Raw genomic sequence first — 57,671 nt, forward strand, 5'->3', positions numbered from 1 at the left:
AGCGCAGCGGGCGGACTGATTGTGGAGAAGCGGCAGCGTTCGCCTTTGTGTCCGGATTTTTACCGTTTAGGGGAATAAATAAAATCTGGAGACAACAGCGATCGGAACAACAGTCCGTTTGCGGAGCGTCCATTATAGATCCCACAGCGCTCCATCCTCGGCCCAGGCTCTTGGATCTCAGACATCGCTCCTCCCTCGGCCCAGGCTCTTGGATCTCAGACAGCGCTCCATCCTCGGCCCAGGCTCTTGGATCTCAGACAGCGCTCCACCCTCGCCCCAGGCTCTTGGATCTCAGACAGCGCTCCATCCTCGGCCCAGGCTCTTGGATCTCAAACAACGCTCCATCCTCGGCCCAGGCTCTTGGATCTTAGACAGCGCTCCTCCCTCGCCCCCGCACATTTTACACCCCGTTGATAATCGCCGCCGGAACTGGTATTTTGCCGAAAATGCAGGTAGAGTGTTCTCATGGACATAAACACGAGGGAAGAGGACCGCCGCAGATGAAACCATTCCGCATTCGACTTACCATCATACTTATGGCACTGATAGGAATATCAATGACCGGGGCCGGAATCACCATGGCTCAGCTGTTCAAGGATTCGCATATTTCCGTGCTGGAAGAGAACATGTCCCGGGAAATAAAGCTGCTCTCCGGCACCTTCTCATTCATGGATACCAGCAGCCCGGATGCCCTGAACTACTATACCGATCAGGCCCAGAAGATCTCTGAACTGACCGGATCACGTGTCACCTTCATTACGAAGCAAGGCCGGGTCATTGGGGATTCGGAGAAGAATCCGCGTGAGATGGACAACCACTCTACCCGCGAAGAGGAGCTGCTGGCCGCGAAGGAAGGGATTGGCCGGGCGATCCGTTACAGCGATACATTAGACCGTGAAATGATGTATGTGGCGGGTTCTGTGTCCTCCGATCAGGGCTTTGACGGCTATATCCGGTTGTCGATGGGGCTCGATACCGTATCCGAAGGACTGAACCGGGCGTGGATGATCATGGCAGGGGGGCTGGTGCTGCTGTTCATTGCCGCAACCTTGGTGAGCTACAAGGTGGCTTCCAGTATGACCTCACCGCTGGAGCAGATCACCAGAGTGGCGCGGCGGATTACTGATCTCGATTACGATGCCCGGGTGCCCATGAAGCGCAAGGATGAGATCGGCCAGCTGGCTACAGCCATCAACGCGATGGCCGACAGTCTCCAGGCCCAGCTGAAGACTATCCGCGACAATGAGGACCTGCTGCAGAGCGTACTCGACAATATGACCGGCGGCATCGTGATGATCAATGCTGAAGGGGAGATTGCCCTGCTCAACCGGGCCGCCGAACGGCTGCTCGATGTGAAGCACAGCGAGATGACTGGACATTCCTATAAGGAGATTAAGCATCATTATGAGCTTACCCGGCTGATTGATGATGGAGTGTCCGCGGGTGAACCTATTCACGAGGAGCGCAGCATCTATAATCCCGTGGAGCGGATTGTGCGTCTGGATGGGGTGCCGATGATTCAGGATGGCTGCTCCCGGGGCATGCTGTTCCTGCTTCAGGAGGTTACAGAGATCCGCAGACTTGAGAAAATGCGCAGCGAATTCGTCGCTAATGTCTCCCATGAGCTTAAGACCCCTGTCGCTGCGGTAAAAGGCTTCGCCGAGACCCTCCTGGGCGGGGGGGTTACGGATGAGAAGACGGCGCGTTCGTTCCTGCAGATTATTTACGATGAGAATGAACGTCTGAACCGCCTGATCGGCGACATCCTGGAGCTGTCCAAAATCGAATCCAAACGCGTTCAGCTGGAATGCTCCCCGGTTCATCTAATCGAATTCTTCGACTCCGTGCTGGAGACGCTCAGCAAGGTAGCGGAGAAGAAGAAGATTACACTTAGCTCGGATGTGCCTGCGGAGCTATTCATTGAGGGAGATGAAGACAAGCTTCGCCAGATCTTCATGAATCTGCTCTCCAATGCGATCAACTACACCCAGGACGGGGGGAATGTCAGAGTCACCGCAGTGAGCATCCAGAAGAAGGATGGCACCGAGAGCGTACGCTTTACAGTCAGTGATACGGGGATGGGGATTCCGCGCAAGGATCTGCCCCGGATCTTTGAACGCTTTTACCGGGTGGACAAAGCCCGCTCCAGAAGCTCCGGCGGAACCGGCCTCGGTCTATCCATCGTGAAGCATCTGGTTGAGCTGCACCGCGGGTCAATTAACGTTGAGAGCGATCTGGGCATCGGCAGCTCGTTCATCCTTGAACTGCCGCTGCTGCAGGAAGAGAATCTATAACCCTGCGGATCATAACGGATCAATAGAGAATAAATTTATGATTTTACACCAAGTTAACATTGTGGTGCTATGATGTGCATGTGTGCAGTTTTGTAAAATTAATAACCTATAAAAGACGGGGGAACCTATGGCACAACGATTGCTTGTCATTGAAGACGAACCGACACTGGCCCGGCTGCTGTCGTACAACCTGACACAGGAAGGCTACGAGGTGACGGTGGAGGATCATGGAACGGCAGGATATGACCGTGCGACTAGAGAACCTTTTGAATTGATCGTACTGGATCTGATGCTGCCCGGCATGAACGGCATTGACATTCTGGATAAATTACGTGGACAAGGCATCCGCACACCGGTTATTGTGCTGACGGCCAAGAATGCGGAAGAGGATGTCGTCCGCGGGCTGAAGTCCGGGGCGGATGACTATATTACGAAGCCCTTCGGCGTATCCGAGCTGCTGGCGCGGGTCAGCGCTGTACTGCGGCGGATCTCCGGTATTGCCGAAGAAGCTCCGCCCGAGACGGCGGTGTCTGCATCGACGATTATTCTCGGACAGCTGGAGATCTACCCCGAGCGTTATGAAGTCTCGCTGGGCGGACAGAGCATCAATCTGCGGCCGAAGGAATTTGAAGTACTGCTGTATCTGGCCCGCAAGCCGGGCGTTGTCCTGACACGGGATGATCTGATGAATGCGGTCTGGGGCTTCGACTATATCGGAGGCCAGCGTACCGTCGATGTGCATGTCAGCTCCCTGCGCAAGAAGCTGGAGCTTGACCCTGAATCCGTGCATATCGATTCCATCCGCGGCGTGGGCTACAAGCTGGTTGTCAACAAGAAGAGAACACCGGTCATTTAACATGACGGTGTTCTTTTCTCACAAGATAAGGAACTTCTCCTCCGGCATTGTCTAACTGTACAAGGATTTTTACACTGCGTTAACAATTCTCTGGAGCTCTATTTACACTGAAAGCTTATCATGGGGAACGAAGATGATGAGAAGGAGACAACAGAAACTAATGAAATCCATCATTGACATAGAGAAGCTAGATCTCTACTATGAGTCATTCCATGCCCTGAAGAAGGTGGATTTGCAGATTCCGGAGAAGCAGGTGACTGCGTTTATCGGACCCTCCGGCTGCGGGAAATCCACCCTGCTGCGTACCCTTAACCGTATGAACGACATGATTCCCGGAACACGTATTGAAGGTAAAGTGAATATCGGCGGCAAAAACATCTACAGCGACGAGATTGAAGTGGAGAGTCTGCGCAAGCAGGTGGGGATGGTGTTCCAGCAGCCCAATCCTTTTCCCAAGTCGATCTATGATAACGTGGCTTATGGCCCGCGTCTGCACGGTGTGAAGAGCAAAGCCGAGCTGGATGTCCTGGTAGAGCAAAGTCTGCGCCAGTCTGCACTCTGGGAGGAAGTGAAGGATTTCCTCAAAAAGTCGGCCTTAAGTCTGTCCGGAGGCCAGCAGCAGCGTCTCTGTATTGCCAGAGCCCTTGCCGTACAGCCGGATATTCTGCTGATGGATGAGGCAACGTCTGCGCTCGACCCGGTGTCCACACTCAAGATTGAGGAACTGGTCCAGGAGCTGCGGGATAAGTATACGATTGTAATGGTCACGCATAATATGCATCAGGCCGCCCGGGTATCGGGACGCACAGTATTTTTCCTGAACGGTGTTATTGTGGAGGCTGCGGACACGGAGCTGCTGTTCTCGAACCCTAAGGATTCCCGCACAGAAGACTATATTTCCGGCCGCTTCGGCTAAGAATGGCTGATTCGTAAGTCTTAGGTTCACTCTTGTTCACCCGATATGACCAAATGTTTGTGAGGAGGATCACTTTCGATATGATTCGCAGAAAAGAATTCGATAAAGATCTGGAAGAACTGCGCTCTCTGCTGCAGCAGATGGGCGAGCATGTAACGGATGCCCTGGATGGTGCGATATTGGCCCTGCAGACCCTTGATACGGTACGGGCTCAGGAGATTGTCAAAGCCGACCTGCGGCTGAACGCCATGGAAGACCGGATTATGGAGATCGGCTCGCGGCTGATCATCACCCAGCAGCCGGTGGCGAAGGACCTGCGGCGCATTATTGTAGCCTTCAAAATCTCCAGCGATCTGGAACGTATGGGCGATCTGGCACTGGATGTAGCCAAGGTAACGATGCGCATCCAGGGACAGCAGCTGATTAAGCCGCTCGTGGATATTCCGCGCATGGCTGAGCTTGTTACGATCATGACCACGGAGGCTATTCAGTCTTATCTGGACGAGAATACGGATCTGGCCTACAAAATGGCGCAGGATGACGATCAGGTCGATGGACTGTACAGCGCGATGATTAACGAACTGTATACTTATATGGTTCAGAAGCCTGAGACAGTGAATCAGGCGATGCTGCTCACACTGGTTGGCCGTTACATTGAGCGGATTGCCGATCATGCCACGAATATTGGCGAGAGTGTAGTGTATCTGGTTACAGGTAAACGTCCGGATTTGAACCAATAACAGTATAGACTGCCAGAGGCAAGCCTTCATTCCGGGGGCTTGTTTTTTATTTGGCATAAAGCGGCGATTCGTGGCAGAGCCATTTCGTCTTGGTGCGGAGCATATGTTACTATGTAAGGAGAAAGCAAGAAAAAGGCGAGGTGCTAGTGTGGACAAGCTGATACTCATTGATGGAAATAATATCATTTACCGGGCGTTCTTCGCCATGCCGCCGCTGACGAATACAGCGGGACAGCAGACGAATGCGGTATACGGTTTCACGACGATGCTGCTGCGTCTGCTGGAGGAGCATAAACCGACACATATGATTGTGGCCTTCGACGCGGGGAAGATTACCTTCCGGCATGAAGGCTATGAGGAGTATAAAGGCGGGCGCCAGAAGACCCCGCCGGAGCTGTCCGAGCAGTTCCCGCTGCTCAAGGAGCTGCTGAAGGGTCTGGGGGTTCCGCAATTCGAGATTGCAGGCTACGAGGCTGACGATATTATCGGCACCATCTCCAGGGAAGCGGATGCCGCCGGCCGTCAGGTGATGATTGTGTCCGGGGATAAGGATATGCTGCAGCTGGCTTCCGAGCATACCACCATAGCGCTGGTGCGCAAGGGAGTTACGGAAGTGGAACTTTACGGACCTAAGCAGATCCGTGACAAATATGATCTCACCCCAGAGCAGATCATTGATCTGAAGGGGCTGATGGGCGATGCCAGCGACAATATTCCCGGGGTGCCGGGAGTCGGGGAGAAGACAGCGCTTAAGCTGCTCCAGCAGTTCGGATCGGTGGAGGGCGTGCTGGCCGGAACCGGTGAGCTGAAGGGCAAGATGAAAGAGAAGCTGGAGGAGCACGCGGACAGCGCCGTCATGAGCAAAAAGTTGGCGACGATCTACCGCGAGGTTCCGCTTGAGCATACGTGGGAGGATATGGTCTTCAGCGGGATTAACACGGACACGGCTGGGCCTGCGCTCGCCAAGCTGGAATTCCGCTCGCTGCTGGAGCGCCTGTCGCTGAGCGCCTATTCACATGCGGCGGACGGCAGCCTGACGGGTTCCCCTGTGATGGAAGCCGAAGAGCTTAATATTACAATTGTTGACGAAGACGGAATAAGCGAGCTGGTTCAGGCACTGCCGGGCATCTCCGCCCTGCATGTGGAATCTAACGGGGAGAACCCGCACCGTGCCGAAGTGATCGGTCTGGGGCTGTCTTCGCCGGAGCAGCATTACTTTGTGCCTTTTGCCCTGCTGAAGAGTAAGGCGGCAGCACCCCTGCGGGACTGGCTCGGTGACGGGCAGGCGCCGAAGAGCGGGTATGATCTGCACCGTGCCGATTTGGCGCTGCATTGGCAGGGGATTGCTTTTGCCGGAGCCGCTAACGATGTTCAGCTGGCCGCCTACCTGCTGGACCCGACCGAAGCCAGCCAGAATCTGAATGACCTGACCACGAAATACGGCCTACCCCGCTTGTCGCCGGATGAGGATGTCTTCGGCAAAGGGGCCAAATATAGAATTCCTGAGCTTAAGATTCTCGGTGAGCATGTCGCCCGTAAGAGTGCGACCGTGCTTGGCATTGTACAGAAGCAGCAGGAGGAGCTGGACAAGACGGACATGACCGGTCTGTTCCAGGACCTGGAGATGCCGCTGTCGCGGATTCTCGCCGATATGGAGAAGCAGGGCATTGCTGTTAACAAGGATGATCTCGTCCAGCTCGGCAGGGAATTTGAAGCCCAGATCTCCCGGCTGGTCAGTGAGATCTACTCCGCTTGCGGAACCGAATTCAATCTTAATTCTCCGAAGCAGCTGGGCGAGGTTCTGTTCGTGAAGCTGGGTCTGCCGGTCGTGAAGAAGACGAAGACCGGGTATTCGACGGATGCCGAGGTACTGGAAAAGCTTGCGCCTTATCATGACGCTGTGCGCCTGATTCTGCAATACCGTACCATTGCCAAGCTGCAATCCACGTATGTGGAAGGCCTGATGAAGGAAATCTCGCCGGAGACCGGCAAGGTACACACCTTTTACCGGCAAACGATTGCGGCCACGGGCCGGCTCAGCAGCCAGTTCCCGAACCTGCAGAACATTCCAATCCGGCTCGAAGAGGGCCGCAAGATCCGTAAGGTGTTCGTGCCCTCCGAGCCGGGCTGGTCGATTCTGGCGGCGGATTACTCGCAGATCGAGCTGCGTGTGCTGGCGCATATCTCAGGTGATGAGCGGATGAAGGAAGCTTTTGTCGAGGATATGGATATTCATACTAAGACCGCCATGGATGTATTCGGCGTTCCTGCCGAGAGTGTGGACAGCAATATGCGCCGCTCCGCCAAAGCAGTTAACTTCGGGATTGTGTACGGCATCAGCGATTACGGGCTGTCTCAGAACCTGAACATTCCGCGTAAGGAAGCGGCCCGGTTCATTGAGCAGTATTTCGAGGTGTTCCAAGGTGTGCGCCGTTACATGGATGATATCGTAGTCGAGGCCCGTAAGCAGGGGTATGTGACTACGCTGCTGGAGCGGCGCCGTTATCTGCCGGAGATCAATGCGAAGAACTTCAATCTTCGGTCCTTCGCAGAACGTACGGCGATGAATACGCCGATTCAGGGAACCGCTGCGGATATTATCAAGCTGGCCATGGTTCATATGGACAAGGCGCTGCATGAGCGCGGCCTGAAGAGCCGGATGCTGCTCCAGGTACACGATGAGTTAGTATTCGAGGTGCCGGAGGAGGAGCTGGAGCAGATGAAGCAGCTGCTGCCCGAGGTGATGGCCGGAGCGCTGCAGCTGTCTGTTCCGCTGAAGGCAGAGGTAAGTTATGGCAGCAACTGGTACGAAGCGAAATAGGCTCCCCGCACATGGCAGATATCCGGTATAATGGAGTGGAGGTGAGCCATGATGCCGGAATTGCCGGAAGTCGAAACAGTCAGAAGAACACTTAATGAGTTAATTACAGGCAAGCAGATAGAGCATGTCACCGTCCGGCTGCCGCGGATCATTCAGCGCCCGGATGATATTCAGGCCTTTGCCCATATGCTGGCAGGCCATACAGTGGTAACGGTTGAGCGCAGAGGCAAGTTCCTGCGTTTCGTATTTGACGGGCTGGTGATGGTCTCCCATCTGCGGATGGAGGGCCGTTACGGGGTGTACCGTGAGGGCGAGCTGCTGGACAAGCATACGCATGTTATTTTCCATTTCACAGATGGGACGGAGCTGCGTTATACGGATGTGCGCCAGTTCGGGACGATGCATCTGTTCCAGCCGGGAGAGGATCTGCAGCTGAAGCCGCTGAACAAGCTGGGGCAGGAGCCGCTGGATGCCGATTTCACGCTGGAACGGTTCAAGGAGATTGTCGTTAAGCGGAGCACCAAGATCAAGCCGCTACTGCTCAATCAGGAATATATAGTAGGTATCGGCAATATTTATGTAGATGAGTCCCTGCACCGTGCAGGCATCCACCCGGAGGAGACCGCGAAGTCCCTCTCGGAGGATCAGCTGGCCAGACTGCATCATGCTATTGTCGCAACACTGACGGAAGCAGTGAATGCCGGAGGCTCCTCCGTGAAGTCATATGTCAACGGCCAGGGGGAGAGCGGGAGCTACCAGGATCAGCACAAGATCTACGGACGCAAGGATCAGCCGTGTGCCACCTGCGGCACGCTGATTGAGAAGAGTGTGGTCGGCGGACGGGGAACGCATTATTGTCCCAGCTGCCAGCCGGTACCTGTACTGATTCTGTAATATTTATTTAGAGTCAGCGCCGCATTTACAGCCCGTTTCCAGGCTAGTTACATCTGAGTTATAACCGTTATGTATAAAGGCAGGCACTTCCTGCCCGTCCCGCCCATATAATGTGTGAAGATTGCTGATTATGGCGAATCGGAGCTCCGGCTCCGGTTCTTCACGGGAGGGATTGCGGGTGCTTAGCCCATTGTTGTCACTGCTGTTGCTTGCGTTTGCGCTTAGTCTGGATGGATTTGGTGTAGGCATTACATATGGACTGCGTAAAATGAAAATTCCCCTGCTCTCCATTATCATTATCTCGCTCTGTTCAGGGGTCGTCATTTATGGTTCTATGCAGGTCGGCGTGCTGCTGGCAAAGGTAGTCTCCCCGAATGCCGCTTCCAGTGTCGGAGCGGTTATTCTCGTCTTAATGGGCTGCTGGTCCCTGTTCCAGATGCTGACACAGAAGGAGAAGGAGCAGGAAGAGGCTGCGCCCGGGCAGGAGATCAGGAGGGAGACGGCTGCTGCCGCACAGAGTGCTGAGGCAGAGCTGAAGCCGGCTGTATTCTCGCTGGAGCTTCGCCATCTGGGCGTGGTTATACAGATTCTCCGCACGCCTTCTTCCGCCGATATGGATGCCTCGGGGAGCATCTCCTCCATGGAAGCTATGATCCTGGGGATCGCGTTGTCGCTGGATGCCTTCGGTGCCGGCCTTGGTGCGGCACTGCTCGGATTCAGCCCGTGGTCCACCTCGCTGATGATCGCTGTATTCAGCGGGACCTTTTTGCTGATGGGAATGAAGACAGGACTGAGATTATCAGGCAGCTACTGGATGAAGCATGCCGCTGCGCTGCCCGCGATATTATTAATTGTAATGGGTATAATGAAGTTATTATGAGGTGAGTACATGATTATAGGCTTAACCGGAGGCATCGCTTCGGGAAAAAGCACCGTGTCTGCACTGTTTGTCCGCAAGGGAGCTGCACTGGTGGATGCCGATGTCATCGCCAGAGAGGTGATGCTCCCCGGGCACCCGGTGCTGGCGGCGGCGGTGGAGGCTTTTGGAGACCGCATTCTGCTGCCTGACGGTTCGCTGGACCGGGCAGGTCTTGGCGAGATTGTCTTCCGGGACCCGGAGGCGCTCAAGACACTGAATAACCTGACCCATCCGGCAATACGCAGGGAGATCAAGGACAGGATGTATACGCTTGAACAGGAGAATCCGCACCGGCTGGTCATTGTGGACATTCCGCTGCTCTACGAATCAGAGCTGGATTCCTTGTTTGATCAGATTATTGTGGTCTATGTTCCGAGGAGGGTGCAGCTAGCCCGCCTCATGGAGCGCAGCGGAATGAAGCTGGAACAGGCTGAGGACCGGCTGAGGTCCCAGATAGATATTGAACTGAAGCGCAGGAAAGCGAATTATGTGATCGACAATAGCGGTGATCCTGAATCTGCCGAGCTTCAGGTTGGACGTCTGTGGGACAGGCTGGGCCTGATATGATGAAGTGGCTGCGCAAAAAAAGAGTCCTGCTGCTGCTGTTCATAGGCTTCACCGCGATCCTGTTTCTTGGCTCCAACTGGATGTCATGGTTTTATCCCATTTATTATAAAGCAGAGATCCGCCAGCACAGCCAGACGTATGAGATGGACCCATTCCTGGTGGCGTCCATCATCCGTGTGGAGACCAATTATAAGACCGGCCGCGAATCCAAAAAAGGCGCACTGGGGCTCATGCAGCTCATGCCGGATACCGCCAAGTGGGCGCTCGAAAAGGCCAAGCTCCCCGAAGTGTCGCTGGAGCGGCTGAAGGAAGAGCCCTCCTCCAATATTGAACTGGGCACCTGGTATTTGTCTACGCTGTCCAAGCAGTTCGACGGCAACCGTATAGCGGTCATAGCCGCCTATAATGCCGGACCTGGTAAGGTGCAGAGCTGGTTGGATGAAGGGCAATGGGACGGAACAGAAGCCTCTGTGAAGGACATTCCGTTCGGTGAGACCCGTCACTACGTACAGCGTGTAATTTATTATTATGATCAATACACCGAGCTCTATAGTGAGTTCTAGGGTGCTTGTTACTTCTGCTGCTGTTATGTAAAAAGAAGCATCAAACGGCCGGAGGCCGTTCGATACTTCTTAGGCAAGCTTATGTCGTGTGAGCAGGTATTATTTGTACTGACCTGCCAGTTGCTGTTCAGCCAGGGTTACAAGACGTTTAGTGATGTAACCACCGATCGAACCGTTTTCGTAAGAAGTTTTATTGCCTTGGTATCCGTCTGGGGAGAGGGTGATACCTAGTTCCTGGGCAACTTCATATTTCAGTTGTTCCAAGGCACCGCGTGAGTTTGGAGCTACCAGGTTATTGGAGTTGTTATTTTGGCTCATTGCTGTTCACCTCCTATCGGTTGGTAACTGTATTATGTGCCGGACATGTCAGATTCATAACAACAAATAAACGGTGTTTTCTGGAAATTAAATGATGCCCGCATAGCCCTTGTGTATCAAGGGACGGGGCCTGACCATTCTAATGATGAGGAAGTGAAGAAGCTTATGAAATGTCCTTACTGCGACCACACCAATACCAAGGTCCTGGACTCGCGCCCGGCCAACGAGAATAAGTCCATTCGCCGCAGGCGGGAATGCGAGCTGTGCAGCCGCCGTTTCACCACCTTCGAGATGATTGAAGAGACCCCCCTGATTGTGATCAAAAAAGGCGGCAGCCGTGAAGAGTTCAGCCGTGACAAAATCCTCCGCGGCCTGATCCGTGCCTGCGAGAAGCGTCCGGTCCCTGTAGAGCGCCTGGAGGTCATCGTATCTGAGGTGGAGAAAAGCCTGCGCGGCATCGCTCTCGCCGAGATCGAGAGCCGCCAGATCGGCGAGCTGGTCATGGAGCAGCTCTACCCTGTCGACGAGGTAGCCTACGTCCGCTTCGCGTCCGTGTACCGCCAGTTCAAGGACATTAACATGTTCATGAAGGAACTGAAGGGACTGCTGTCCAAGACTGAGGAGCTGGACGGGCTGTAAGCTTTGCCGTTTAGAAGTGAAGGATTCGATTGGGGTAGTGGGGCTGGCCTTGAGGTTGAGAGGTCAGCTCCCGGGTGGAGCGTCTTGTATCAAAATTAATTTCGGAAAAGTGTTGACACTGAAAGCAGATTTCTGTATTATATAGAAGTCGCCTACGAAACACATTGATGAATAAGCGACTTGAGCTTCTCGCTCAGATCAGATTTTAGAATACATAATGTAATTCTAAATTGGAAAAATTGTAAAAAATATGGGGCCATAGCTCAGCTGGGAGAGCGCATCGCTGGCAGCGATGAGGTCAGGGGTTCGATCCCCCTTGGCTCCACCAATTTCATACGGACTCTTAGCTCAGTTGGTAGAGCAGTAGACTCTTAATCTATTTGTCCAGGGTTCGAGCCCCTGAGAGTCCATCACATGAAGAACGGCAGAGATGCCGTTCTTTTGCTGTTTCAGGGGATACGGATGATTAAGTGGGGGAATAAGCAAGAGTTGAGGTCTATTCCCGAACCGTGAACCCCCGAACCGTGAACCCCCGAACCCCGGACCCCGGACCCCAACTGCGAAATATGGTTTCCATCGATATCCTTCGGTTCAAAATGTGTCTAAAGGACTGCTACGGACCCCACAGCCCTTATGTTCTTTATTCAGCATAATTAAAAGGGCTAACGGACCATATCGCGCTTATTGCTTTTTCACCATCCATATATGAGATGAAATCTAGTAAATAGCGCCATCTGAGTCCGTAAGCTTGGGAAAATTGTGCTTTTTGTAGAAATAGGTGCGCCTCGGTCCGTTACAGCTGATTGATACCTCTACTTCTCACGCTCACAGCCACGGAATTCAAGTGTTTTTACCATATCAGCTTTATAATTCATGCTCCTAAACATACGTTAAACTCTAAGCTGATATGTCCGATAACGCTGCTGTCCTCCGGCCACATCCAGTAACTGTTGTTCGACCAAATGATGCAGAATTCGTCTGGAGTGCCTATCCGTTACCCTGAGATGCTTAGCAAGCTCGAAAGGTGTGAATGCCCTGAGCAGACGTCTTGCGTAACGAAGGGTCTCCGCTTCCAGCCAAGTTAATGTGGAAGAAACATCCGTCGCAATGAATTTGCCGATAAAAGACAACACCAACTGTTGACATTGCTTGGGTTCTTCGATAATCGAAGGATAAGCAATAGGAAGAAAAGTCCAACTATCAAGGGCCAGTAAGCAATGCCGGCGGCATAGATCCTTGAAGCGTCTGACATCCAGATCTCTGGCGTGAGGTCCATAGCCTTGAATCCCAATCCCGCCTTTTGCATCTCCAGGTATATAAGCCAAGTCCAGATAGCGGTACCCGTTATTGAAATCACGCACTTCCCATTCTGGAAACAAATGATCGAAATTACCGATTGCCGGAAACCATACCTTGCGGAGAAATTCAACTGTTCCGTGTCCTAATCCTTTGCTAAGTAGCTCCTTGCGCCTGTGGTTGCTCTCATTCTTCAGATTGCTAACTAACCATTCCTCGTACTGCTGCTCAAATCGCGGCATCCGTACTCCTCCTCGAACGCTCAACTTAGCGTTTATTTTTCCCGCAAAAAAGCCGCCTCAATACTCAACCCTCTCCAAGAATCTAACTCGGAAGGGGCAGAGCATTACAAGCGGCGTGTGCTTCACAACCTATGTTTCTTATTATAGCGCTACAAATCCAGGAATCAATAAGTAGTTACAGAGGTTCTAATCGTGCAGTATACTATAGAGGATTTATATTTTTGTTTTCTTTTATTTATTGTTTGCATGTATATTATCCTTAAATCCTCATAGGAGGCTGAAATCAAACATGCTTGTGCCAAAAAGAATGGATAAACAAACAACTAGTGAGCTAGCTGAAGATGACTATTCAATTGACGATATTCTGGAATCTGAAGGTATACTGACGCCTAATGAAGCAAAAAAACTGTACAATGAGGTTCGGAGAATGCGTGAGGAAGAATGAATTGATAAAAGGGGAGAGTCCGATGACCATGAATGAACAAGCCAGATTATTCAAAGTAACCTTAAGCGACTGGAACGGTGCGGTGCGTGGTCGGCCTACCCGGAAGATTGCAATTTCTGCAAAGGCGTCGCTGTACGATCTTGCGGCAGTTACGATTGAATCTTTTGATTTTGATCTGGATCATGCCTTTGGATTCTATGATAATCTCAAAAACTGGACACGCTCTGAGGAAGGCTATGAATCATTTGCTGATGTGGGGGCGGGGGATAGGTTTCCTGGAGTGCAAAAAGCGAAAATCAGTAAAGTTTTTCATACCCCCAAACAAAAGATGCTGCTCCTATTCGATTATGGCGATGAGTGGAGAATGATTGTTCAATATCTGGGAGAGACTGAAGTGAAGCCGGGACAAAAACTGCCTATGGTCACGGAGATCGAGGGAGAGGCACCGGATCAATATAGCGGTTTTGATGAAGATGAAGAGGATGAAGAGGTATAACTGGATATACGATCCAAATCGGACAGGTATTAAAATCACGGGTGCGGGAGCCGGAGAAATGATGGAGGAATTAATCCACGTTATCCGAAACATTCCGAACCTTTTTTTATTTACACACTAATTTACAAACCAACGGTCGGTATGTATAATCAACAGTAATCATATTTTAAATTAACCCAATCTTAACTATGTAAGGCAGAAGAGGAGAATAGCAATGAAGAACGCAGACCGGCGGAAGCAGACCATCCGGCAGTTGTTGGATGCAACGAAGGAATTGCTGCGGGACAAGAGCTGTCATGCCATCACCTTAAAGGATATTATGGAGCAATCGCAATTATCTAAGGGTGCGATATTCCATTATGTAAAGAGTAAGGATGAGATTTTTGCCTGGGTGCTGGAGGAGCGTCTTGACGCTGTGAATGATCGTTTTGAGGAGGAAGTAAGAGGCAGCATTGATAAAAGCTTCGACGGGCCGATGCATGCCATCGCCAGAAGTCTTGCCGGATTGGAAGACAGCCATGAAGCGACTAACAAGGTGCTTCTATACCTGCTGGGCAAGGAGAATGAACCGGCGGTAGCGGAGGTGCTTGAGCATTTTCATGAGCGGTCGGTGTCGGTCTCCAGGCAGTGGATTATCACGGGGCAAAAGTACGGGGTGATTAAAGAAACGGTGAACCCTGATGAGACGGCGGAGCTGTTCGTTCTGCTGTCATTAGGTCTGCGTGTGCGGGCGTCCCTGCGCGCCTCTTCCGGGACCCTTTCTGCGAAAGAAATATCCGGTTTTATGGCTGGTATTCTGAAGAATTGAGATGAAGCAATATGAAGTAACAAGAAGGGGTGAGGTCAAATGGTTCCTTTTATAGCGCTTATCGTATCCTTTTTACTGTTCCGGGGAATAGGTCTACTAGGCTTGACGTATTGGAATGACTGGCAAACCGCCCTTCAGTGGGCTGTAGCTGTGATGCTGCTTCTCGGAGCTTCTGCCCACTGGGGACGGCGGCGCTCCGATTTGGTAAGAATGGTGCCGCCTTTTTTTCCGCAGAAAGAATGGATCGTGACGGTTACCGGGATGCTTGAAATTGCCGGAGCTATCGGCATCCTGTTGCCCGCTTTCTCAGCAGCTGCTTCTGTGTGTCTGATTTTACTTCTTATTGCCATGCTCCCCGCCAATATCTATGCAGCACGCATGAATATGACAATCGGGGGCAAGCCTGTGCCGAAATTAGCGGTCCGCGTAGGGATTCAGCTCATTTTTATCACTGCAGTGCTGCTCGCATCCCCGCTGCTCTTCCTGCCTTAACTGTGAATAGACTCCAGCTCCTCTTTTACAAATTGCATCAAAAGCTTCTTGGATGAGGAGAGATACTCATCGTTGCGTGATTGCAGCAGGCCTACGGGAATGGAGGCTTCCTTCAGCGTGACCTGGAGTCTCACCACATTCGGCGGTAACGGCGTAGATTCGAGGACGGCTCCTATAGAAGCGATCATCTGGACGAAGCCCGCAATGGCAGAGATTTGACTTACGGTATGCAGAAAGGGAGTTTCGGTGTACCGGGAGAACTGCTTCGATAATTGGGAATGATATAGACAGGTAGCTCCCCCGGCAATGATTGGATAACCAAGCAATTCCTCGAAAGCGATCTCATCTTTTGCGGCCAAAGGGTGGTTGTTCCCTGCGATAAAAGATATCCGCTCCTGATACAAGGGTTCGAAGTGATAGGAAGATAGGTCAACAGGCTCTCCACAGATGGCAAAATCCAATTGATTCTGAAGCAGGGCATGTGAGAGCGAAGCGGTGTTACCGATCACAAAATGGCAGGATACATTAGGCTTATGCTCCATGAACCGCAGCAGTGACTTTGGTAGTATCTGCTCTGTCAATGATTCCAGCCCTCCTATCCTGAGCGTTCCGATCTCCTCTTTTTGCAGAGCTTTTGCCTGGTCCGCAACATAGTTCCAATGTCGGATCAGACTGTCGATCTCAGCGGCAAATATTCGCCCCGAAGCTGTAAGCTCAGAATCCCAGCCCCGTTTGAACAGCTTGATGCCCACTTCCTTCTCCAGACGTTGAACCTGATTGGTGATTGTGGATTGTGCGTAGTTCAGTTTGGCGGCTGCTTTAGAGAAGTTTCCTTCTTGCAGGACGGTTTGAAATGTAGTTAGTTCTTTTAGGTCCATTAGCAGATATCTCCATCGGATAATTTGAATTTATGTATCATTTAATTCAATTATACAGAATAAGAGGCGGGGAGTACAATGAAGTTACACTAGTAAAGGAGTGAAATAACATGCCTTTTGTCAGAGTCAGTTACTTGGAGAACAAATACGATGACCAACAGCTGCCTATCATTAGCCGCGAAATTATGAGTGCTCTAAGGGAATATTTTAACGTGCCGCAAGATGATTTCTTTCAGGTATTTCATGCCCATAAAGCTAGCGGATTTTATTACAGTCCGAATTACTTAAACATAGAGCGGAGTGATGGGTTGCTCTTTATTCAAATTACGCTGAAATCCGGGAGAAGCAAGGAGCAGAAAAAGGGCTTTTACAGCAAGCTGGCCGAAATGTTGTCGAGCACCCTGGGCATCAGGAAAGAAGACGTCTTCGTCGTGCTGGTCGATACAGAATTCGAGGACTGGACGTTTGGCAATGGCATCGCACAGATGATTGAATGAATGTTCATATAAGGAAGAGAGGTATTGGAATGAAGCATCGGAGAATTGCATCGAATGCTCTTGAAGCATTTGGAGACATTGCTCCTTCGTTCGCCCGCTATTCGGAGGAGGTGCTCTTTGGGGAGGTATGGAGAAGGGAACAATTATCGCTTCGGGAACGCAGTCTCCTGACGATATCGGCCCTGGTTGCCGGTGGACTTACCGAGCAGTTGCCCTTTCATATCCGTCTGGCCCTGGAGAACGGTCTATCCGAAGAAGAATTGATCGAGGCAATGACTCACCTCGCCTTTTATGGAGGTTGGCCGCGTGCCGCATCGGCGATACAGGTTGCCAAGGGGATTTTCGAGGAAATATAACCACAATTGCGCATGTGAGCGAAAGCTCCGTGCGCTTTTTTGGGTTTAGACAATTTTTTTGATAAGAGGTTAGAAAATCGCTGTTTTTTCATTTTTTTTAGAGCTATACCCCAATTAGGTCCTGATGAATCGGTTTTTGTCGAGAATTGTTAAGAGTTTGTTTAGAGCTGTCTGATAGAATGGGCGCAGAAATGAAATTTTCTAAGGGGGCAGATGCTAGACTCCAGCAGAACTTGCAATATAGCGCACAGGATGAATGAACAAGGGGGAACGATACATTTGTTTAAGGGTAAGGGATTGAAAAAATATTTCTCGTTGTTACTCGTGATCAGCTTGGTTTGGACCGGAGCCTTTCCGGTATATGCGGGTTCAACGGACAATGGTGAGGCAAGCTGGGACAATGTTGGTCCGCTGCCAGACGGCATCAACGTAAACGGAGTTGCTATAGGCTCAGATACTTTAGTTGCAGTGGGGGAAGCAGGAAGTATTGTTACCGCAAGCAGCCCTTCGACATGGGCTGTTCGTGATTCTGATGTAACCGAGGATTTAAATAGTATTATTTATAAGGGCGCAGGCGGCGAATTCGTTGCAGTCGGTGACAATGGGATCCTCCTAACGTCAACAGATGGCGTGTCCTGGACACCCTCCGATGGCTCCGCCGGTTTTAACTGGAATGGAGTCAGCTACGGCGATGGAACATTAGTTCTAGTCGGCGATTCAGGAATGATTATGATCAAAAATGACAATCGCCCTGACTGGGAGATCGTATTCTCAGCCACTAATGAGAATCTGAACGCTGTGGCTTACGGTAACGGTAAGTTTGTAGCGGTGGGTGATAACGGTACAGTGGTAATGTCCAAAGATGGATCTGATTGGACCAAGGTGACAAGTAAAACAACCAACAAATTGAACGGAATCACCTTTGGCGGCGGAATGTTCGTAGCGGTTGGTGCGTCTGGAACTATTATTACTTCTCCGGAAAGTTCGAAAGGCGCAGCAAAGGTCCTTGAGTCGAAAGTGAACCTGAATGGAATAACTTTCGGAAACAGCGTATTTATGGCCGCAGGAGATAGCGGGAAAGTGTTCTCCACTAGTGATCTGGGGCAGACATGGAAGCCTGAGACTTCAAACGCAACTGCTAATCTTAACGGCATTGTATTTTATCAAGTTCTTAATCAATTTATTGCAGCGGGTGATTCCGGAGAGATCATTATGTCTTATGTCATTCCTAACATCCCGCGGGTCCTCAGTCTGACTCCAGGGAATGATGAGACCGATGTAGAAGTAAATGCAAATCTGGAGATCATGTTTAATCAGCCGGTAGAGGCGGGAACTGAAAATATTTATATTTTCAAGGCTGCGGATACATCTACCCCGGTTGAAACCATCCCGGCGGATGACGCCAGCAGAGTAACAGTAAATCCAGCTACCAATACGGTAACGATTAATCCGGGTAAGGATTTTGATGCAGGGGCTAAATATGCCATTACAGTTGACGAGAATGCTTTCACTAACGGTGCAAGCGGAAATGCAGCAATCGCAGCGGCTGAGTGGAGTTTCACGACAGTTGCCGGACCAGGAGATACGGAAGCTCCGACTGTAAGTGATTATTTTCCTGTGCCAGGGGCGGTAGGAGTAGCCATTGACACAAATCTGACGCTCACTTTCAGTGAGGATGTAACGACAGATAGCGGCAACATTGTGATTTATGACAGTATGGACGAAGGAAACCTAATGGTAATTCCGGTTAACTCAGAGAATGTCACGGTTAAGGATAACGTGGTAACCATTGTTCCGTATGATGATTTTAAGTACAGTACTACGTACTTTGTAAACATCGATGAAGGAGCTTTCAAAGATCTAGCAGACAACGCTAACTCTTATGCAGGTATTTCGGACAAGGACACCTGGCAGTTCACAACAGAAGAAGCACCTGATACTACACCGCCGGTGGTGAGTGGTTTTTCTCCTAAAGATGGAGCAACGAATGAAGAGATTGGCACCAACCTTACTCTTACCTTTAATGAGGATGTACAGAAGGGTGAAGGCCAAATTAAGATAATCAACAGCACGAACAGCGAAGTTCCTCCTGTGACGATCCCTGTTGGTTCTGATGAAGTAATCGTTGACGGCAAAGTTGTAACGATTAACCCCGAGGCTGATCTGGATTATGGTGCAAGCTATTATGTCCAGATTGATAATGGTACATTTACGGATATGTCGGGCAACAGCTATGCCGGTATCACTAACAATACAACCTGGCGCTTTAGTACCACCAGCGAACCGGATACGACCGCGCCAATCGTAAGCACATACTCGCCTATGAATGGGGCAACAGAGGTAGCTATCGGAACTAACCTGGAGCTTGCTTTTAGCGAGAATGTACAAGCAGGGGAAGGCAGTATTGTTATCTACAACAACTCGTCTGACCAAATAGCGGCTACCATTGCTGCGAAGGACGTAAGCATTCTGAACAATGTAGTCACGATTAACCCGGCTGACAATCTGGAATATGGTACAAGCTACCATGTACAGATTAGCGGAGATGCTTTCGCAGATCTATCCGGCAACTTGTACTCCGGTATCGCAGACGACACCACGTGGCACTTCACCACAACGGCTGCGCCGGATACGACAGCTCCTGCATTAGAGCATTTTACGCCTGTAAATGGGGCAGCGGATGTAGCAACAGATGCTAATCTGACCCTTACCTTCAGCGAGAATGTAAAGGCTGGGGCAGGCAATATCGTCATTTACAATAGTGCGAATCATACACCGGCAGCGACGATTCCTGCGACTTCAGGGAATGTAACTATCCATAGCAATGTAGTGACGATTAATCCTACGGATGATCTGAAGTATGGTGCGAGCTACTATGTACAGATTGGAGCCGGGGCATTTACTGATCTCGCAGGCAACAGCTATGCCGGCAATGCAGAGAGCACAGTCTGGCAGTTCACAACTACAGATGCACCCGATCGGATCTCGCCAACGGTGATTACCTATTCGCCGGAGCCATGGGCCACAGAAATAGCAGTTAACGCGAATCTGACCCTTACCTTCAGCGAAAATGTACGGGCGGCGGCGGGTACTATTGAGATTTTCCGCAGCTTAGATGATAATCATCCGGTCTTGACGATTCCAACACTTTCGGATATGGTAACCATTCTAAATAATGTGGTCACCATTAATCCGGCTGCCAATCTGGAGCATGGTACCAGCTACTTTGTGCGGGTCTCTGAAGGAGCATTCACCGATAATGCAGGCAACAGCTATGCCGGTATTGCAGGCATTAACGCCTGGCGGTTTGTGACCACCAGTGCGCCAGATACAGCAGCGCCTGTAGTGACCTCTTACAGTCCGGCAGGCAATGCAACGCATGTGCCTGTATCGGCTGCACTCACATTGACTTTTAACGAGAATGTGCTTGCTGGAAAAGGCAATATTGAGATTGTAAATGCAGAGAATGGTGAAGTCGTTAAGTCGATTAAAGCGGACGACAAGACGCTAGTTTCGATTGCGAACTCAACCGTCAGCATCAACACGAACGGCCTGCTGAAGCAGGGCGGCAGCTATTACGTGCTTATACAACCGGGTGCTTTTACAGATGAAGCAGGTAACAGTTATGCAGGACTTGCGGATAGTAAGCTCTGGAGCTTCGCAATAGTTCCTATTCCAGTCACGCCAACTGAATCTCCTACACCGGCACCGGGCGGCGGTTCAGGATCAGGGGGAGGAGCACCGGCTCCGGTTCCAACACCAAGTCCTCAGACAGAAAGTATTAACGCAAACGTTGAAAACGGGGCTGCTCAAGGCTCCATGGTATCCTCCGTTGTCATTACCCGCACCAAGGATGCGAGCGGTGTGAAGAGTGATACCCTTACGTTCACATTGGAACAAGCCATCCGCGCGGTCAATGAGCTTAAGGCTGCCGGTTCGAGTATTGCCAGAATCATCGTGCCTGATAAGAATGATGAGGTGGCTGGAACCAGATTGACGATTCCGGCAGCTTCCAGCAAGCAATTTGCTGACAATCAGATCATGCTGGACCTATTCACAGTGAATGCTGAGGTGAAGGTGCCAGGCAGCTCGATGGCCGGATTCGGTACAGACATTTATTTCAACCTTGTTCCATTGAAGACATCGCAACAGAGCGCAGAGGTTGAAGCCCTTGCAAAAGCCCAGGTGCAAAGTGTATCCCGCGGTGCAACAGTTACGCTGGTAAGCCGTCCGGTAACGATTGAGACCAATCTGCAGAGCCGTCCGGTTACACTAGTATTGCCGCTTGGCAACTCTTCGTTAACGGCGGAGCAACTGAAGGCACTGGCGGTCTTCATCGAGCACAGCGACGGCACCAAAGAATTGGTCAAGGGAGAGATCGTACCTTTCGGCCAGACCGGAAAGTCAGGCATTCAATTTAGCATCAGCAAATTTAGTACCTTTACCGTTGTACTTGCACAAGATCCTGCGGTACAGGTGAAGGCGTATATGACGGGTTATGCCGATGGTACCTTCAAGCCAGGCAACAGCATCACCCGGGCAGAAGCGGCCAGCATCATTGCCCGCACCTTCAGCCATTCCGCAGTCACTGCTGGTGTAGCGTATTCCGATGTTCCTGCCGGACACTGGGCGGCAGAAGCAATCGGTCAAGTGACGCGAAGCGGCATCATGAAAGGTTATGGGGGCGGCAGCTTCAAGCCTAACCAGACGATTACAAGAGCCGAAATGGCGACCATCCTGTCACGCTTGATCACTAGTGCCCAAGACCATGCGGCTGGCTTCAGTGATATTGCCGGGCACTGGGCGCAGGCCGCTATTGAGCGGATGTCTCAGGCAGGGATGATTACCGGCTATCAGGACGGAACATTCCGTCCAGACCAGACGTTAACACGTGCGGAAGCCGTAACCATCATCAACCGTGCTCTGAAGATCGCTCCTCTGACCAGCGCAGCCCAGAAATGGGCAGATGTCCCGGCAAGCTATTGGGCATTCGGCAGCATCCAGGCAGCATCTGTAGATCATACTGCGGAATAAAATAAATACAGCACAAACGGCCCTTCCATCCGTCTTAGACGGGGAAGGGCTGTTTTGTGTGCGGCTGAAGCTATAGGCTGCCACGAGAGCACGTGGCCCCAATGTAATCGAAAAACCGACCACATTGGGCCGGCGTGGAGCGAGTGGCCCCAATGTAATCGAAAAACCGACCACATTGGGCCAGCGTGGAGCGAGTGGGCCCAATGTAATCGAAAAACCGACCACATTGGTCCGGCGTGGAGCGAGTGGGCCCAATGTAATCGAAAAACCGACCACATTGGGCCAGCGTGGAGCGAGTGGGCCCAATGTAATCGAAAAACCGACCACATTGGTCCGGCGTGGAGCGAGTGGGCCCAATGTAATCGAAAAACCGACCACATTGGGCCAGCGTGAGGCGAGTGAGTCCAATGTGGTCGAAAAACCGACCACATTGGTCCGGCGTGGAGCGAGTGGGCCCAATGTAATCGAAAAACCGACCACATTGGGCCAGCGTGAGGCGAGTGAGTCCAATGTGGTCGAAAAACCGACCACATTGGTCCGGCAGAAGGTGGCTCAGCGCTATCGGCGGTATCACCCGCCCGCCAGGGGACGTTGTTCCTGATTATGCTGGCCGCTACTTACTCCCCAACTCCCACCGCAGATTCCAGTGGTAACGCTGGTCCAGCTCCTCGTGCCCGCTGAAATACTCTACAAGCCGTTCCACGCTGAATCTTCCATCTGGCTGGCTCCGAAGCATGGCGATGGCGCACATCCCCTTATCGTTGTTATGCTCGTCCAGCTGCACCTTAATCTCCGGCCCGCCCTGCTGGCTGATGGTTATAACGGCGCCGGCTTGTGACCAGTTCGTAACGCCTTCATAGATAAAAGCAAAGATGACGATCCGGCTGATCTCGGACAGGTGATGTCCGTTAATCCGCAGATTCTCGCCTGTGACGATGGAGCCGGTGCGATCATCCCCGTCTAGGAGGATGTAGGGCGGCCGGTTTAAGCTGCCGAACGATTCGCCGAGTGCCTGGACCGTACCCTTAAGGCCGTTCTTCAGCTCGAACAGACAGCCGAGGTCCAGGTCAATGCCTCTGCTTCCGAACCACCCGGAGGATGGAGTCTGAAGCCAGTTAAGATTGATAAGAATCTCTCCTGCGGCTCCTGCTCCCTGCTGGAGACGGAGGGTCTCCCCGTGCCGCCTGAGTACGATGGTGTCCGGGTTCAAGGGCGAAGCGGAAGGAGCGGCTGGTGCTGCGGGAGGCAATGAATCGACCGGCTTAGGCCGTGACCGCAGCTCCGGAAGAACAAAGGGGGAGTTGCGGGCAGGTTCGGCTGCTCTGGAAGCTTGAACAACGGGCAATATATCCTTGACCTGTATTCCGTAACTGTGGCAGAGCGCGGCTAAGCCTCCCGCATAACCGGAGCCGACCGCGCTGAATTTCCATTCGTTCTGATATCTGTAGATCTCCCCTGCAACAATGGCCGTCTCCACGGAATAACCGCCGCCCAGGCGGTACTGGAGAAGCTCGGTTCCATCCGCAGCGTTCATAATGCGCAGATAGGGATCGGAGAGCAGCGAGAAGCTCTGCTGTCTTGATTCCGCCTCATAGATCGTCAAGGCAAAGGCAATCCGCTCAACCTCCGCAGGAATTAGACTAAGCTCTACAGCAATTTGTGTATCGTCAGCGGGTCCGCTATGGACTCGTTGCGCGGGCGGCAGTATCACTACAGACTGGTCCGAGGCCGCAGGATTGCCATAGAAAATAAGATCCTTCTCTGTTGCAACCTTCTGCGACGCGGTAAGTAAAAAAACGGAGAAATCAATCTCGACCCCGGCCCTTGCCTCATTCCAGCCCATGCCTACGATGATGCGGCCGAGGAGAGGATTGTCTTTGGTTAAGCTGCATTTTTGCCCCTTGATAAGCTCAAGTGTCATGAGAACCAGCCTTTCCTATGAGTAGTTCAAGCATGTATAAGTGCGGGTGGCAGACTCAGAATCTGCCCCGGCTTCCGGCATCCAGATTGGGACCATTCAGATCCGTCAGGCGCTCCAGGGATTGCTCGTAGATCCGTACAATATCCTGTATCTTCTGGAACTCGGGGTCCGAGGGGCCCAGGTTGTCCATGAACATGCGCTGTAGAATTTCTTGGTAAAAGGAGATACGGCTCCCCACCAGCTTGCATTCGTAGTCAATGACCTCTTCAATCGAGTGCTGCTGAACGAATTCCATCAGATCGTCTGCAGGATTACCGCGTGACTCGCGTTCATTGCGTGCGGCAACCGGCGCGCTGACATTATCCAGATTGACCGTGGAGCGTATGTCGGTGAACAGAATTCCTTCCTTGGCCAGCATCACCTGAAAAGGCTTGTGCTTGAACAGCTCCTGCGCAACTAGCGTACACATCGCCTGATTCCTCAGCAGCATCCCGTCAAACGGATGAAGCACCCACCCGCTGTCGTCCCGGAACAGGTTGAATGTAAAATACTCACCCCCATACTCATATCTCAAGTTGATCGCTGTCTCAGATGTAAGCTCGTATTGAAATGCATCCATTCTATTGCGCGCCTCCTGCTTCTACTTTGGATTTCTATTAGCATAGCAGAAAATGGGGAATCTTGGAGAGAGGATTTTAGCCTAAATGGAAGAACCTCTTGCGCCGCAAGAGGTTCTTCCATTCGCTGTCCATCCGTCTTCACGCCAAAGGGGGAAACTGCAGGGTGGCCCGCAGTCCATGGCCGGTGTTGCTCTCCAGAACAAGCTTGCCCTTATGGGCTTCGGCAATGCGGGCGACCATCGGAAGGCCAAGCCCGTGGCCCTGCCGGACGGGGAGGGTCCGCTTCCCGGAGTAAGGCAGCAGGACCAGCTCCGGCAAGTGCTCCGCCGGAACTCCCTGACCATTGTCCGATACGGACAAGGCGAAACAGGAGTCTTTCCCGCTGCGGAGGATGCTAATCTCAATCCGGCAGCCATCCGGGTTATGCCGGATGCTGTTCTGGACCAGATTGCTTACTGCACGGTAGAGCAGCTTCTCATCGCCCATCACTTGCAGGCGCTCGTCCATAATGCACAGGTCCAGTGAATAACGCTCCTCCAGGCCGTTATTAATGAAGTCGGATACCACGGTCCGGGCCAGAGCGGATAAGCGTACCGGCTTAAGCTGCAACGGTTGCATGTCATACTCCAGCATCGAGACGAGATTCAAATCGCTGACCAGCGACCTTAGCTGCTCGCCTTGGCGGCGGATGATGGCAGCCTGCTGGCGTTGCTCTCCGGTCAGGTTGTCTTGTTCCTCCAGATTGCTTGCGTAGCCCAGGATCATCGAGAGCGGGGTGCGGATGTCATGGGAGATCCCGGCGATCCAGTTGGAGCGGGCTTCATCCCGTGATTTCAGCTGCGAGCTCCTGGTCTGCAGGGTAGAGGAAGCCGAATTAATACTCTCGGACAAATCACTGAAGAGTCCGGCAGTCTCCAGGTTAACCGGCTTGTCTTTGGCCAGGGCATGAATGCTGTTGATCAGGGGCCGGATCTTGCGGATCAGCCGGGTGCCGATGAACAAGGAGAGGGCCACGGCCAGTGCCACATTGCAGATCAGGAGCAGCAGCACTCTTAAGGGAAGGGAGCGCAGCCAGTCCGTCATGTATCCGAGCTGATATTTTTCATATGAATATTTAGGATAGCCTACGACAATAAGTCCTTCTGGATGCTCCCAGATATACACAGGATATTCCAGCAAGTAGTAGCGTGAGAACTTCGCCACCTCTACGATGTTGTAAGCATGCGGAATCTCCGGCGGCAGCTGCTCACTCCATGTCACCTTGCCTTCCGCGTTCAGCAGCATAGCCCAGGCCCGGTTCTGCTGAAGTAGGGCACCCCCCTTGGGATTAAGGGAATACTTGCCGTCAGACTCTTGCAGAGCTGAGGATATCTCCCGCACAACCTTTTCCGGTGAAGCCTCCTGATGCGTTTCCTTGAAGATCAGGGAACCCAGCAGAATCAGATTGAACAGGAGCAGAAGCGTAGAGACCAGCAGGGTAGAACCTACGAATTTGCGTAAAATACGGACCGCGCTGTCCATTAGAGCGCCTCCTGCACCAAGAGCTTATACCCAAGCCCTCTGACCGTCAGCAATTGTACCGGCTTCGAGGGATCGGCTTCGATCTTCTCGCGGATACGCCGCATATGCACCATTAAGGTATTCTCATACCCGTAGCTGTCATCTCCCCATACCGCCAGGCAGAGAGCATCGCTGGTCACAATCCGGCCGCGGTTCTCATAGAGCTTGACCAGAATGGCGTGCTCTTTAGCCGTCAGAGGCAGCTCCTGGCCGTCTCTTCGTACCACAGCGCTGTTCAGATCCACCACTTGCTCACCTGATCTGAAGACAGGCAGCCGTTCTGGAATCGGCGAGGCATATACCCGCTTCAGCACAGCGCTCAGACGCAGCATTAACTCCCTCGGCAGAAAAGGCTTGACGATATAATCGTCGGCTCCCAGGCCCAGCCCCAGCAAGCGGTCCTCATCTTCGCCCCGTGCCGACAGGAAGAGTACCGGCATATCGGAGAAGGTCCGTATGGCGGAGAGAAGCGAGAACCCGTCCCCGTCCGGCAGCATCACATCCAGAATGGCGATATCCGGCTTTTCCTGGCGGCACATGGCGAGGGCACTGCTATAATCTCCAGCGGCATAGATGCGGTAATACCCTTCTTTTCGTAAAAAGAGCTCGATCATCTCACGTATTTTTGGCTCGTCCTCAACGATCATTATTTTGCGGTTCTTCATCGTATTCAATCGTCATCACCCATGAATTAGTATACACGATCAGGCGGTGAAGAATGGAGGAACCGGTGTATTTAAGGTAGGCGTAAGGTTATCTTCAGCCTGGAGCAAGGGAAGGCCTCTATGCTTGGAAGCAAGAGCCAACTTGAGAGAAATGGAGCTGAACTGGAACCTATGAACACTCAACCAATTATCGAGACACAGCAATTGACCAAGACCTATGGGGGAACGCCCCGGGTGGATCAGGTAAATCTAAAGGTGCAGCAGGGAGAGATTTTCGGCTTCCTCGGTCCGAATGGAGCAGGGAAGACGACTACGCTCAAGATGCTGCTGGGACTGGTGCAACCCACCCAAGGAACCGTTAAGCTGTTCGGCCAAGAGCTGCGGAGCCACCGGCTGGAGATTCTGAACCGGACGGGTTCCCTGATTGAGTCGCCTTCCTATTACGGACATCTGACGGGCCTTGAGAATCTGAAAGTCATGCAGCGGCTGCGCAGCCTGCCTGCCAAAAATATTGATAAGGTATTGCAGATTGTCCGGCTGGATAATCACCGGCACAAGCCTGCCGGGCAGTATTCACTCGGAATGAAGCAGCGCCTGGGTCTGGCTATGGCCTTGCTGGCTTTCCCGAGTCTGCTGATTCTGGACGAGCCTACGAATGGGCTCGATCCTGCGGGGATCGGAGAGATCCGGGAGCTGATTAAATCCTTGCCTGCCCAGTATGACATGACGATTGTGGTATCCAGCCACCTGTTGTCGGAGATTGAGCAGACTGCTACCTCGGTTGGCATCATCAGTGACGGCAAGCTGCTGTTCCAGGGGGCGATGGCTGCGCTTCAGGCGCAGAACCGGGCGGCGGTTCACTTTCGGATCAATGATCCCGCCCGGGCAGTCCGGATACTGTCGGAGCACGGGTACAGGCCCATAATGCAGGAGCAGCAGCTGGTGTTCAGCGCCATGCCGGACTCTGAGGTGGCCCGGGTCAATGAGATTCTGGTGTCCGGCCAGATTGCTGTGAGCCGGATCGTGGAGTCGAGGAAGAGTCTGGAGGATATCTTCCTGGATCTCACCGGAAAGGAGCGGAGCCTGTGATGAAAGCCTTGTTCCTGGAATATTACAAAATCCGGCGGAGAAAGGTATGGGCGATGCTGACGCTCTTTCTGGCCGCCGAGCTGGGCTGGGCGGCCATGTCCATGAGCATCTCGATCTCGCGGAGTGCGGACAATGCCACCTGGGAAGCGCTGATTTTCAGCCTCTCGTCGATGAACGGGCTGTTCCTGCCGATTCTGTCGGCGATTGTAGTGTCAAGGATTTGCGACATGGAGCATAAAGGGGATACCTGGAAAATGCTGATGACTACTTCTGTCGGACGCCAGACGGTGTATGCCGCCAAATTCGTCTGTGCCGGAAGCCTGATCCTCTACGGCATTCTGGCCCAGGTTGTTTTTATTACCGGCTTCGGCCTGTTCCATAGACTCGCAGAACCGCTTCCGGCAGGCCTGCTGCTGCAGTTCACTGCGGGTACTCTGATTGCCAGTCTGCTGATTATTGCGATGCAGCAATGGATATCGCTGGCGGTGAAGAATCAGGCATTTGCCCTGTGTCTTGGCATGCTGGGCGGGTTCCTGGGGACGACCGCAAGCTTGTTCCCTGCCGCTGTCCGTCAGTTAGTCGTCTGGTCTTATTATTTGGAGCTCAGTCCGGTGACTTATGTGTATAAGGCTTCATCAGGAACCTATATTACCGGAAGCATGCCTCTGATTCAGTTAAGTGCAGCTCTGATACTGACATTGGTTCTGTATGTTGCCGGGAATACCCATGTCTCCAAACAATCGGTCTAAGGAGGAGAACTTATGCTTAGAAGTGTTGCTGCCGAATGGCCCAAGCTGCGCCGCTCGCGGATGGGACTGGTGCTGGTCAGTCTGCCTGTGGTCAGCCTGATGATCGGCTGTGCTAATTTTGTGATGAACCGTGAGGCCTTGCAGGGAGAGTGGTATAGCTTATGGACTCAGGTAAGCTTATTTTATGGAGAGTTCTTCCTGCCGATTCTGATTGCCATCTGCTGCGCGTTTGTCTGCAGGCTGGAGCATGTGAACCGGAACTGGAACATGATCCTGGCTGCTCCAGTATCCATAACCAGTCTCTTTATAGCCAAGCTTGTTATTGTGGGCATGCTGATTGCCGGAGCGCAGGCGCTATTCCTTCTAATGTATTGGGCGGCAGGACAGATGCTGTCTATGACGGGGGATTTTCCAATGGACATCATCGTGTGGACCCTGCGCGGCTGGGTGGCTTCGCTGAGTATTGCCGCTCTGCAGCTCGGCTTGTCCATCCGTATCCGCAGCTTTGCAGCGCCTATCGGAATCAGTCTATGTGCGGTTTTTGTCGGGCTGGGCCTGTATGTGCTCAAGCTGGGGCTGCTGTTCCCATATTCGCTGCTGACCATTGGTATGGGCGTGCTTACCCAGCGCGGACTGACGGCTATGGAGAATCTGCTATTCTTCCTGATGAATGGAGTGTACCTTGTAGTTCTGTCAGTCTGGTCGATTCGCAGATTGAGATATAAGGACGTAGGCTGATGCGTGGCGGGCAGGTGTAGAAGCATTAAGCAGCAGTAAGCGGAGGCCGGGGGCCTCCGCTTATCTTTTGTGCCCTATGAGGAAATGATGTGGAGGAGCCGCTCGAAAAGCGCGTGTCTTCTTATTTGCTCATATCGTAATCCGGCATTCCAATGGTAGAGAACCACTGACGGATCTGCTCCTGGTCCTTGGAGAAGGTAAGGCCCAGCTGAAGCAGGATTCTTGCCTTTTGCGGGAGTAAATCGCCTGCGCCGATGATGCCTTTGGCGCCTGTGTCATATACTGCGCCTGAACCCGCGCGTGTTGCACTTACGAATAAGACGCCCTTCTCGATAGCTGCCGTACGGGCTGCCTGCTGTGCGGTGGAGATGCCTCCTGCGCCGTGACCCGCAGTTACGATCCCCTTAACCCCTTCATTAGCCAAGGCCGTAATGGGCGCAGCGGAGGCTTCTGTATAACTATACACAACATCGACTTTCGCCAAATCCTCCGGCTGGATCGTACTGAGATCAAAAGGGGTTTTCCACTTCTCTGTTCCGGCATCCCTGACGCGGGCTGGCGCACGAACCGCACGAATCCGGTTCTCGTCTACCGTTCCCAGAGCGCCGTACCGGCCCCCGTCAAAGGTATCCAGGCGCAGCGCATCGGTCTTGGTAACTTCCCGGGCTGCAAAGAATTCATCATTCATCATCAAAACTGTACCATAGTAAGTGGTTTTCTGACTTGCAGCCAGCCGGATTGCATTCAGCAGATTAGCTTCCCCGTCGAAGGAGATCGTATTGGATTGTCGCATGGACCCGGTGAAGATAACAGGCTTGGGACTGCGGACAGTGAGATCAGTCCAGTAAGCCAACTCTTCCATGATGTTGGTGCCGGTAGTAACAACTACAGCATGAACAGCCGGGTTGGCCAGTTCCTTGTCGATAGCGATGGTAAGGTTGTATAAGTCCTTGGAGGTGGTTTGCGCCGAGCTGATATTGCTTAACTCAGTACTGGTGACATTGGCTATTTTGGATAGCTCGGGCTGTAGTCTTTGGATAATATCATTAATGGATACCTTTGGCGTGCCATACGTCTGAAACAGCTCTCTGGAAGGAGAAGTGGAGGTGATGGTTCCTCCGACACCTACCACAACGACATTCGGAATAATTTTCCCGGGTGTGGTGACCTCAGCGGCTTTCGTGATCGAAGGGAAGGATAACATGGTGAAGAGAACCAACAGAGCGGTAAAGAGACTTAGCCTTCTTTTTTGCATAAGATTCATAAGTGACCTCCTCTTAATTTGATTTCTGTGTAAGTATATATGACATTATTCATAATTGTCAAAATGATAATTTTACTTTTATGTAAAATAAATTCATAAATATGCATAAAAATTTAGATAAAATTGATTTTGTGTAATTATACAAAACATATAAATGACACATACTTTACATTTAAGTCCGTAACGATGAGCGATCGCCCATCAGGTGTATAGAGGGAATTTCATCTGGAGCTGCAATTGCCGCACAAAAAGGCCGCTTTCATGCTCTTCCCCTCCTTAAAGCTGACGCGGATGGGTAGGGCAATAAAAGCGGCCGCTGCTTCACAACCTGCCTGTGGGAATACGGTCAATCGTCCGGATGTCCATTGCTCATCCAGCTATCCACACGCAGGTTCCCGGCATAGTCTTCACGCGCGGAGATTGCTGCGAGCTTCTGCTCAGCTTCTTCACGAGTGGCGAAACCGCCGATGACAGCGGCGAAATCACCAGAGGCTGTCTTCAGGAAGGTAACATCGTCATCTAGATAGATCTCTTCCAGGATAGCCAGTGATTCTCCAGGAGGCATTCCTTCGCTGCGTACATAGTAGACTTCCTTAAACGCAGGGGCCTTGCCCTCTGCTGTCAGCTTCAGCTCAAGCGTACCCGGATTGCTGTACTCGGTAAGGGTATGGCGGGTGCCTTCCTTCAGTTCAACCACGAACCGCATGGCGGAATCATCCAGGATGATATTTCTGTACACATCACTGACCAGCGGTGAGGCCAGTATATCCTGCTCCAGCGCATCGTAATCGAAGCTGCGGACACCGTTAAAGGTGAAGATCAGACGGTTCGGAGCCTGCCTCTGGTCGACTGTATAGGAAGGCACACTTACGGCTGGGCTTTCAGCTCTTTCACTCCTTTATTGGCTTCTTGAAGCATTTGATTGACCATTAGACCGTCAAGGGGTGAAAATAGTTTCAACATCCTGCAAAAAGAATAAACCTGCGGGTACAGAGCCGCAGGCTGTAGAAGCTTCTCGCTGAAACGGTACCGTCCTTTAAAAGGACGGCAAAGCCGTTTCCATTTGTCCCGAAGGATTACCTTGTCTCCAGATAGGCGATACCCAGCGCTCCAGTGACCGGATTGCGGTAGGTCTCGCACTCCACATCGAAGACCTCGCGGATTAATTCCTTCGTTAGAATATCCTCAGGGACTCCGCTGGCCGCGACCCGGCCTTCCTTCATAACATACAGATAGTCGCAGTATTCAGCGGCCAGGGTGAGATCATGGAGGGCGGCGAGAATGCCGATATCCAGCTTTCGGACGATATTCAGAATCTGCAGCTGGTATTTGATATCCAGATGGTTGGTCGGTTCGTCCAGAATCATGAATTCCGGCTGCTGGGCCAGCACACGCGCCAGAATGACCCGCTGCTTCTCGCCGCCGGATAAGGAATTATAGCTGCGGCCAGTATGCCCCTCCAGATTGACCTTGCGGAGTGCGGCCGAGACAATGTCAGCGTCCTGCTGGCTGTCGGTTTCCAGCATGCCTTTGTGGGGCGTCCGGCCCATTGCCACCATCTCACGAACGGTGAAGTCGAAGCTCAGCTCGTTGAACTGGCCGACTACGCCCAGCTTCCGGGCAACAAGCTTCGGGCTGGCCTTGATCACATTAAGCTCAGAGAGGAAGACATCGCCCTGGCGCGGTTTAATGACTTTATAGATGCTCTTGAGCAGTGTCGATTTGCCGCAGCCGTTCGGGCCGATCAGACCGACGAATTGCTTATTTTGCACCCTCAGCGAGACCTCCTGCACAATCTTCGCCTCACCGAAAGAGACGCTTAGCCGTTCAACATTCAGATTCATCAGCTTTTCCCTCCGAAGGCATAGCCTTTTCTAATCAGCATGTACATGAACATCGGCGCGCCAATCAGGGCGGTAATGATCCCAATCGGCAGCTCCACATTCGGTACGATGGTCCGGGCAATGACGTCCGTCCAGATCAGGAAGATCGCTCCGAACAGAATCGACGCCGGCAGCAGCCTGCGGTGGTCCGAGCCTACCAGTCCCCGCACCAGATGGGGGATAATCAGTCCCACGAAGCCGATCATCCCGCAGCTTGCTACCATAACGCCGGTAATCAGCGCCGTGAGAATCATGTAGACTCTGCGGTAGGCACCCAGATGAATGCCCAGCGTAACCGCCGCTTCATCTCCTAGCAGCATGGCATTCAGCACACGGAACTGCGAGAGGAACAGGATAACGGCGAGCAGGACGGTGACCGAGATCAGCGGCAGCTTGTCCCAGCTGGAGGCGGCCAGGCTGCCCATCGTCCAGAAGGTAACTGTCTTAATGCCTTCGGCATTGTTCGCGAAATAGACAATGAAGTTGGCAAAAGCGGTACATAGAGCGTTAATGACCATCCCGGCCAGCACCAGCTTGACGGAGGTCATTTTGCCGCCCGCACTGGCAAGTGTGAGGACTAGCAGAGAAGCGCCAACCGCTCCTGCAAAAGCCCAAAAGGCGACTCCCGACTGGCCGAGCAGCCCCATCGAGCCGAAGCCGATCAGGATGGCGAAGGTTGCGCCCAGCGAAGCGCCGGAGGAAATACCGAGTATGTATGGATCAGCCAGGGGATTCTGTACCGCCGCCTGCATAATCGTCCCGCATAGCGTAAGTCCGGCGCCGATGAACATCGCCATCAGGACACGCGGGAAGCGGATTTTCCAGATAATATCCACGAAAGAACCGTTCGTCAGCTCCTGCATATCTCCAATCTGGATGCCTGTGATGTGATGAAGCAGAATCCGGTAGGATTGGGAGACAGGAATATCCACCTGGCCGAAGGAGACCGCAGCCCCGGCAGACAGCAGGGTGATAATGAACAGGACGCCTATAACAGCCATGAAGCCGTAACGGGAATGAATGAGAGATTGCTTAGGCTGTGAAGGTATGGCTAGATCAGTATGCATGACAATGGGAAGGCTCCTTTACATTAAAAGATTAGTATGGACTGACTCATCAGAAGACACTGTGAGCAGAATATCGTAGCATGTTTTTAAATATAAAGGATATTGAGAACGATTGTCAATGATAATAATTCTCATTGACATGCTGTCCAACTTTCTATATTCTACGGAGGTATCCCCTGCAAGGCTATGGGCTTAATGCCCTACCCGCAGGATAACTAACATACATACAGAAAAGGGGACCTAAGAGAATGAAGAAAATATTCAAACGATATGTACCGCTGCTGGCGGTTCTGGTGATGGCGGTCATGCTGGCAGCTTGTTCTTCCAATGCAGGTAATGAGAAGGAAGCGGCGGCAACGGCTGCACCTGCATCGGCCAGTCCCGCACCGGCGGAGACTGCACAGGCAGCCAAGACGATATATCCGCTTACTGTTGAGAACCATACGAATAACGGGGAAGGCACCGAATGGACGACTAAAGCGCAGACCTTCGATAAGGCTCCTGAGAAGGTAGTAGCGAATACCCAAGGTGCGGCTGAACTGCTGATTAAGCTGGGGCTTACCGACAAAATGGTCGGGGTTGCGGCTCTCTATGGTGCAGGCGATCCGGCGGTTCAAGAGGAATTCAAGAAGATTCCTGTCATCTCCCAGGACTATGCCAGTAAAGAACTCGTTGTAGGCAGAGGCCCGGATCTGGTGATGGGGCGCGGCGGCCTGTTCGCAGATGCGGATTGGGGAGTAGGGACGGTAGGCGGACTCAATGAGCTGGGCATCAAGACCTTCGTGCAGAGCACCAGTCTGCAAGGGGCAACGCTTGACAGCCTGTACAAGGATATTGAACAGCTCGGCCAGATCTTTGATGTGCAGGAGAAGGCTACTGCATATATTGCAGAGCTGAAGGAGCGTGCTGCGAAGCTGAAGGAAGGGGCAGCAGCAGGAGGGAAGACCTTTGCTTACGTCTCTGACGGGGGAAACGGCGCGATCGCTGTCTATAGCGGGAACGTGGATACTTTTGCGGGAGATGTGCTGGGACTGCTTGGACTGACCAACAGCTACGCGGATGTGACCGGTGAGATCAGCAAGGAGCAATTAATCGCGACCAACCCGGATGTCCTGCTGATCTCGGTGTACACAGGCGGTATTGATGCTGACCAGTCGATAAAAGCGTTCTATGCCGATCCGTCACTGCAGAGTCTGAAGGCAATCCAGAACAAAGCGATCTATAAGATTGACTTCAACCAGTTCTGGGGATATAGCTATTCCATCTTTGACGGGGCGGAGAAGCTTGCGTCTGAGCTGGCTGCTGCGAAGTAAGACGAAGCTGCCTAAGCGGGAGTTACTCCGTCTATAAGAGCTAATAAATGCCTGGAAAAAAGCAGCCTGAGCTGTCACGGTAAAGTGACGGTTCAGGCTGTTTGTTGGTTTATGCTTGTGCACTCTCATAAATATTCATGACCACCTGCTGGATCGGCAGCTCCTTGACCGAAATATCCGAGAAGCCGTGCTTGCGGGAGATATTCTCGATGAACTCGCTGATCGAGATGCGGGCGGTGTCCACCTCCAGCGTAACCTGGAAGTCTGACGGCCGCTCAACCACCTTGGTGTAATCGTTGTCGAAGGGGGTGTTCTGCACAGACTCTACAAAGGTAAAGCTGACCTGCTTCTTCTCTCCCAGAAAGACTTTAAGCCGCTGCAGCGAATCATCGAACACCTTCTCGCCATGGTTAATGACGATGACCCGGTGCGCCAGCTCCTCCACATCCTCCAGATCATGGGTGGTCAGGATACAGGTCATATTCAGCTTCTTGTTCATCTGGCGGATGAATTCGCGGATCTTGACCTTGGCGATCACATCCAGCCCGATCGTCGGCTCATCCAGGAACAGGATGTCCGGCTGGTGCAGCATGGCCATGACGAATTCGCATTTCATGCGCTCGCCCAGCGACAGCACCCGGGTAGGCTTCTCAATGACCTGGGAGATTTCCAGCAGCGCCGCGAGCTCCTCCAGCCGATGATTGAAATCCAGGGTGGAGATTCCGTAGATGGCCTTGTTCATATTGAAGCTGTCGATGGGCGGAATATCCCAGATGAGCTGGGATTTCTGGCCGAAGACAGCTCCGATTTTGCCGACATACCGCTTCCGGTCACGGGCCGGGGAATAGCCGAGGACCGAAATCTCCCCGCTTGTCGGGTAGAGTGCGCCGCAGAGCATTTTGATCGTCGTCGATTTGCCGGCCCCGTTAGGCCCCAGCATGCCGCAGATTTCGCCCTGCTCAATGGCAAAGCTGATATCGTTCACAGCCTGGACCGAGACTTCTTCACGCTTGAAGAAGCTCCTGAAGGTCTGCCCCATGCCTGCGCCCCGCTTATAAGTGGTGTATGTCTTCGTTAAATGCTTCACATCTATAACCGGCATCAGCCGCCAACCCCCTCATATAATCTGATCATGTGCCGGTAGACCCAAATGCCTGCCCAGAGAAAGACAAAGCAGGGCAGTATCGCTGCAAAATCACTGGCTCCTACCCGGCCAAGCAGCGCCGAGGCCGGGAGGAAGCCGACCATGCCCACAGGAATGATCATCGTCGCTGCCGCCTGCACCGCCTTCGGGAAGATCGGCAGCGGATACTTGCCGACACTCAGTACACTGTCGGCCAGCTCGGAAATCCGCGAATTGCCCACCCACTTGAACGACATCGCCGCCATCATCAGTGATAATCCGGCCAGGACTGCCGTTCCGGCGAAGAACATGCCTGCGAATTGCAGCCAGGCTAAGGCCGGAATCGCGCCTACATGCCAGGCGGAGAACACGAATAACGCCGCTCCGCCCAGGAACAGCCCGGCACTTTCGGTGGAGAAGGTCGTAGCCACAAGGTAGAACAGCGGATTCAGCGGCTTAAGCAGCACTACCTCGAAGCTGCCCTCCCGGACATGCGACATGGTGGTCCACATGACCCCTCCGAAGACAAGGCTGGAGAGGCCGCTGGACATCGTGAATACGGACTGGATCAACAAGACCTCGTATAAGCTCCAGCCGGGGAAGCTGGTGCCTGCCCGGTAGATCAGCAGGGTCACCAGCGGAAACAGTATATTACCGATGAGGGTAATCAGACTGCTGACGATGAAGTTCATCCTATAGGCCGAAGCCGTCTGCACGGCGGAGTACATGCACTGCTTGTATACCTCTACATACCTTTTCATGTCAAGAATGTTCCTTTCTTCGGGGCATTCATTCACGCGCCGACCGCGGTAAACTGCTTCATGGCCCGGCGGCGGACCAGCTCATTGCACCCGAACATTACCAGCACAGCCGCTCCCTGCATGCCGACAGCCTCCGGGATGGATAACTCCAGGCCGCCGAGTGAATAATGGCCGGTGAACACCATGGCAGGCATATAAGCAATGTATTGAAATGGCAGGAACAACTGGGTCACCTGCAGCCAGTGCGGGAAGAAATCCAGCGGAATGAGCGCACCTGAGAAAATCCCCGATACCAGCATGAACGCGCTACGTATGCCCCCTGACTGCACCAGCCAGAAGGAGGTGAGGCCAATCGTATAGTTGACATAGAAATTCATCAGAAAAGCGAGCAGCACGGACACTATGGTCCACGGCAGGCTTGCCGGCCGCATATCGATGCCGAAGATAAAGATAAAAATCAGCAGGCACGGCAGAAATTCAAACACGAAGCCGAGGAAGCGGTGTCCGAGCTTCTGGAACAGCGCGAAGGAACGGTGATCGACCGGACGCAGATGGAAGGTCAGAAACTTGCCGGTGCGGACAAGCATCGACAGATTCCAGTCGGCGAAATCCATGATCAGGTAACCAATCAGCGCCGTTGCCCCGAAGTAGCGGATCATTTGCTGGAGATCAAGCCCGCCCAGTGTAGCCTGCCCTCCATAGACTGCGGTCCAGATGAAATACTGCACCATGAAATAGACAGGACCGACGATTACGGACACCAGGGAGTGGGTGCGGTAGGCACTCCACTCCTTATAGGTTACCGCCGCCACGGAGCGGCAGATCCTCCAGTTATGCTTGAGACGGTTCATCAGATCACGCCTGACCAGATAATATTGGTGACATTGAACAGCGCCTCCGCGTACCAGTTATCGTCCTTGAACGGCACGAACCATACCGCAGCAAGCTGCTCGGCAGGGTCCATCACCATACAGCAGGCTCCGGCTCCTTCATGGAAATAACTGCCCTCGGAGTAAAAGAAGGCGGGACCCTTCCGCATATCCAGTCCAATACCGTAGCTCCGGTCTTTGACATCATTGCCCCAACAGTAGTCGGGAACCCCGTAGAGTGTACGGGTGGTGAGCTTCTCGACGGCTTTGCGGCCGAGAATGCGGGTCTCACCCAGTCGGCCCATGCCCAGCAGCATGTTGGCGAAGCGGATCAGGTCAGCCGGTGTGGAGGACAGCCCTCCGCCGGTGCTGGATACCGTCTCCCACAGCTTTTCTGCCGCAGAGACCCCGGGCTGGATGCCTTGGGCCAGCTCATTCAACTGCTTCTCCCGCATTTCGTTGCGGATAATGAAGCGCCCCGCCAGCTCCGGCGTCGGCTCCCACATCGTATCCCTCATGCCGAGCGGCTTCAGGATGTTCTCCTCTATGTACTGCTCGGCGGTAACGCCAGTCACCTTCTTGATAATCTCGCCAAGAATACAGAAGCCGAAGGAGCAGTATTGCCATTCCTCGCCTACCTTCTTATTCACGCCGCAGCTCAGCGCGGCGGTGATCCAGTCCGGCTCCCCGTCCTCCGGCCTGTAGCTGTCGAAGTATTCGCCGATAAGCTGCCAATAGCTTTTGTGATACGGAATCATGCTGCCCGCGCAGTCGGGAAACAGGCCGGAGGTATGGGTAAGCAGGCTGTAGATATCGATTTTGGCAAAGGGCTCCACGTTAAACGGTTTCAGAAAAGTGCCGACGGGAAGGTCCAGCCGGAGCACGCCATCCTCCACAAGCTTGGCTATGGCCACGGAGGTAATGGCTTTGGTGATTGAAGCAATTCTATGAACGGTAGTCGGCAACAACGGCTCCGTCCGCTCTTCGCGGTAGGAGAGGGGGCCGATGGCGCCGTGCATGAACGTCTTGCCGTATCTGGATATACAATATGAGGCGGCTTGAATCTTTTTGTCATCGATCAGTTGCTGGAAGTGGGTATGCAATACCCCGATTCTTGTTGCGTCATAATTCACCTCTGCCGGTGAGCAGTCGGTAATGCCTGGAGTGTAGAGCATAAAGGTATATGCCTCCTCGAAGGTTGTGGCGCTGAGCGAACCAGCTATGCCCAGGGAAATACGCCCAGGCTTCAGTATATCTTCCATATAGTGTTAGTTACAATGGGGAGTTTGGTTTATAACCAATTTCTCCGGCTCAAAAAGAGGGGTGAACAGGACGAATAGAGAAATAAAAGCATGATAAATATTTCACAGAACGGAAGGACAATGAATCACATCATGACAACAAAGCCGTTAACCAAAAGTATTACGTTCCTGCAAGCCCTGGCCCTGGTGGTCGGGATGATTATCGGATCGGGGATTTTTTTGAAGCCCGGAATTGTATTGAATAATGCGGGTAGCCCATGGATGAGTATTGTGGCCTGGGGTGTTGGAGGGATCATTACCCTGGCTTCGGCGCTGAGTGTGGCGGAGATCGCGGCTGCCATTCCGAAGTCGGGAGGCCTATATACTTATTTAAGTGATTTGTACGGCGGAGTGTTCGGTTATCTGCTCGGCTGGGTGCAGGCGGTGATCTCTTATCCGGCTTCTGTAGCGGCGCTGGCTATTGCCTTCGCGACCTATTCCGGTTACTTTCTGCCGTTGAATGCATGGCAGCAGAAGCTGCTTGCCGTGGGCATTCTGGGCTTCATTCTGCTGATGAATGTTATAGCGACGAAGTTCGGCGGGATCATTCAGACGGTGGCTACGGTTGGAAAGCTGATTCCGGTGGCGGGCATTGTGGGCGTCGGGCTGTTCTCGGATCTGGCTCCCGGCTTCGGAGGCATCGGTACAGCGGCTGCGGGTGCAGGCTTCGGGGCTGCGGTGCTCGGCACACTCTGGGCTTATGACGGCTGGATCAGCGTAACCAATATGGCGGGAGAGATCAAAGACCCGGCCAGGACGCTGCCCAAAGTCATTTCGATCGGTGTTATTTTTGTCATCGCCGTGTATGTATTGTTCAATATTGCGGTGTTCCAGGCGCTGCCCTATGACCAGATCGTGTCGTCCCCGACTCCGGGTGCCGATGCAGCAGAGGCGCTGTTCGGTAGCGGCGGCGGAGCCTTTATTACGGCAGGCATTATTGTCTCTGTGCTGGGTGCGCTGAACGGTTATCTCATGACCGCAGCACGGGTGCCGCAGGCGATGGGGGAGCGGGGACAGCTTCCGTTCTCCCGGGTGCTGAGCAGCATTCATCCGAAGTTCCAGACACCGGCGAATGCGCTTGTTTTTCAGAGTATACTGGCCGTGATCTATATCTTCTCCGGGACCTTCAATACGCTGACCGATCTGCTGGTGTTTGTCCTGTGGATCTTCTTCACGATGGGCGTGTTCGGCGTGTTCCTCCTGCGCAGGAAGCTGCCGCCTGTACAAGGCCGCTATCGCGTGCCGCTCTATCCGTTCACCCCGATCCTTGGCGTAGCAGGGGGGCTCTATATTCTGGCCAGCACGATCATCAGTGATCCGCTGCGCTCGCTTATTGGGATTGGCATCACGCTTGCCGGACTCCCCGTGTATGTGGTGATGATGCGGAAGAATCGCGTGTAGACAGCTGTTCATAGCCAAGTGTGAGAAACTTTTAATAAAACAGTTGACAGCGCCCGTTCAAAAAAGTATACTATGAAAGTACTTTTGAGCGGACGCAGTCAGCTTAGAGATCATCGTCTAGAAGAATCATACATAGACACCATACGGACTCTTAGCTCAGTTGGTAGAGCAGTAGACTCTTAATCTATTTGTCCAGGGTTCGAGCCCCTGAGAGTCCATCCCTTAAGAAACGGCAGAAATGCCGTTTTTTTGCTGTACAGGAAATTATAATTCCTCCTGTTGTGGACAAGGTGAGTCTACATTTGTGGAAAAGAGCTCTTTGAATGATTCCTAGAGTGACTTGGTTGCTGAATGGGGCTGAAGGGTCGCCGGGAGAGCAGGAGTGTAACTAATTTCATCGGTAAAAGGCTGAATGCTATGCTAAAAACCGAGTACAAACGGCTGGTACAGCGGTATATAGGCCAAATGTATGTGGAAAACAGCATACATTGTGTTCACATGCAGGCGCATGGCTCAAATGTATGTGGAAAACAGCATACATTGTGTTCACATGCAGGCGCATGGCTCAAATGTATGTGGAAAACAGCATACATTGTGCTGGCATGCAGGCGCGTGGGCCAAATGAGGAGCACTATTGCATCTCATTCGGCTCAATCGCAGGCTAAATCAGCAAATCAGGCACACTAGTGCTAGTCCGTGGATAGCAAGCCCATCCGAACGCCGTTACATATGCTCCGCAAGCTGCACTTCGAAGCCGTCTGGGTCCAGAATATAGAAGAAGCGCAGGCTGGGATTCGGCGCGATAGGGCCGCGGGCTACCGGGATTCCTTCCTTAGCAAGTTCGGCCATAGCCTTGTCCAGCGATGCGACCTCGAAGCCTACAGAGACTCCGCACTCCGGCTTCAGCGGCGGGTCACTGCCCTCTATGAGTTCCAGCTTCGGCTGCCCCTCTATCCCCAGCATGACGATCTGCTTCCCTCTGCTCTCGAATCTGCGCTCCACAGGAAGCCCTAGAATCCGGTGATAGAAATCAAGGGAAGCCTCCAAATTGCGTACCCTGAGTGTAATCCAATTCATCGTGAGCTCCATCATGATCCATCCTTTGCTGTACAATTCAATTGCTGCTAAGATAAGCTATCCGCATATTTTAACATATTTGATCAGGAGGTTATAGTAATGAACAAGCCTCTATGCAGCTCATAGTGGAACCCGAAACCCCGGATATGATAAGCTCATGGAATCAGGGCAGCCCTGAACCAAGGAGGGAAAAGTTATGAGCAGCTTAATAGCAGGTGAGGTCTATTCCGGGTTTGAAGTTATACGCAAGGAGTACATACGGGAAATCGAATCCTCCGTATACACGCTGGAGCATCAGCAGAGCGGCGCACGGCTGCTCTATGTACAGAATCAGGATGACAATAAGGTATTCAGTGTCACGTTCCGGACTCCGCCTGCGGACAGCACGGGAGTGTTTCACATTCTGGAGCATTCGGTCCTCTGCGGCTCCGGCAAATTCCCGGTGAAGGAACCGTTCGTTGAGCTGCTGAAGGGCTCGATGAAGACGTTCCTGAACGCTTTTACCTTTGGCGATAAAACGATGTATCCGGTAGCCAGCCAGAATGACCAGGATTTTGCCAATCTGATGGAGGTCTATCTGGACAGCGTCTTTCAGCCGAACATTTACAGTCAGCCGGAGATTTTTGAGCAGGAGGGCTGGCACTATGAGTTGCCCAATTCTGGGGATGAGCTGATCTACAAGGGCGTTGTCTACAATGAGATGAAGGGCTCGTATTCCTCGCCGGTGACGGTGCTGATTGACCGGATCAAAAAATCGCTCTACCCGGGTACGATCTACCGTCACTCCTCCGGCGGCGATCCGCAGCATATCCCTGCATTGACCTATGAACAGTTTCTGGAGGCGCACCGGAATTATTATCACCCCTCGAACAGTTATTTCTATCTCTATGGTGACCTGAATATCGAAGCACGGCTGCAGTTTATCCATGAAGAATATCTCAGCCGCTATACGCGCAAGGCTATGGATACTTCGATTGCACTACAGGCACCGACCGGCATGACCCAGCTTACGGCGGAGTATCCCATTCTGGAGACGGAAACGGCTGCGGACAAGACATACTTGAGCTTGAATTATGTAATAGGGACCTCTCTGGACCGGGAGCTGAATCTGGCCTTTGCCATTCTGAAAAGCATGCTGATGGACAGTAGCGCCGCCCCGTTGAAGCAAGCGCTGCTGGAGAGCGGTCTGGGCAAGGATGTGGTTGCTTTTTATTCAGATAGCATGGTTCAGCCTATGCTGGGTATTGCTTTGACACATTCTAACCCTGAGGCCAAGGAGGAGTTCGTGAATCTGGTCAGAGCTACCTTAAGCCGCCTTGCTGCGGAAGGTCTGGATGAGAAGCTGGTGCTCGCTGCGGTGAACAGCAAGGAATTTGAACTGCGGGAAGCCGATTTCAGCCAATATCCGAAGGGTCTCACCTACAATATGGAAGTGATGAAGGCCTGGCTGTATGACGGCTTGCCGTCCACATATCTGGAGTACGAAGCGGCGATTACGGCGATCCGTGAGCAAAGTGGCGAGCGGTATTTCGAGCGGCTGATCGAGACCTACCTGCTGAACAGTAACCACAGTAGTGTCGTTGTCCTCCAGCCCTCTCAGACTCTTGCGGGGGAAAAGGATGCGGCGGTCCGCAGCCGTCTGGCGTCATATAAAGCGTCTTTGGCCCCGGCACAGCTGGATGAACTCGTGCTTAGCACGCAGAAGCTGCTGGCCCGGCAGAATACTCCTGACCCCGCAGAGGAGCTGGAGAAGCTGCCGAAGCTGACCCTCCAGGATGTTAACCCTATTGCCCCGGCCGGGGTACCCACAGTGGAGGTTGCGCTGGACGGGATTAAGGTGCTGCATCATGAAGTGGCTGCCGGTGCAATTGCCTATATCAAGCTGTACTGGGACACCAGCGTGCTTGCAGCACAGCAGATTCCTTATCTGGAGCTGCTGGCGAGAGTGCTCGGACAGCTGGAGACGGAAGCCTACAGTATTGAGGAGCTGACCAGTGAGATCGGGATTACTACGGGCGGCATTCGTTTCCAGAATGAGGTGTTCGGAGCAGGGAAGTCTGCGGAAGGAAGCTATCAGGCCAAATTCAGCGCGCGGATCAAGGTCATGCAGGGTAACATTGGCGGTTCTCTGAAGCTGCTGCATGAGCTGCTCTACGGCAGCAATCTGGATAACCTGTCCAAGCTGCAGGAGATTGTCCGCCGCGAAGCCTCCGGCATGGAAGCGATGCTGACCCAGAAAGGCAATGAGATTGCAGCCAGCCGGGTGCTGTCCTACTTCTCGGACCGGGGGATGTACGAGGAGCAGCTTGGCGGCGTGGCGTATTACCGCTTCATCAAGGAGCTTGCCCGCAGCATTGACCAGCAGGCTGAAGGGCTTGCAGATACCTTGAAGGAAATCTGCGGCTTGTTGTTCAATACGCAGAATCTGACGCTCTCCCTCACCGGTACGGCGGATTCGTATGCGGAATTCGCCGCACATGTGCAGGAGCTGGACCTGAGCAGACGGGTGGTAGAGTCCCTGCCGCTCTTATCAGCACAGGGGCAGGCGGTCAACGAAGGCTTCATGTCCGCGAGCCAGGTGCAGTATGTAGTCAAAGGTTATGATTACAAGAAGCTGGGCTTCGCCTATTCCGGCAAGCTGCAGGTGCTTAAGAAGATCCTCAGCCTGACCTACCTGTGGAATACGGTCCGGGTCAAGGGCGGAGCGTATGGCGGCAATCTGCTCCTGCGCCGCGACGGCGTAATCCTGTTCACTTCCTACCGTGATCCGAACCTGCTGGAGACGCTGGAGGTCTATGACCGGGCCTCTCAGTTTGCCGGAGAATATTCGGCAGATGAAGCGGAGATGGAGAGAGCGATTATCGGGACCCTAGCCATGCTGGACCAGCCGCTGAGTCCCGGCGCTACAGGCCGCCAGGCGGACCGGCATTATTTCGAGCAGATTACGGCGGAAGACCTTCAGCAGGAACGTAATGAAATCCTGTCAGCCACAGCCGGGGATATCAGGAGCTATGCAAGTCTGCTTGAGGCGGTAACGCAGCAGAATTACTTCTGTGTAGTCGGGGGTGAATCCAAGCTGAAATCGGCTTCAGGTGCTTTTGGCAGCCTGGAGGAGCTGGTGAAGTAAGCGGGAGCGGCTACGATTAGCCAGCTAATACGAAACAGGGTGCCTCTGGAGCTGTTAATACAGCCGGGGCGCCCTGTTTGCTGCGGGTTAAAGTTTTCTTTGAATATTTGACTATTTAGTTTTAGAATATAAAGATTACTGACTTTTAGGAGGAACACAAGTGGAACTTGGAATAAGCACCTTTGTCGAGACAACGCCTGATGTGAATACCGGAGTGACTCTAAGCCATGCGGAGCGGCTGCGCGAAGTGGTGGAGGAGATCGTGCTTGCGGATCAGGTGGGACTGGATGTATACGGCGTGGGTGAGCATCACCGGCCTGATTTTGCAGCTTCGTCGCCTGCTGTGCTGATGGCGGCGGCTGTACCGCTGACGACCCGAATCCGCCTGACCAGTGCGGTCATGATTCTGTCCTCAGCCGATCCGGTGCGGGTATTTCAGGATTTCGCAACACTGGATGGAATATCGGGGGGCCGTGCCGAGATTATGGTGGGCCGGGGCTCGTTCACCGAGTCGTTTCCTCTATTCGGCTATGATCTGAAGGACTACGAAGAGCTGTTTGACGAGAAGCTGGACCTGCTGCTCAAGCTGCGGGAGCCCGGCAAGGTGAACTGGAGCGGCAAGCACCGTCCGGCCATAACGAATCTGGAGATCTATCCGCGCCCGGAGCAGAATCCGCTGCCGGTATGGATTGCGAGTGCGGGAACGCCGGAGTCTGCGGTTCGTGCGGGTAACCTGGGCCTGCCCTTTGCTCTGGCGATTATCGGCAATGTGAATCCTTCCGATTATGCCATGCATGTACGGCTCTACAAGGAGGCAGCGGCCAAGGCTGGTCATGATGTGTCCAAGCTTCCGATTGCCTCACACTCTCATGGTTATGTTGCGGAGACGGACGAGCTTGCTGTAGCGGCCTTCTTCCCGTCTACACATGCGCGGACGAATGTCCGGGCGGTGGAGAAAGGACTCCCTTCGTATCACCGTGCGGATTACGATGCTGCCCGCAGCTTTGACGGTGCTCTATATGTGGGCGACCCGGACACAGTTGCCCGCAAAATCCTCCACCTCTACGAGCACGTAGGGATCACCCGCTTCCTGCTGCATGTCCCGCACGGCTCTATGCCGCATGCCGAGGTGATGCAGGCCATCCGCCTCTTCGGGACAGAGGTAGCGCCTAGGGTGCGGGAGGGAATTAAGCGGTTGAAGCAAGCATAGCTCCTGCTAGAGCAAGAGCGCTACTGCTATGAAATCCTGCCTGAAATACAACATTCTCTCCACTAAACAGGTCTTGATCGAAGATTGTTGCAGGAAAGGCAGCATTTCCCCCTCTTTTGTGCGGATTAGCTCGAGAAATCCTGTATATCATGCAACATCTCTCCCGCATACCCAGGTATACAGGGCTGGAAGTTGCAGATCCTGTAAGCGTGTTGATTTCCCAAAAAAAGGGACAAGAAAGGCCGCCATTTCGGGTAATGGTAAGTACGACCAAACCAAACCGAAATGAGGCGACCTCATGAATAATAATACCCCATTCCTGGCCGTGTTCAAACAAGTATTAACTCCGGAAGAAGTCGAAATGGTGACTGGGCAAACCAAGAACTACGAGGATACAGGAATCAAAATGACTGTCGGTGTGTTGTTCGACTACTTTATCCAAGCCTGCTACCACAAATGGGATGGCTTTCGTCAAAGTGCTCGGGTGGGCTCGAACTACGATTTGCCCAAGGTTCATTACTCCACTCTTTCGGGCAAAGCCGGTGAAGTGCCTTACGATATCTTCAAGCGTTTGTTTCAAATGCTCGTCCAGAAATGTAACCGGCAAACCCGGCGGCACCTGAATCTGCCTAAAGATCTTCTGCTTATTGACTCTACGACGGTTACGGCGGCAAACTCCCGTATGTCTTGGGCTCCGTATAAAAAATTCAGAGGAGGTATCAAGCTGCATGTGGCCTTCTCGCATGGACAGCATTCACCCGTGAAGGTGGTCGAATCGATTGCCCGGCGCAATGACGCTCCATTTGGAGAAGTCTTGGCCGATAAGGACTACCTTCTAGTCCAGGATCGGGCATATGGAAAAATCGGTCGATTGGATCAATATGTGCAGCAAGGTCAGTCCTTTGTGATTCGTTTGAAAGACAATCTCCACTTGGTGTTGCCGCGAAAACGTCAGCGACCGGCAGAGGGAGACAGCAAAATTGTACGCGATATCACCTGTTATATCGGTCAAGGGAAACACCGATCCGCCCAGCGCCACCGCGTCGTTGAATTTGAAAATGACCGGGGCGAAGTCGTACGGGTCGTCACTGATTTGAGAAAAGAGTCCGCTCACGTGATTGCTGAAATTTACAAAGCACGCTGGGAGATTGAAGTCTTTTTCCGCTGGGTGAAACAGCATTTGAATGTCCCTTGTCTGTTTGGAACCACCGAAAATGCAGTGTATAGCCAATTGTTTGTGGCCCTTACCGCGTATGTGCTTCTGAAATACATTTTTGATGAAATTCATCCGAAGGTACCGGTCTTTGCTAAGCTGACTCTATGGGAATTTATGCAGTACTGGCGTATATTTAATCTTCCGCTGGAGTGGCAGGTTCAGCTTAATCAGCTCAGGCGTAAAGAACATTTAGGTGTTTTTGTCATCCCATAATATGGGTAATCAACACGCCTGCAGATCCTGCAACACTTTAGATTTGTTGCGGTACCAGCAGCGATCAGCCGGTGATTTATCAGGCGTAGTTTTGAGTTCGGAACTTATATTCGGAATATACAGAAGAGGACCCCGCGGCACTAGGCCTGGGGTCCTCTTCTGTATATGGAGCTATGAGCTTAAATGAGCATGGATCTGATCAAGTAATCGAAGCCTCATAGATGGCCTGGATCGACGCAGCGAGGGTGCGGCCAAATTCCTCTTCCGTCTGCTGATCGCTAAGCCCCTGGGATAAGGCGCGGGAGAAGCTGGCAATCACTCCATGCTGGCGGGCCAGCTTCTCGTTGGCTTCAGCCTGGGTATACCCTCCTGAGAGGGCTACGATCCGAACCACATGGGGATCTGCGGCGAGCTCACTGTATAAATTATCCTCTGTCGGGATCGACAGCTTGAGCATGACCTTCACGCCATCTGGCAGCTCAGACAAGCGTGCGGCCAGTTCCCGTTTCAGCAATTGCTCTGACTCCTGCTTGTCCTTGCTGAGGATATCTACTTCCGGTTCAATAATCGGAACGAGTCCGAAGGCGGCGATCTGCCGGGCCAGCTCGAACTGCTGCTCCACGACTTGCCGGACACCCTCCGGGTTCGCCTCATGGATTACGGAGCGCATTTTGGTGCCGAAGATATGCTTGCTGACTGCCCGCTTCAGCAGATCATCGAGGGCGGGGATAGGCTTCATGAGCTGGACTCCGTGCTGAGGAGCGGCCAGTCCCTGGTCTATTTTGAGAAAAGGCACGACGCCCTTCTGCTCCCACAGGTAATCGGCGGTATATTGCCCGTCTATGAGGCGGTCCATCGTGTTCTCGAACAGAATTGCACCTAGAATATGCTCCCGGTTAAAGGCGGGACTCTGAATAATGCGTGTTCTCATGCTGTGAACCATGGTGTACATCTCTTCGTCCCCTGAATAACGGTCTTCCTTAATACCGTATTGCAGCAGTGCTTTGGGGGTGCTTCCTCCGCTCTGATCCAGAGCAGCTATAAAGCCTTGGCCAGTGTGAATCCGGTCCAATTGTTCAGTATTCATGGTTAGATTCATTCCCTTCTGCAAAATGAGATGGTTACTGTACCCTGTCTAGTATAGCACTTGCGCATAAGGACATACATGGGGGTCCGGCAGAGCTTTCCATTTGAGTTGAGAGATATGGTATGTTACCTTGTTCAATAGGATGGTATGATAGAAAGTGGGGTGAATTTAATTATGACAAACGAAACTACCAATGAGACCACGAATGAGCCGGTGAACGGTGAAGCGGAAGCTGCCGGGCAGGCCATGACCGAAGAGAATTGGAATGAGCTGCTCAAGGCTGTTTTTCATAACGGCATTGTAGCGCTCAAAATGAGCTTCAGCGATGTGGAAGGACAGGTGCTGAACCTGGACAACTACGGGCCGGTATTTGTATTCCGTGTGAAGGATAAAGATAACGCTGATTATTACTGCGGCTTCTTCCTTCGTGAGCTGGCTGCCCGGTTCCAGTCCGGCAACAGTCCGGAGATCTGGATGGCCTCCTTCTTCCACGAGCTGATGAAGACCAAGGGAGGCAACTCCATGCCTAAGCCGCTCGCCAGTGAAGAGGAAGCCAAGGCCGCTGTCGATAATGTGCTGGTTCCGATGTGTATCGCCGCTGTAACGGAGGAGTTCGCACCGGAGCAGGTGCATGCCGGCCTGGCCTGGAACGAGGAGCATGGACCGGTCTTTGAAGCAGGCTTCCCTGCAATCACGGACGGAAATAACGTATGCGCTATCCCGCTCCATCTGTTACTGACGCATCTGCAGCTTAACCGTGATCCTTCGGAGCTGCTCGTGCAAGGGATGTATAAGATCCGCGAAGAGCACGGACTCGAGTAGTACGACAATCAAGGTATCATCTTTGCAAAAGCATGAACCGCCTCCGTTGGAGAGCGGTTTTTTGCTGTGTTTGGTCTGACAAGGCAGTGTTCTACGAAAGGCCAGCCCCCTCTTTCCCCCAGGTTCGCTGAATTGTCAAATTTCTGGTTCTTCCGGGAAGCAAAAACGATATATATGGGATGTAGCAGAAGAAGGCGCTGCCATTATCCATGTCCGAAACCGGTTGGGAAAGGTTTCAACTGCACGAACGTACGCGTGCATTGAAATAAGGCTGGCCATTTTGAAATCAATAGAGGAGGGCAATAATGCTTAAAAGAGGTAAATTCTTAAGTCTGTTCATGCTGTTCACGTTATTCATCGCACTGGTCCCTGCGGGGAGCGCAAGCGCAGCAACCTGGAATCTGGACTGGAGCGATGAGTTCGACGGCTCCTCCCTGAACACCGCTAACTGGACGGCTGAGATTGGCACAGGTACCGGCGGCTGGGGCAACAATGAATTGCAATACTATACGAACCGTTCACAGAACCTGAAGGTTACCGGCGGCAACCTGGTCATCACGGCACAGAAAGAATCCTATGAAGGCATGAATTATACCTCGGCGCGGATTAAGACACAGGGACTCAAGAATTTCACCTATGGCAAAATCGAAGCCAGAATCAAGCTGCCTTCCGGCCAGGGATTATGGCCTGCGTTCTGGATGCTCGGCTCCAATATCAACACCCCGCCCGGCTGGCCTGCCTGCGGTGAGATCGATATTATGGAGCGGGTAAATAATAACGCTGCCGTCAACGGTACGGTGCACTGGGATGCAGGCGGCCATGCTGAATTCGGAAGGGTATCCGGTAATCTGGACTTCTCCCAATACCATGTATACAGTGTGGAATGGGATTCGAAGTACATCAGATGGTTCGTCGACGGCAACCAGTTCAATGAATTCTATATTGAGAACGGAACCGGCAATACGGAGGAATTCCAGAAACCGTTCTTCCTGCTGCTGAATCTTGCGGTAGGCGGCAACTGGCCTGGTGCTCCGAATGGAGCTACCCCCTTCCCGGCGCAGATGCTCGTGGATTATGTGCGGGTGTATCAAGCGGGCGCTCCTTCGAGCGGAATTGTCAGCGGCGGAGTCTACACCTTGATGAACAAGGCAAGCGGCAAGGTACTGGATGTGACAGATGTTTCTACAGCAGACGGGGCCAAAATGCATCAGTGGACCAATTACACCGCCGCCAATCAGCAATTCAGAGTGGAGAGCACGGGAGACGGCTTCTACAAGCTTACAGCGATGCATAGCGGCAAGCTGCTGGATGTGCCGAATGCCTCCACGGCAAGCGGAGTCCAGCTTCAGCAGGCGAATGACAACGGCAGCAACGCCCAGCGGTGGAGTATCATCGATGTGGGCGGCGGATATTACAAGCTGATCTCCAAAGCCAGCGGGCTGGCCATGGATGTCTCTAACTCCTCTACCGCAGACGGAGCGGTCGTGCAGCAATGGACGGATAACGGAACCGACGCCCAGAAATGGAAGCTTATTAAAATTAATTAGGAGCGGACGAAGCAGAGGAATGCTTATACTGCTGTAAAAGGGCTTAAGAAGGGAGAAGCCCCGCAAGCCTGTCGGCTGGGCGGGGCTTCTTGCTGTTTGCGGCAAGTTTCTATTTCTTTGAGAATAGCTCGATACTTTGCGTCTCCAAAATTGGATTCCAAATGCGCTCAACCGATAGGGTAAGCGGCTGCGGGTAATCTGCGGCTTGACTGTCAAAAGATAAACTCATCTCACCGGTTCCCGTACCATCTCTAGAGATCGAGGTGCCGCCAAAATTGGTAAGTGGAGTTTCCCGATTCATCCTATTATGCACCTGGCCGTCCGCATCGGTGAATTTGTCGGCCAGTTGTGCGCCGATGTACTCCGCCTGTACTGCCCCTTGCGAATCGGTATAATAAGACAGGCCGGTCACCTTGCGCCGGAGCAGAATCTCTGCCGCTGTTGCAGAATGTTCCTTCTTGGAGGTGACAATTTCAAAACCGTTTGCCGGTGCTTCAATCACTTGCTGCTTGTTCAGATCGACCACAAATTTCATACGGTCCGGCTCCAGCGCCGAGATCCCGGCAATCTTCAGCGTGGTGGAGTCCGGCTGGTTAAGCTGGGTATACCTGAACACCAGCGTTGCCTGAGAGTGGTCTTTGTACACCTCGGAATTATCGGCCGTGATTCTGCCCGGATAAACCAATTTCTCGGTTTGACTCCCGGTCGTTGCGATCAGAACAGGATTCAGCAGGCTGAAAATCTGTTTGGTGTTCGCCTCGTCATACTCCAGATCGACATAAGTATTGAACGGAGTATACTGCACTTGGCGCACTTTGATCTTTTGACCGTCCACGGTAAGCGTGCGATTCACAGGCAGCGTGTGCTCCTGGTCTTTGAACCTGCCCGGATCAAGCTGAAACGATACCTCCAGGCCGGTCCGATACTTGTTGCTGCTGGAAACGAGCGCCTGATCGGACGTTCCGGTTAGAATTACAGTGAACTTCAGATCCTTGGAATCAGTGATGGAAGCCGGATAATTAGTGGAATAAATAAAGTCCTTGCTTCCGCCGGGCGGAATCCGGGAGTCGCTATCGTACGCCATTTCCAAGGCTGCGCCCCGGTGTGGATATGGAACCTCAAAATCACCGAATTGAATTTTCGTATCCGCAGGTATAATTTCTGTATCCGAATCGTTCTGCACGCTGAACAGGATATACACTTTACGGCCATCCGTGACGGCGCCATCCACATCCATGCGGTATCCATTGTTTGTTGCGCTTTGACGGACCGGCTTTACCAGATTTCGTTCCAGGATGTCGCCAACCACCCGGTTCGTTAATGGCTGTTTGCGATAGTCCGCAAAATCATTCCAGCTTGTGGTACTGGCCGCCTGCACTGAACCGCCGAGGACCGAATCGTCTGTACCTTCGGCCGGCAAGCCGATGGATGAGACAAGCACAAAAATGGCCGCGGCCGCGGCTAATACGGCGCCGGCCCCATAGGAATAGAAACGCCGTTTGCTGCGTTTTTTCCCTTGCGCCATTCCGCTGCGCATTGCATTATGAATTTTCAATTCCTGAATCTCCTCTGCATGAAGATGGACCTCCTGGGCATCCTGTTTCAGGACACGCTCTTCTTTTTCCAACATTTCTGTCACCTCCGATTTGCTCACAGATATTTCCGCAACAGCCTAAGTCCTTCACGCAGCCAGGTTTTGATCGTGCCTTCGGGCTTATTCAGTACCTTGGCAATTTCAGTGGTCGTCATATCCTGGTAATACTTGAGCATCACAGCATGCCGGTATTTCGGCTTCATCCGGCTCATCGCCCGCTCCAGATCGAGACGGTCGCTGCTCCTCATCTCCTGGGGCTCCTCCTCCAGTTTCTCTGTCAGCACAACGCGTTTTTTACGCCTTAGCTCATCCATGCAGCAGTTGATGGTAATCCGGAGCAGCCATGGTGTGAAGGCCTGCTCGTTTTTGAGCTGTTTACGCTTCATCCAGGCCCGGCACGAGGCTTCCTGCACCGCTTCCAGGGCATCTGCTTCTGAGCGCAGATAGCTGTACGCGAGTGCATACAGTTTACGGTGCTCCTTTGCAAGCCGCTCATAGAACACCTCTTCATCCATCAGCGCCAGATCTGCTGTATTGGCTTTGTTCATTGTCTTCCCCCCATTCACCATCCCCTCTTCCTTATTGTGTTGGTCTATGGAAGAAGTCGTCCTTTAAATATGTTTTCATAAGTAAGACGGAGCTAACCGGAAAAACGATTGATTTTTATTAAAACACATATCAGATAGGCCAGCCAGCACTACTATAATTATCCAGATTTGTGGTACTGTTAATTGTAAGCGCTACGATTGTGGCGGAGAACGGGAGGCGGTCGATATGAAAGGTTCTCGAAGCTCCAGGCTGTATCTGCTCCTGATCATACTGTGTATAGTGCTGGGAGGTTGTTCACGGAACTCAGGCGAGGACCCTCAAGGGGCAGCTGAAAAGGTTGAGACGGCACCGCTGCAAAGCCCGGGCGTACAGAATCTGGTTTTTCACAGTGAGGCCCTGGACCGGGAGATGCGGCTCAGTGTCTATCTTCCTACAGGGTACAATGCCTCTCAGCGTTATCCGGTTCTCTATTTCATCCATGGCTACGGCAGCCGGGAGACGGATATTTTTGACGGACTGAACCTTCAGCAGAATGCAGAACGACTGATTGAGGCCGGTCAAATCGAGCCGCTCATTATCGTCGCTCCCCAGATGGACAACAGCTACGGGCTGAATGCTGTAGCTAATCCGGGTGATCCCGCAGCGCTGGGCGGTGAACGGTATGAGGATTATCTGGTCAAGGATGTTGTGGAGTATACAGATTCACATTTCAAAACTCTGGCTGAGCGCGATTCCCGCTATATTGGCGGTATATCGATGGGTGGTTTTATCAGCCTGCATTCGGCGTTTTTGCATAGCGATGTCTATAGCAGGGTTGGCGGGCATAGCCCGGCGCTGTTCTTGGATGACTGGTCTCTTGCCGGAGGCGAGAACGGCCTGGTCCAGTTTCTCTATCCGACGGAAGCGCTGCGGCAGGAGCGTGACCCGCTTCTTTTGGCGCAGAACAGGGACTTATCGAAGTTGAGTATCTACCTGGACTGCGGGGCGGAGGATAGCTACCGGTTCTATGAAGGCACGGAGCAACTGTATACCCTGCTTAAGGAGAAGGGCGTGCCGGTAGAATATCACCTCAGAGCAGGCCAGCATGACGGGGACTATTGGAAGAGCCACATGGACGAATATTTGAAGTTCTATGCCGGGAGGACAGATGGATCATGACGCTTAGGAATTACACATTGAATTTTGAAAAGCTGTGTGCTACATATAAGTTGGGCTTACTGAGTGGTGTGCCGGAGCAAATCTTCGGCGGTTTCCTCCACCGGATGTATCGTGTGACCACGAATCAGGCAGAGTATGCAGTGAAGGCGCTTAACCCGCAGCTGATGCGGAAGGAAGCTGTGATGAACAATATGATAGCAGCCGAAAAGGTAGCCATGCTGGCCCGCAGCCAGGGAGTGAACGCACTTTCTGCACTGCTGAATGAGGGAAGCTGTATCTTTGAACCAACCCAAGGGAGATGAAGCCGAAGTGGAAAAGAATAAAGTTACCTATGAATCGGTGGACCAGTATATTGCCGCCTTTGCGCCGGAGATCCAGGAGCTTCTGCAGAGCTTGCGTAAGGTCATTTCGGAAGCTGCGCCGGAGGCAGTGGAGAAGATCAGCTATCAGATGCCGACCTGGTTCCTGCATAAGAATCTGGTGCATTTTGCCGCCTACAAGACGCATATTGGGTTCTACCCGGCACCTAGTGGAATCGAAGCCTTCAAGGAGGAACTGGCGCAGTACAAAGGAGCCAAGGGTTCGGTGCAGTTTCCCATCAAGGAGCCGCTCCCTTATGAGCTCATTACCAGAATCGTCAATTACAGAGTGGAAGAGAATCAGCAGCAGGCCGCAGAGAAGCGGAAGAAGAAGTAAGAGGACGGGCTCATGTCGATCCAATTTAAAATAAGGGGCTGTCCCGAAGCCGTGAACTGGCTACTTGGGACAGCCCCTAATAGTTGACGCTGTGCTTGATGGTGAACGTAACATAATTGTATTTCGTGCAATTAAAAACCGGAGAAAAAGCAAATCTTCCGGGATAACTGCAGTTTGTACAACTAATAATGTGACTGCGGGACATTTTTCAATAAATAAGGATATATAGTTGCACAGACTACAGCTAAAGCTCCCGCAACTCAAATTTCGCTCACTTTAGTTGTACAAACTACACTTAGTTAATCCCGCCAATGTCGGCTAGTCGCAGTATTTGCATGCAGTCACGAGAATGGCGGTTACTCGCAGCATTTACATTCAATCACGCCAATAGCGGTCAGACGCAGCATAGCCGCAGGTCTTGTAATTTGTAACCTGGAGGAAGAGCAGCTTGAATTCAGGTCCAGCCCCTGCCCTACAGCGCCTTATCGTCTATGCTGTTCAGCCAGGCCTCAATCTCTCCGATGACGGAGCCGATGCAGCCATCCTCGAACGGGGAGGTTAATCCGGCAAGCTTCACCAGCTCCGTGAAGGAGCGGCTGCCACCGGCCTGGCAGAGCTTCAGATAATCCGGCCAGGCCGAGGTGAAGTCCTCGTTCGAGCGTTTCCAGAACTGGAAGGCGCAGAGCTGGGCCAGGGTATAGTCGATATAGTAGAACGGGGAGCGGAAGATATGAGCCTGCTTGTGCCAGAAGCCGCCTTGCTCCAGATAAGCATTACCGTCATAGTCACGGTGCGGCAGGTATTTCCGTTCTATGTCCCGCCAAGCCTGTTTGCGTTCCTGCGGCGTAGCTTCCGGATGCTCGTACACAAAATGCTGGAATTCATCGACAGATACGCCATAAGGAATGAACTCCAAACTGTCCGCCAGGTGGTTGAAACGGTACTTGTCCGCCTCCTCCTTGAAGAACAGGTCCATCCATGGCCAGGCGAAGAACTCCATACTCATTGAATGAATCTCAGCGGCTTCGGAGGTCGGGAACGTATATTCAGGAACCTCCATATTCCGGCTGGAATACGCTTGGAACGCGTGCCCTACCTCATGGGTCAGCACGTCGATATCGCCGGAGGTTCCATTGAAGTTGGAGAAAATAAACGGAGCACGGTAGTCGCTGAAGAAGGTGCAGTAGCCACCGAATTCCTTGCCTTTTTTGCTGACCAGATCCATCAGCCCGTTCTCCTGCATGAAGCTGAAGAATTCACCGGTCTCCGGGGACATCTCCTGGTACATCTTCGCACCATTCGCCACGTTCCAGTCCGGGTCTCCCTTAGGGGTAGCGTTGCCGGAATTGAACTTAATACCCTCATCGTAAAATTTCAGTCCGTCCAGCTGAAGGCGTTCGCGCTGGCGCTGCTTCAGCTTCCCCGCAACCGGTACGATATGCTCATGCACCTGCTTGCGGAAGCCTGCTACCATCTCAGCATTATAATCGGTACGTCCCATCCGGTCATACCCGAGCTCCACGAAGCTCTTGTATCCCAGCTTGGCAGCGATTCCCGCCCGGACCTTCACCAGCTCGTCATAGATCCGGTCGAATTCGGGTTCATGCTCTGCCATGAAGGCATTACGGGCTTCGAATACGCCTTTGCGAACTTCACGGTCCGTGGAAGAATCGAACGGAATCAGCTGTGCCAAGGTGCGTTCTTCGCCCTGAAACATGATTTTGGCGGACGCGATCAATTGGGAGTATTCGGAGGACAGCTTATTCTCCAGCTGCAGATCTTCAATCACTTCAGGGCTGAAGGTACGCAGTGAGATTTCGGCCAGGCTTAACAGCTGTGTTCCCCATTCCTGCTCGAACTCGGCTCTGTACTTGGAGTTGACGAGGGCTCTGTAATAATCCGTGATGTACTCCTGAATTACCGGCCCGGTCTCGTCCATGTAATCCTGCTCTGCCTTGTAAAATGCATCCTCCGTATCGATGGAGTGGCGGACACTCACGAGCGTCTCCATCGTATCGAAGCGGCTGCGCAGCTTATTAATTGCTGCCACGGCAGCTTTTTGCTCCTCCAGATTGCCTGTCTCCAGGTCCTTCAGCAGCGTGGTGAACTCCTGCTTGAATTGCTCCACATCCGGGCGTTCGTATACATATTCTGAGAATTTCATTTGCTGTATCGCATCCTTTCTTTACCATATAGATTCTATTATATAATCGGCGCCCGCAAAAAACTAATGTTCAGGCCGTAAAGTTTGATTATAGCTAATTGTGGGTGCAGCAGCGTCTAGTGGTTGAATGGATATGGGAATTATTCTAGAATAGAGGTAATCTGCACCAATTCTAGAATCCCGGGAGGTGATGACCCATGTTTCGGATGAGTCAGTATGTGAACGGCACGCTCCATGCAAAGCCTGTGAAATAACTAAGGCGAAAGCTTGGCATGGAGCGGATTTATTCGCCTGTAGTATGTTTTAAGAAATACAGTTATTTATACACAGGCTTTGCCCTTAAAAGATTAATATATTTTAAGGAGCGAGCCAGAGATGCAATGTATAAATGCAGCAAAGCTATTGCCAGACCACCTGCTGAAGGAGATTCAGCAATATATTCAAGGGGAAGCCCTGTATATTCCAACCTGCAAGAGCAAACGCCGAAAATGGGGTGAAAGCTCAGGAGCAGCCGATTACTATAAAGTCCGCAATGCTGAGATCCGTAGCCGCTTCCAAGAAGGTGCAGAGTTGTACCAATTGTGCGAGCAATACGGGTTATCCATCGACAGCATCCGCAAAATTGTATATTCCAAGAACCCGCAGAGCTGATCTGCGGTTTTTTTGCTGCTCAGATGATACGCCATTATCGACTGAATCCTCTAAATTAGGCGGAACCATTAGAAGTGTAGCCAATTGCAGACGAGGTTGCGGACTGAGATTCCGTTATTGCAGCTTGAACCCGCTAGAGTGCAGCTTGCGCAAAGACCATTGTAT

At 52.5% G+C, this 57,671-nt stretch carries 52 protein-coding genes and 3 tRNA genes; 35 read left to right on the forward strand and 20 right to left on the reverse strand.

Annotation, left to right across the window (positions count from 1 at the left end):
- The first annotated feature begins 500 nt into the window (after positions 1-500).
- The 9 genes from NYE26_RS08595 (at position 501) to NYE26_RS08635 (ending at position 10,570) form a co-directional block, all read left to right on the forward strand.
- The gene (locus NYE26_RS08595; RefSeq protein ID WP_339255133.1) at positions 501-2,294 is read left to right on the forward strand and encodes an ATP-binding protein; all 1,794 of its coding nucleotides are present in this window, start codon (positions 501-503) and stop codon (positions 2,292-2,294) included.
- 127 nt (positions 2,295-2,421) lie between these two features.
- The gene (locus NYE26_RS08600) at positions 2,422-3,150 is read left to right on the forward strand and encodes a response regulator transcription factor (protein WP_036725566.1); all 729 of its coding nucleotides are present in this window, start codon (positions 2,422-2,424) and stop codon (positions 3,148-3,150) included.
- Between the two features lie 160 nt (positions 3,151-3,310).
- On the forward strand, positions 3,311-4,066 hold the full coding sequence (gene pstB / locus NYE26_RS08605) for a phosphate ABC transporter ATP-binding protein PstB (RefSeq protein ID WP_036725565.1): 756 nt from the start codon (positions 3,311-3,313) through the stop codon (positions 4,064-4,066).
- Between the two features lie 80 nt (positions 4,067-4,146).
- On the forward strand, positions 4,147-4,806 hold the full coding sequence (gene phoU, locus NYE26_RS08610) for a phosphate signaling complex protein PhoU (RefSeq protein ID WP_076082856.1): 660 nt from the start codon (positions 4,147-4,149) through the stop codon (positions 4,804-4,806).
- A gap of 148 nt (positions 4,807-4,954) precedes the next feature.
- On the forward strand, positions 4,955-7,627 hold the full coding sequence (gene polA, locus NYE26_RS08615; protein ID WP_339255134.1) for a DNA polymerase I: 2,673 nt from the start codon (positions 4,955-4,957) through the stop codon (positions 7,625-7,627).
- 51 nt (positions 7,628-7,678) lie between these two features.
- Positions 7,679-8,521: a DNA-formamidopyrimidine glycosylase gene (gene mutM / locus NYE26_RS08620; RefSeq protein ID WP_339257406.1), complete on the forward strand. Its 843-nt coding sequence runs from the start codon at positions 7,679-7,681 to the stop codon at positions 8,519-8,521.
- 178 nt (positions 8,522-8,699) lie between these two features.
- Positions 8,700-9,401, forward strand: a complete 702-nt coding sequence (gene ytaF, locus NYE26_RS08625; protein WP_036725560.1) for a sporulation membrane protein YtaF — start codon at positions 8,700-8,702, stop codon at positions 9,399-9,401.
- 9 nt (positions 9,402-9,410) lie between these two features.
- Complete coding sequence (gene coaE, locus NYE26_RS08630) at positions 9,411-10,007, forward strand: dephospho-CoA kinase (protein WP_339255135.1); 597 nt, start codon at positions 9,411-9,413, stop codon at positions 10,005-10,007.
- On the forward strand, positions 10,007-10,570 hold the full coding sequence (locus tag NYE26_RS08635) for a lytic transglycosylase domain-containing protein (protein ID WP_339257409.1): 564 nt from the start codon (positions 10,007-10,009) through the stop codon (positions 10,568-10,570). The genes coaE and NYE26_RS08635 overlap by 1 nt, the downstream gene beginning before the upstream one ends.
- A 99-nt stretch (positions 10,571-10,669) precedes the next feature.
- Here the strand turns inward: NYE26_RS08635 and NYE26_RS08640 are convergent, their stop codons facing one another.
- Positions 10,670-10,888 carry an alpha/beta-type small acid-soluble spore protein gene (locus NYE26_RS08640; RefSeq protein ID WP_036695868.1) on the reverse strand — a complete coding sequence of 73 codons (219 nt, stop codon included), beginning with the start codon at positions 10,886-10,888 and terminating at the stop codon, positions 10,670-10,672.
- Positions 10,889-11,053: 165 nt separating this feature from the next.
- On the opposite strand from NYE26_RS08640, the gene nrdR reads away from it, so the two are divergent.
- The 3 genes from nrdR (at position 11,054) to NYE26_RS08655 (ending at position 11,937) form a co-directional block, all read left to right on the forward strand.
- Positions 11,054-11,527 (forward strand): transcriptional regulator NrdR, encoded by a 474-nt coding sequence (nrdR, locus tag NYE26_RS08645; RefSeq protein WP_036725557.1) that lies wholly within the window; start codon positions 11,054-11,056, stop codon positions 11,525-11,527.
- 252 nt (positions 11,528-11,779) lie between these two features.
- Positions 11,780-11,855 (forward strand) — tRNA-Ala (locus tag NYE26_RS08650).
- Positions 11,856-11,864: 9 nt separating this feature from the next.
- Positions 11,865-11,937, forward strand: a tRNA-Lys gene (locus NYE26_RS08655).
- Between the two features lie 480 nt (positions 11,938-12,417).
- On the opposite strand, the gene NYE26_RS08660 is transcribed toward NYE26_RS08655, so the two are convergent.
- On the reverse strand, positions 12,418-13,065 hold the full coding sequence (locus NYE26_RS08660; protein WP_339255136.1) for a transcriptional regulator: 648 nt from the start codon (positions 13,063-13,065) through the stop codon (positions 12,418-12,420).
- Positions 13,066-13,354: 289 nt separating this feature from the next.
- Here NYE26_RS08660 and NYE26_RS08665 point away from each other — a divergent pair, with 289 nt between their 5' ends.
- The 4 genes from NYE26_RS08665 to NYE26_RS08680 all read left to right on the forward strand — a co-directional run bounded on the left by NYE26_RS08665 (position 13,355) and on the right by NYE26_RS08680 (position 15,306).
- Positions 13,355-13,510 carry a hypothetical protein gene (locus NYE26_RS08665; RefSeq protein ID WP_209874683.1) on the forward strand — a complete coding sequence of 52 codons (156 nt, stop codon included), beginning with the start codon at positions 13,355-13,357 and terminating at the stop codon, positions 13,508-13,510.
- A 22-nt stretch (positions 13,511-13,532) separates the two neighbouring features.
- On the forward strand, positions 13,533-14,006 hold the full coding sequence (locus tag NYE26_RS08670; RefSeq protein ID WP_339255137.1) for a hypothetical protein: 474 nt from the start codon (positions 13,533-13,535) through the stop codon (positions 14,004-14,006).
- 214 nt (positions 14,007-14,220) lie between these two features.
- A complete protein-coding gene (locus tag NYE26_RS08675; protein ID WP_339255138.1) occupies positions 14,221-14,814 on the forward strand; it encodes a TetR/AcrR family transcriptional regulator in 594 nt (197 codons plus the stop codon).
- 39 nt (positions 14,815-14,853) lie between these two features.
- Positions 14,854-15,306 (forward strand): hypothetical protein, encoded by a 453-nt coding sequence (locus tag NYE26_RS08680; RefSeq protein WP_339255139.1) that lies wholly within the window; start codon positions 14,854-14,856, stop codon positions 15,304-15,306.
- Here the strand turns inward: NYE26_RS08680 and NYE26_RS08685 are convergent.
- Entirely contained in the window at positions 15,303-16,184 is an 882-nt protein-coding gene (locus tag NYE26_RS08685) for a LysR family transcriptional regulator (RefSeq protein WP_339255140.1), read from the reverse strand. The two genes, NYE26_RS08680 and NYE26_RS08685, sit on opposite strands and share 4 nt — an antisense overlap.
- Before the next feature lie 110 nt (positions 16,185-16,294).
- Between NYE26_RS08685 and NYE26_RS08690 the strand changes: the two genes are divergently transcribed.
- The 4 genes from NYE26_RS08690 (at position 16,295) to NYE26_RS08705 (ending at position 22,672) form a co-directional block, all read left to right on the forward strand.
- Complete coding sequence (locus NYE26_RS08690; RefSeq protein ID WP_339255141.1) at positions 16,295-16,681, forward strand: tautomerase family protein; 387 nt, start codon at positions 16,295-16,297, stop codon at positions 16,679-16,681.
- A gap of 29 nt (positions 16,682-16,710) precedes the next feature.
- Complete coding sequence (locus tag NYE26_RS08695; RefSeq protein WP_036725472.1) at positions 16,711-17,037, forward strand: carboxymuconolactone decarboxylase family protein; 327 nt, start codon at positions 16,711-16,713, stop codon at positions 17,035-17,037.
- A 324-nt stretch (positions 17,038-17,361) separates the two neighbouring features.
- Positions 17,362-22,071 (forward strand): Ig-like domain-containing protein, encoded by a 4,710-nt coding sequence (locus tag NYE26_RS08700; RefSeq protein ID WP_339255142.1) that lies wholly within the window; start codon positions 17,362-17,364, stop codon positions 22,069-22,071.
- Between the two features lie 124 nt (positions 22,072-22,195).
- On the forward strand, positions 22,196-22,672 hold the full coding sequence (locus NYE26_RS08705; protein ID WP_339255143.1) for a hypothetical protein: 477 nt from the start codon (positions 22,196-22,198) through the stop codon (positions 22,670-22,672).
- A 12-nt stretch (positions 22,673-22,684) separates the two neighbouring features.
- On the opposite strand, the gene NYE26_RS08710 is transcribed toward NYE26_RS08705, so the two are convergent.
- The 4 genes from NYE26_RS08710 to NYE26_RS08725 all read right to left on the reverse strand — a co-directional run bounded on the left by NYE26_RS08710 (position 22,685) and on the right by NYE26_RS08725 (position 26,846).
- Entirely contained in the window at positions 22,685-23,992 is a 1,308-nt protein-coding gene (locus NYE26_RS08710; protein ID WP_339255144.1) for a TerD family protein, read from the reverse strand.
- 55 nt (positions 23,993-24,047) lie between these two features.
- Positions 24,048-24,611, reverse strand: a complete 564-nt coding sequence (locus NYE26_RS08715) for a hypothetical protein (RefSeq protein ID WP_209874654.1) — start codon at positions 24,609-24,611, stop codon at positions 24,048-24,050.
- Positions 24,612-24,750: 139 nt separating this feature from the next.
- Positions 24,751-26,133 carry a HAMP domain-containing sensor histidine kinase gene (locus NYE26_RS08720; protein WP_339255145.1) on the reverse strand — a complete coding sequence of 461 codons (1,383 nt, stop codon included), beginning with the start codon at positions 26,131-26,133 and terminating at the stop codon, positions 24,751-24,753.
- Positions 26,133-26,846: a response regulator transcription factor gene (locus NYE26_RS08725; protein ID WP_339255146.1), complete on the reverse strand. Its 714-nt coding sequence runs from the start codon at positions 26,844-26,846 to the stop codon at positions 26,133-26,135. Before NYE26_RS08725 ends, NYE26_RS08720 begins: the two co-directional genes overlap by 1 nt.
- A gap of 162 nt (positions 26,847-27,008) precedes the next feature.
- Here NYE26_RS08725 and NYE26_RS08730 point away from each other — a divergent pair, with 162 nt between their 5' ends.
- From NYE26_RS08730 to NYE26_RS08740, 3 genes are read left to right on the forward strand one after another with little or no spacing between them, the layout of a single operon-like run.
- Entirely contained in the window at positions 27,009-27,926 is a 918-nt protein-coding gene (locus tag NYE26_RS08730; RefSeq protein ID WP_339255147.1) for an ABC transporter ATP-binding protein, read from the forward strand.
- Positions 27,923-28,675, forward strand: coding sequence for an ABC transporter permease (locus NYE26_RS08735; protein WP_339255148.1), 753 nt, complete (start codon positions 27,923-27,925; stop codon positions 28,673-28,675). Before NYE26_RS08730 ends, NYE26_RS08735 begins: the two co-directional genes overlap by 4 nt.
- A 12-nt stretch (positions 28,676-28,687) precedes the next feature.
- Complete coding sequence (locus NYE26_RS08740; protein WP_339255149.1) at positions 28,688-29,413, forward strand: ABC transporter permease; 726 nt, start codon at positions 28,688-28,690, stop codon at positions 29,411-29,413.
- A gap of 121 nt (positions 29,414-29,534) precedes the next feature.
- On the opposite strand, the gene NYE26_RS08745 is transcribed toward NYE26_RS08740, so the two are convergent.
- From NYE26_RS08745 to NYE26_RS08760, 4 genes are all read right to left on the reverse strand, one after another.
- A complete protein-coding gene (locus NYE26_RS08745) occupies positions 29,535-30,677 on the reverse strand; it encodes an asparaginase (protein WP_339255150.1) in 1,143 nt (380 codons plus the stop codon).
- Between the two features lie 346 nt (positions 30,678-31,023).
- On the reverse strand, positions 31,024-31,542 hold the full coding sequence (locus NYE26_RS08750; RefSeq protein WP_339255151.1) for a hypothetical protein: 519 nt from the start codon (positions 31,540-31,542) through the stop codon (positions 31,024-31,026).
- A gap of 211 nt (positions 31,543-31,753) precedes the next feature.
- Positions 31,754-32,521: an ABC transporter ATP-binding protein gene (locus tag NYE26_RS08755; RefSeq protein ID WP_339255152.1), complete on the reverse strand. Its 768-nt coding sequence runs from the start codon at positions 32,519-32,521 to the stop codon at positions 31,754-31,756.
- Complete coding sequence (locus tag NYE26_RS08760) at positions 32,521-33,627, reverse strand: iron ABC transporter permease (RefSeq protein ID WP_209874625.1); 1,107 nt, start codon at positions 33,625-33,627, stop codon at positions 32,521-32,523. Before NYE26_RS08760 ends, NYE26_RS08755 begins: the two co-directional genes overlap by 1 nt.
- Positions 33,628-33,875: 248 nt before the next feature.
- On the opposite strand from NYE26_RS08760, the gene NYE26_RS08765 reads away from it, so the two are divergent.
- On the forward strand, positions 33,876-34,940 hold the full coding sequence (locus NYE26_RS08765; protein WP_339255153.1) for an ABC transporter substrate-binding protein: 1,065 nt from the start codon (positions 33,876-33,878) through the stop codon (positions 34,938-34,940).
- Between the two features lie 109 nt (positions 34,941-35,049).
- Here NYE26_RS08765 and NYE26_RS08770 read toward each other — a convergent pair whose 3' ends face one another.
- Genes NYE26_RS08770 through NYE26_RS08785 form a run of 4 tightly spaced genes read right to left on the reverse strand, consistent with a single transcriptional unit; the run spans position 35,050 to position 38,955 of the window.
- Positions 35,050-36,042, reverse strand: a complete 993-nt coding sequence (locus NYE26_RS08770; RefSeq protein ID WP_339255154.1) for an ATP-binding cassette domain-containing protein — start codon at positions 36,040-36,042, stop codon at positions 35,050-35,052.
- Positions 36,042-36,824 carry an ABC-2 family transporter protein gene (locus tag NYE26_RS08775; RefSeq protein WP_036725439.1) on the reverse strand — a complete coding sequence of 261 codons (783 nt, stop codon included), beginning with the start codon at positions 36,822-36,824 and terminating at the stop codon, positions 36,042-36,044. The genes NYE26_RS08770 and NYE26_RS08775 overlap by 1 nt, the downstream gene beginning before the upstream one ends.
- Positions 36,825-36,856: 32 nt before the next feature.
- Complete coding sequence (locus NYE26_RS08780; protein WP_076085067.1) at positions 36,857-37,675, reverse strand: ABC-2 family transporter protein; 819 nt, start codon at positions 37,673-37,675, stop codon at positions 36,857-36,859.
- Positions 37,675-38,955: a serine hydrolase domain-containing protein gene (locus tag NYE26_RS08785; RefSeq protein ID WP_339255155.1), complete on the reverse strand. Its 1,281-nt coding sequence runs from the start codon at positions 38,953-38,955 to the stop codon at positions 37,675-37,677. Before NYE26_RS08785 ends, NYE26_RS08780 begins: the two co-directional genes overlap by 1 nt.
- Positions 38,956-39,087: 132 nt before the next feature.
- Between NYE26_RS08785 and NYE26_RS08790 the strand changes: the two genes are divergently transcribed.
- The gene (locus tag NYE26_RS08790; RefSeq protein WP_339255156.1) at positions 39,088-40,395 is read left to right on the forward strand and encodes an amino acid permease; all 1,308 of its coding nucleotides are present in this window, start codon (positions 39,088-39,090) and stop codon (positions 40,393-40,395) included.
- 145 nt (positions 40,396-40,540) lie between these two features.
- Positions 40,541-40,613 (forward strand) — tRNA-Lys (locus NYE26_RS08795).
- A 505-nt stretch (positions 40,614-41,118) separates the two neighbouring features.
- On the opposite strand, the gene NYE26_RS08800 is transcribed toward NYE26_RS08795, so the two are convergent.
- Complete coding sequence (locus tag NYE26_RS08800; RefSeq protein WP_339255157.1) at positions 41,119-41,472, reverse strand: VOC family protein; 354 nt, start codon at positions 41,470-41,472, stop codon at positions 41,119-41,121.
- 196 nt (positions 41,473-41,668) lie between these two features.
- On the opposite strand from NYE26_RS08800, the gene NYE26_RS08805 reads away from it, so the two are divergent.
- The 3 genes from NYE26_RS08805 (at position 41,669) to NYE26_RS08815 (ending at position 47,238) form a co-directional block, all read left to right on the forward strand.
- Positions 41,669-44,599 carry an insulinase family protein gene (locus tag NYE26_RS08805; RefSeq protein ID WP_339255158.1) on the forward strand — a complete coding sequence of 977 codons (2,931 nt, stop codon included), beginning with the start codon at positions 41,669-41,671 and terminating at the stop codon, positions 44,597-44,599.
- Positions 44,600-44,759: 160 nt separating this feature from the next.
- Complete coding sequence (locus tag NYE26_RS08810; protein WP_339255159.1) at positions 44,760-45,809, forward strand: Atu2307/SP_0267 family LLM class monooxygenase; 1,050 nt, start codon at positions 44,760-44,762, stop codon at positions 45,807-45,809.
- Between the two features lie 298 nt (positions 45,810-46,107).
- Positions 46,108-47,238, forward strand: a complete 1,131-nt coding sequence (locus NYE26_RS08815; protein WP_339250465.1) for an IS4 family transposase — start codon at positions 46,108-46,110, stop codon at positions 47,236-47,238.
- A gap of 199 nt (positions 47,239-47,437) precedes the next feature.
- On the opposite strand, the gene NYE26_RS08820 is transcribed toward NYE26_RS08815, so the two are convergent.
- Positions 47,438-48,325, reverse strand: coding sequence for a fructose bisphosphate aldolase (locus NYE26_RS08820; protein WP_339255160.1), 888 nt, complete (start codon positions 48,323-48,325; stop codon positions 47,438-47,440).
- A 174-nt stretch (positions 48,326-48,499) separates the two neighbouring features.
- Here NYE26_RS08820 and NYE26_RS08825 point away from each other — a divergent pair, with 174 nt between their 5' ends.
- Positions 48,500-49,147, forward strand: a complete 648-nt coding sequence (locus NYE26_RS08825) for a hypothetical protein (RefSeq protein ID WP_339255161.1) — start codon at positions 48,500-48,502, stop codon at positions 49,145-49,147.
- A 305-nt stretch (positions 49,148-49,452) separates the two neighbouring features.
- Positions 49,453-50,694 (forward strand): RICIN domain-containing protein, encoded by a 1,242-nt coding sequence (locus NYE26_RS08830; RefSeq protein ID WP_339255162.1) that lies wholly within the window; start codon positions 49,453-49,455, stop codon positions 50,692-50,694.
- Between the two features lie 109 nt (positions 50,695-50,803).
- On the opposite strand, the gene NYE26_RS08835 is transcribed toward NYE26_RS08830, so the two are convergent.
- Positions 50,804-52,324, reverse strand: a complete 1,521-nt coding sequence (locus NYE26_RS08835) for a DUF4179 domain-containing protein (RefSeq protein WP_339255163.1) — start codon at positions 52,322-52,324, stop codon at positions 50,804-50,806.
- Between the two features lie 20 nt (positions 52,325-52,344).
- Positions 52,345-52,836: a sigma-70 family RNA polymerase sigma factor gene (locus NYE26_RS08840; protein WP_339255164.1), complete on the reverse strand. Its 492-nt coding sequence runs from the start codon at positions 52,834-52,836 to the stop codon at positions 52,345-52,347.
- Positions 52,837-53,062: 226 nt separating this feature from the next.
- Here NYE26_RS08840 and NYE26_RS08845 point away from each other — a divergent pair, with 226 nt between their 5' ends.
- From NYE26_RS08845 to NYE26_RS08855, 3 genes are read left to right on the forward strand one after another with little or no spacing between them, the layout of a single operon-like run.
- Complete coding sequence (locus NYE26_RS08845; RefSeq protein ID WP_339255165.1) at positions 53,063-53,995, forward strand: alpha/beta hydrolase-fold protein; 933 nt, start codon at positions 53,063-53,065, stop codon at positions 53,993-53,995.
- 50 nt (positions 53,996-54,045) lie between these two features.
- Positions 54,046-54,297 (forward strand): hypothetical protein, encoded by a 252-nt coding sequence (locus NYE26_RS08850; protein ID WP_339255166.1) that lies wholly within the window; start codon positions 54,046-54,048, stop codon positions 54,295-54,297.
- A 7-nt stretch (positions 54,298-54,304) separates the two neighbouring features.
- Positions 54,305-54,691, forward strand: coding sequence for a DUF1801 domain-containing protein (locus NYE26_RS08855; protein WP_339257410.1), 387 nt, complete (start codon positions 54,305-54,307; stop codon positions 54,689-54,691).
- 472 nt (positions 54,692-55,163) lie between these two features.
- Here the strand turns inward: NYE26_RS08855 and NYE26_RS08860 are convergent, their stop codons facing one another.
- Positions 55,164-56,855 (reverse strand): M3 family oligoendopeptidase, encoded by a 1,692-nt coding sequence (locus NYE26_RS08860; protein ID WP_339255167.1) that lies wholly within the window; start codon positions 56,853-56,855, stop codon positions 55,164-55,166.
- A gap of 375 nt (positions 56,856-57,230) precedes the next feature.
- Here NYE26_RS08860 and NYE26_RS08865 point away from each other — a divergent pair, with 375 nt between their 5' ends.
- A complete protein-coding gene (locus NYE26_RS08865) occupies positions 57,231-57,506 on the forward strand; it encodes a CD3324 family protein (protein WP_209874583.1) in 276 nt (91 codons plus the stop codon).
- Positions 57,507-57,671: the final 165 nt, after the last annotated feature.

Source organism: Paenibacillus sp. FSL P2-0136 (assembly GCF_037975325.1).
Classification (GTDB): domain Bacteria; phylum Bacillota; class Bacilli; order Paenibacillales; family Paenibacillaceae; genus Paenibacillus_AQ; species Paenibacillus_AQ silagei.

Coding starts and splice junctions, on each gene's coding strand:
- NYE26_RS08595 (WP_339255133.1), top strand. CDS start 501: ATGAAACCATTCCGCATTCGACTTACCATCATACTTATGGCACTGATA.
- NYE26_RS08600 (WP_036725566.1), top strand. CDS start 2,422: ATGGCACAACGATTGCTTGTCATTGAAGACGAACCGACACTGGCCCGG.
- pstB (WP_036725565.1), top strand. CDS start 3,311: ATGAAATCCATCATTGACATAGAGAAGCTAGATCTCTACTATGAGTCA.
- phoU (WP_076082856.1), top strand. CDS start 4,147: ATGATTCGCAGAAAAGAATTCGATAAAGATCTGGAAGAACTGCGCTCT.
- mutM (WP_339257406.1), top strand. CDS start 7,679: ATGCCGGAATTGCCGGAAGTCGAAACAGTCAGAAGAACACTTAATGAG.
- coaE (WP_339255135.1), top strand. CDS start 9,411: ATGATTATAGGCTTAACCGGAGGCATCGCTTCGGGAAAAAGCACCGTG.
- NYE26_RS08635 (WP_339257409.1), top strand. CDS start 10,007: ATGAAGTGGCTGCGCAAAAAAAGAGTCCTGCTGCTGCTGTTCATAGGC.
- NYE26_RS08640 (WP_036695868.1), bottom strand. CDS start 10,888: ATGAGCCAAAATAACAACTCCAATAACCTGGTAGCTCCAAACTCACGC.
- nrdR (WP_036725557.1), top strand. CDS start 11,054: ATGAAATGTCCTTACTGCGACCACACCAATACCAAGGTCCTGGACTCG.
- NYE26_RS08660 (WP_339255136.1), bottom strand. CDS start 13,065: ATGCCGCGATTTGAGCAGCAGTACGAGGAATGGTTAGTTAGCAATCTG.
- NYE26_RS08665 (WP_209874683.1), top strand. CDS start 13,355: ATGCTTGTGCCAAAAAGAATGGATAAACAAACAACTAGTGAGCTAGCT.
- NYE26_RS08670 (WP_339255137.1), top strand. CDS start 13,533: ATGACCATGAATGAACAAGCCAGATTATTCAAAGTAACCTTAAGCGAC.
- NYE26_RS08675 (WP_339255138.1), top strand. CDS start 14,221: ATGAAGAACGCAGACCGGCGGAAGCAGACCATCCGGCAGTTGTTGGAT.
- NYE26_RS08680 (WP_339255139.1), top strand. CDS start 14,854: ATGGTTCCTTTTATAGCGCTTATCGTATCCTTTTTACTGTTCCGGGGA.
- NYE26_RS08685 (WP_339255140.1), bottom strand. CDS start 16,184: ATGGACCTAAAAGAACTAACTACATTTCAAACCGTCCTGCAAGAAGGA.
- NYE26_RS08690 (WP_339255141.1), top strand. CDS start 16,295: ATGCCTTTTGTCAGAGTCAGTTACTTGGAGAACAAATACGATGACCAA.
- NYE26_RS08695 (WP_036725472.1), top strand. CDS start 16,711: ATGAAGCATCGGAGAATTGCATCGAATGCTCTTGAAGCATTTGGAGAC.
- NYE26_RS08710 (WP_339255144.1), bottom strand. CDS start 23,992: ATGACACTTGAGCTTATCAAGGGGCAAAAATGCAGCTTAACCAAAGAC.
- NYE26_RS08715 (WP_209874654.1), bottom strand. CDS start 24,611: ATGGATGCATTTCAATACGAGCTTACATCTGAGACAGCGATCAACTTG.
- NYE26_RS08720 (WP_339255145.1), bottom strand. CDS start 26,133: ATGGACAGCGCGGTCCGTATTTTACGCAAATTCGTAGGTTCTACCCTG.
- NYE26_RS08730 (WP_339255147.1), top strand. CDS start 27,009: ATGAACACTCAACCAATTATCGAGACACAGCAATTGACCAAGACCTAT.
- NYE26_RS08740 (WP_339255149.1), top strand. CDS start 28,688: ATGCTTAGAAGTGTTGCTGCCGAATGGCCCAAGCTGCGCCGCTCGCGG.
- NYE26_RS08745 (WP_339255150.1), bottom strand. CDS start 30,677: ATGAATCTTATGCAAAAAAGAAGGCTAAGTCTCTTTACCGCTCTGTTG.
- NYE26_RS08755 (WP_339255152.1), bottom strand. CDS start 32,521: ATGAATCTGAATGTTGAACGGCTAAGCGTCTCTTTCGGTGAGGCGAAG.
- NYE26_RS08760 (WP_209874625.1), bottom strand. CDS start 33,627: ATGCATACTGATCTAGCCATACCTTCACAGCCTAAGCAATCTCTCATT.
- NYE26_RS08765 (WP_339255153.1), top strand. CDS start 33,876: ATGAAGAAAATATTCAAACGATATGTACCGCTGCTGGCGGTTCTGGTG.
- NYE26_RS08770 (WP_339255154.1), bottom strand. CDS start 36,042: ATGCCGGTTATAGATGTGAAGCATTTAACGAAGACATACACCACTTAT.
- NYE26_RS08775 (WP_036725439.1), bottom strand. CDS start 36,824: ATGAAAAGGTATGTAGAGGTATACAAGCAGTGCATGTACTCCGCCGTG.
- NYE26_RS08780 (WP_076085067.1), bottom strand. CDS start 37,675: ATGAACCGTCTCAAGCATAACTGGAGGATCTGCCGCTCCGTGGCGGCG.
- NYE26_RS08785 (WP_339255155.1), bottom strand. CDS start 38,955: ATGGAAGATATACTGAAGCCTGGGCGTATTTCCCTGGGCATAGCTGGT.
- NYE26_RS08790 (WP_339255156.1), top strand. CDS start 39,088: ATGACAACAAAGCCGTTAACCAAAAGTATTACGTTCCTGCAAGCCCTG.
- NYE26_RS08800 (WP_339255157.1), bottom strand. CDS start 41,472: ATGAATTGGATTACACTCAGGGTACGCAATTTGGAGGCTTCCCTTGAT.
- NYE26_RS08805 (WP_339255158.1), top strand. CDS start 41,669: ATGAGCAGCTTAATAGCAGGTGAGGTCTATTCCGGGTTTGAAGTTATA.
- NYE26_RS08815 (WP_339250465.1), top strand. CDS start 46,108: ATGAATAATAATACCCCATTCCTGGCCGTGTTCAAACAAGTATTAACT.
- NYE26_RS08820 (WP_339255160.1), bottom strand. CDS start 48,325: ATGAATACTGAACAATTGGACCGGATTCACACTGGCCAAGGCTTTATA.
- NYE26_RS08825 (WP_339255161.1), top strand. CDS start 48,500: ATGACAAACGAAACTACCAATGAGACCACGAATGAGCCGGTGAACGGT.
- NYE26_RS08830 (WP_339255162.1), top strand. CDS start 49,453: ATGCTTAAAAGAGGTAAATTCTTAAGTCTGTTCATGCTGTTCACGTTA.
- NYE26_RS08835 (WP_339255163.1), bottom strand. CDS start 52,324: ATGTTGGAAAAAGAAGAGCGTGTCCTGAAACAGGATGCCCAGGAGGTC.
- NYE26_RS08840 (WP_339255164.1), bottom strand. CDS start 52,836: ATGAACAAAGCCAATACAGCAGATCTGGCGCTGATGGATGAAGAGGTG.
- NYE26_RS08845 (WP_339255165.1), top strand. CDS start 53,063: ATGAAAGGTTCTCGAAGCTCCAGGCTGTATCTGCTCCTGATCATACTG.
- NYE26_RS08860 (WP_339255167.1), bottom strand. CDS start 56,855: ATGAAATTCTCAGAATATGTATACGAACGCCCGGATGTGGAGCAATTC.
- NYE26_RS08865 (WP_209874583.1), top strand. CDS start 57,231: ATGCAATGTATAAATGCAGCAAAGCTATTGCCAGACCACCTGCTGAAG.